Genomic DNA, 57,671 nt, shown 5'->3' with positions numbered 1-57,671 from the left:
GGCTGGAAGACCTGGTCGCCACCATCGTCCACCGCGACGAAGCCGGACCGGCCCGCCTGCTCGACACCGTCCGCGCGATCAACCGCGACGTCTTCGGTGCACCGCTGATCCCGGTCGCCGAGACCGGTGACCTCGACGGCGTCACACTGCCCACCGTCGAGGCGGGCTACGTCAGCCCGCGGTTCCGTTGGGCGCTCGCCGGATCCGACGCGCGTCCCGCCGACGAGCAGTGGTGGGCCGGTCAGCCGCTCGGCGACGACATCGAGACGTTCCTGGCCGGGCACTTCGCGTCACCGGCCAGCGTCGACCGCCCGCTCGTGGTGCTCGGCCACCCCGGGTCGGGCAAGAGCCTGTTCACCAGGGTTTGCGCCGCGCGCCTGTCCACCGCCGACCGGTTCACCGCGGTACGGGTGGCGCTGCGCGACGTGGCCGACCCGACCGCGCCGCTGTACCAGCAGATGAGCGGCGCCCTGGAGAAGGCCACCAACGGCCGGGTCGGCTGGTCCGGGTTCTGCGACGCGGCCGAGGGCACCGTCCGCGTGCTGTTCATCGACGGGCTCGACGAGCTGATGCAGGCGACCGGCTCCACCCAGTCCGGCTATCTGGCCGGGGTCACCGAGCTGCAGCGGATCGAGAAGGTCACCGGCCATCCGCTGGTCGTGGTGGTCACCGCCCGTACCGTCGTCGCCGATCTGGCCGAGATCCCGGACGGCTCACTGGTGATCAAACTCGAGGACTTCTTCGATACCCAGGTGGAGAGCTGGCTGCGGACGTGGCGGGCCACGAACGCGGGCTCCGGGCTGCTCGAACTGGACACCTCGCGGATCCTGCGCCTCGGCGACCTCTCCCACCAGCCGCTGTTGCTGCTGCTTCTGGCCCTGTACGCGGCGCGGCGCCCACTGCCGGAGGACGACTCCGCCGCCGGGCTGTACGGCGCGCTGCTGCACGACTTCATCACCCGCGAGCTCGCCAAACCCGGCCAGTCCGGTGCGGGCGGCCCGGCGCAACGGCGCCATGACGCGCTCTGGCAGTTGGGCGTGGTGGCCTTCGGCATGATCAATCGAGGTCGGCTGCATCTCGGTGAGGATCAGCTGCGGCTCGATCTGGCCGCGTTGAGCCGCCGCAACGCCGATCCGATCCTGACCCCGCCGGGCATGTTGGACCCGGCACAGCGGATCATCGGCCGGTTCTTCTTCATCACGGCCGCCGAAGCCGACGGCGGTGGCGGCGGGCGCAGCTACGAGTTCCTGCACGCCACCTTCGGCGAGTACCTGGTCGCGTACCACCTGGTCGAGCAGTTGTCCGATCTGCATGCCGCGTTGGGGCGCCCGTCGTCGCAGCAGTGGGACGACGATCTGCTGTTCGCGTTGTTGTCGCACCGCCTGGTCACCGCGGGTGCCGCCGCGGTCCTGCCGTTCGCCCGTCAGCTGCTGGATGCCGAGGGCGAGGAGACCCGGGAGGGTGTGCTGGCGGTGGTCAGCTGGCTGATCCGGGCGGCGCCGGACCGATGGGGCAAGGGCGCGTTCGCGAGCTACGACCCGTCGGGCGGCCGATATGTGGACCGTCTCGCCACGTACACCGCGAACCTGGTGTTGCTGCTCACCCGGCTGGTCGAGGAGCCGGTGCCGCTGGCCTATCTGGCGCCGGCCGGCGCCGACCCGGAGGAGTGGTGGACCACCCTGCTGGATCTGTGGCATGCGACCTTCCAACGGGAGTACGGCGAGGAGTGGCGCGGCCTGCTGTCGCTGCTGGGGCGCCCGTCCGACCGGTGGGCCGGTATCGAGGCACGTGCCGATCCGATCGCCAACACGTTCGTCACCCGGCTGCGGCTGGAGACCGCCAACCGGGTCCGCGGCGCCGCCTACAACGCGGGTATCGCCGCGATGACCGGCACCTACCGGCTCAGCAGCGCGGACCGAGAGGAGGAGATGGCCGGCGAACTCATCGCGGTGCTCACCGACCCGTCGCCCGGCCCCCTCACCTTCGACCACCTGCGTCTCGCCGAGAACCTGCGCGCGGCCGGGGAGACCGCCTCGTGGCTGGCCAGGCCCGCGGTCGCCTTTCTGTGCCGGTTCGGTGACGACCTGACCGCTGAAGCCCGGGCCGGCCTCCTGCAGATTCTGCTGGCGCACCGCAACCACCCGGCTGACCTCAGTCACGGACTGGCGTTGCTGGTCGCCCTCTACCCGGACCTCATCCATGCGGGACCCGAGGTCGGCCGACTGCTGCTGACGCCGGTGAACACCGGCGAGGACGTCGTGGCGCTGGCCCCACGGGATGCGAGCATCGAGATCGCGCTCCTGACCGGCGAAGCCGTCTGGCAGCGTTCGGATCGCGACCTCTACGGTTTCGCCTACCTCCGTCACCAGCACCTGGCCGCCGAATTCGCCGAACAGGTGGCGCGGGACGCCGGCTCCCGGGTGCCGGCCGACGCCGATGACATGGCACGGCGCACGCTGATCAGGCAGCTGATCACCGAGCCCGGCTCGCCGCCGTTCTGACCCGAGCCATCGATGTGACCTGGATCACCTTCGTGCGGCGAGATGGCGCGGGGAAACCTCCGTCATCAGGGTGCAGCGGCGTGGAGGGGAGTGGGCATGGACTTCGATCCGAGTGAACCCGCGGTGGCGGACCTGGACGGCGACGGGATCTTCGACTCGGTGCAGTTCGACACCGACGACGACGGCAGGATCGACACCGAGTCCATCAAGACACCGGACGCCGGCGTCGTATCCGTACCTTCCCGGTTGCTACGGTCGCCCTGTGAGGACCCGCGTGACCGGCATCTGCATCGAGGACGGCCGGATTCTGGTGCTGAATCAGGAGACCGGCGGTCCCCGGACGTGGTCCCTGCCGGGCGGCAAGGTGGAGGCGGGGGAGACGCTGTCGCAGGCGCTGGTCCGGGAGATGCGGGAAGAGACGGGCGTGGAGGTGGAGACGGGTCGCCTGCTGTACCTCTGCGACAACACTGCCGGGCAAGTCGTTCACATCACCTTCGAAGTCCGGCGGGTCGGCGGCGAGATCGGCGCGGTTCTCGGCGGTGCGGATACCCGACCGATCCGCGGGGTGGAGTTCGTCGAGTTGGACAAGCTGGCCCGGCTCGGGTTCAGCGACACGTTCGTGCGGCTGTGCCAGTCGGGATTCCCCGGCGCTGGTTCGTATATGGGCGCCAAGGCCAACATCGGCTTGTAGTCGGGCTGACCCGGCGCACCGCCGGGACCCTCGAGCCCTGCGCGGTGCGGCGTCGCGCTGTCATCACGGTCCCGCTGCACCGATGAGGTCGCGGGCCGCGGCAGGATCCCCCGGCGCCAGGAACTGCTCGCCCGTACGACCACCCTGTTCCACGCCCAGCTGCAACGAGCACCCATCCTGTTCGAGGCGACCCTGCGACAGCCCTCGGCACTGGTCGCAGCCCTGCACACCAGACGAACCCCACCGCCGGCCGCCCTCCCGCAGGCATGGCAGCCACCGGTCCCGACAGTTCCGCGCTATGCCGAGGCCCTCCGCCAGGACTGAGAGTTCATGGCCACCCGCCCACAACGCGATCGGCCCCCGTCGCCGCCGGCGCCGCGATCCGAATCCTGGTTGAGGCGTCTCCGCCGACGCACCGGATGGTGATCGCCGAGCCGGGAGACCGGGTCAGGCGGTGGTTCCGCCGTCGGCCAGCTGCGTGCTGCCGGTCATGAACGCCGACAGGTCCGAGGCGCAGAACAACGCGACCCGGGCGATGTCGTCGGGCACCCCGGGGCGCCCGATCGGTCCGGTCATCATCAACGCGATTGCGTCGAGCTGATCGGCCGGCACCCCGGCCGCGGTCGCGGCTGCGATGTTGCCCTCGGTCGGGACGTGGCTCGGCGCCACCCCCAGCACCCGGATGCCCTTCGGCGCCAACTCCAAGGCCAGCTCCCGGGTCAGCCCCCGCACGGCGTGTTTGGACGACACGTAGGCGGCCAGGCCCGGCGCGCTGCCCCGGAAACCCGCCGTGGAGGCGATGTTCACGATGACCCCACCGGCGCCGACATCCGCCGGGCGGCCTCCCGGGCGCCGACGAACGTGCCACGGGCGTTGACGTCGAGGACCCGGTCCCAGATCTCGTCGCTCATGTCGAGCAGCGGAACGCTGGGGAAGATGCCGGCGTTGTTGACCCAGATCTCCAGTCCGCCCAGGTCGGTGACGGCCCGGTCGGCGACCGCCCGTACCGAGGCCGTGTCCGTGACGTCCAGTGCGCAGCCGATGGCCCGTACGCCGTGGCGCCGCGCGATCTCGACGGCCGTACCGTCGGCGAGGTCTTCTCGGATGTCACCGATGATCAGGTCGGCTCCGGCCTCGGCCAGGCGCAGGGCGATCGCCTTGCCGAGGCCCTGTGCGCCGCCGGTGACGACCGCCCGACGGCCGGTCAGGCGGATCAGATCGGTCAGGGACCTACTCGATACCTCAGCCGTGGACATGCGGCCACCTTCCTGTTCGCGGGCTGTTGCGACTGCCGACGCTAGGTCCCCGAACACTAAATGGCAACACTGTGTAAACATTAGTTGGCGGTGTTAGGGTCGGGACCCGATGAGCGAACCGAACCGGCCCACCCGCGGCATCCAACAGGGCCCGCGCAGCATCCAGGTGGTCGAAAGCGTCCGCGCCGCCACCCTGGCCGAGCTGTCCCGGACCGGGTTCGCGAACCTCACCATCGACGCCGTCGCCAAAGCAGCCGGAGTGAGCCGACCGACCATCTACCGCCGCTGGCCGTCGAAGGCGGCCCTGCTGCAATCCGTGGTCGAACCGCTGCTCGAACGCTACGACGCCGACCCCGACACCGGCACCGTCACCGGCGACCTGCTCGCCCTCATGGTGCTGATCAGAGACAACGCGGCCCGACCGGAAGGCCGCGCGATGATCACCGCCGCCACCACCGGCGCCGCCGAGCTACGCGAACTGGTCCGGGCCGCCAACGCCCGCACTCTCGCACCCTTCCACCGGGCCCTGGAACGCGCCGTGCACCGGGGCGAAGTGACCGCCGAGTCCGACCTGCCGACCATCGCCTACGTCATCTTCCAGGCCGTGGTCATGTGGGAGCCCGCGCACGACACCGCCCCCTCAGAAGCAGATCTGACCCGCATCCTGCGTACGGTCCTCCCGCCGCCGAACACCATCGAGCGACAACCGGTGCCGTGATCGGGCCGAAGCCACCCCGGTCACACCCGGTCAAACCCACGAGAAACCCGTCCGGTCGGTGGCGAACCCGATCGCCACTGACGCCGATCCACCCTGCCGGCGAATCGGCTGTGCTTGCCCTGCTACGCAGGACATTCCGATTCCTCCCCGGCCCGAAGGCCGGAGTATCCCCGGAAGACATCTGATGACTGCGTCCCTTAAATTGCGTGAGGTGGATCTGTCCTTTCTCGGTGAGCCGACCGGACCGATGACCCGAGTCCGCGGCGGGTTCGCCAACCGCCTGTACCGGCTCGACACCGACCAAGGCTCCTTCGCGGTGAAGGAGTTGAACCTCCTCGACCGCCGCGAGATCTACCGGACCGAGGACGTGTTCAGATTCGAGCAGGCGGCCTTCGCCGCCGGAGTCCCGATGCCGGAACCCATCCTGGCCGGCGATCACACGCTCGTTCATCGGTGGGTCGACGGCGAGAAACTGCCGGAAGCACCAGTGCCGGCGGAGTACGCGTTCGAGATCGGCGGCATTCTCGCGCGCCTCCACACACTCGACGTCGCGTGGCCCGCCGCCCCGATCCAGGAATCGGTGCCGCGAGACTGGCCGACGCTCGCCGAGCGGGCGACGGCGACCGGGCAGCCCTGGGCCGGCGAACTCGCCCGGCAGGTCGAGACGCTCCTCGCGATGGCACGGTTCGTCGACACCTGTGAACGCCCGGGACCCGCCGTGCTGACACACCGAGACATCCAGCCCTGGAACCTGCTCTCTCGGAAAGGTCGGCCGGTGCTGCTCGATTGGGAACTCTCGGGGATGCTCGACCTGGCCGGTGAACTCGGCTCGACCGCGTTGAGTCTCGCGAAGGGACCAGGCCTCGACGACATCCGACCCGCCGTCTTCCGCTCGGTCCTCGACGGCTATGTCGCAGCGGGCGGAACGCTGCCGCCGTGGGGGCCGAGCTGGTTCGCGTTCATGATCGGCGGCCGGCTGGGATTCACCAGGTGGAACATCCTGCGCTGCCTCTCCGGTGTCGAGGCCGACACCGGCCCCGACCTCGCGCTGTCGCACGAATCCGTGCGCAACGGCCTGCGCGGCCTCCCCGACCTGTTCGTCCGCCTTCCGCAACTGCAGGAGATGCTCATGTCCGAGTGATCTACAAGCCATACGACCTCAAACCCGCGCCGGTACGGGAGTCGTTGCCGGTCGGCGTACGCCACACTGCCTTGAGGGCTGCGACGAGGAGGACGCCAGTGAGTGGTATCGAGGCCTTGGGCCGGCTGCTGCGGCAGTCGCACCATGCCCGGCCGGACGACCTCCCGCAGATGGCCATGCGGGCCGCCCCACTGGTCGGCGCCACCAGCATGATCATCTACCTGGTCGATCATCGGCAACGGGAACTCCTGCCCCTGCTGACCGGAGACGTCCCGGACCGGGACCGCATCATGGTCGACGGCACCCTCGCCGGGCGTGCCTTCTCCACCGTCGCGGCCTGCGCCGGTGACCTCGGCCCCGACGGGACCCGGCTGTGGGTGCCACTGATCAACGGCGCCGAACGTCTCGGCGTGATGGAGGTCGCCCTGACCGGCCCGGCCGCAGACACCCTCGTGGAGGACTGCGCGACCGTCGCCGCCCTGCTCGCCGAACTCATGGTGACCCGAAGCCTCTACAGCGACACCATCGAACGGCTACGCCGCCGCGAACCGATGCGCCTGGCCGCGGAGATGCTGCGCGCCCAGCTCCCGCCGCTGACGTTCTCCACCGGCCACATGATGATCAGCGGAATCCTGGAGCCGTGCTACGACGTCGGCGGTGACGCCTTCGACTACGCCGTCAACGGCGACATCGCCTACCTCGCGCTCTTCGACGCCGTCGGACACGGCTCGGCGGGCGGCATGCGGGCCGTCATGCTGGCCTCACTCGCGCTGGCGGCCTACCGCAACGCCCGACGCGCCGACCTCGACCTGACCGCCACCTACCACCACATCGACCAGGCCGTACACGACCACGACCAGCGCGGCCTGATCACCGCGGTACTCGCCGAACTCGATCAGCGCACCGGCATACTGCGGGTGATCTCCGCCGGGCATCCCAGCGGCGTGGTCATCCGCCAGGGCAAAGCGGTCAAGGTACTGCCGACGCCCACCGCCCTGCCGGTTTCGCTCGGCCACCACCGGCCGCCGGTCGTGGTGGAGGAAGCACTGGAACCCGGCGATCACGTGCTGCTCTACACCGACGGCGTCACCGAGGCACGATCCGGCGGCGAGCCGTTCGGCATCGACCGGCTCGTCGACTTCACGGTCAAGGCCATCGCCGACCACCTACCGCTACCGGAGACCGCCCGCCGGCTGGTCCACGCCATCCTCGACTACCAGGACGACTGCCTGCAGGACGACGCCACCGTGCTGCTCACCCAATGGACCAGCCCGGCGCCGGCCCACTCCGACACCGAACTTTCCGAGTCCGACAACCGAGCGCCTTTCCCCGTCGACGACTGAGCACCGTGCCGGCAACCCGCCGATCCGACCTCGACCCACATCGCGCCCGGCAAGGTCAACGAGGACGTCCCCGCCGGGACAGGCTCTACAGCAACGACCAGGGCCAGCACCCGGCGCCCGGAATGAGCACCACAGATCGGCCTTCACGGGCCGCGACGATCACGGAGGGGCCTCGGGTCCGCGTCCTCGAAATAGCTGATCTCGATGTCCGGCAGCTCATTCTGCAATTCGTAAGCCAACGCCCGCCCGTCCTGCCGCCAGCGTTGCTCCTCATCCACGCCGGCGAACTCGAAACCCGTCAGTGCGATGGCGTTGTAGCGCTCGTTCCACGCCTGCAACCGCTGGACGAGCTGCGCGCTGACACCGAGATCATGAAGTACGACCGGACCCATGTGGTCAAGGTCCGAGTCCCAGACAGGGTCGTCGGACATGTGCTCCGCCATCACCCGCAGCGCGCGAGGACGGTACGCCTCCTCCACCCGGCGATCATGGCACGCTCGGAGGCCGAGCCGAAGCCGGCAGGTGAATCGAGTTGATCGGACACCTGGCCCCGGTACGTACTGAGCACTCGGCCTTGAAATGGCCTACCCGTGCCACGGGTCGGCGCTGCCGTCGCTACCATGCCGCTCTTCTCCGATCATCGGTCGCGACAATCGGGGCCGCCGCTGCGGTCTGCGGCTTGCAGACCGGTTGCTGAACTCTCCCACGGCTCAAGAGCCGTCGGACGCTGCCGAATCGGTCAGCGACCAAGTTGGCCGGCAACGATGAGGTGAGTCGTGGCGAAGAAGTTCAATCCCGCACCAGGATGGCCCCCGGCCCCCGAGGGCTGGCTGCCGCCGGTGGGCTGGCAACCGGACCCGGCCTGGCCGCCCGCGCCGCAGGGATGGGACATCGTCGTCGAGCTGAACGATCCGGGCACACTGTGGGAGGCCCGGGGCCTGACCCTGACCGGCATCGGCGGCGGCAAGTACCGGCTGACTTCGACCCTGCTCTACTTCGAGAAGGGCATCGTGTCCACCAACGCCCAGCAGATACCGGTCGCTCAGATCATGGACGTCGACATGCGCCAAGCCTTGATCCAGAAATCGCGGGGCGTCGGAAACGTCCTGGTGCACGTGCAGCGATCCAACCGTGTCGAACTCGTCATCCTCGAGGACGTGCCCGAACCGCGGGCAGCCGTCACGATCATCAACGAGACCGCACGTGCTGCCCGGCTTTACGAGCAGACACTGCGCAACACCCACCACTATGCAGGCGTCCCGGCACACCTGCCGGTCACGGCCCCGGCGCCGGGCGTGCCCTCGGCCCCGGCCGCCGTCGACCCGATGGAGCAGCTGCGGCGTCTCGGTGAACTTCGTGAGGCCGGTGTGGTGACCGACGACGAGTTCTCCGCCAAGAAGATGGAGATCCTCGCCCGACTTTAGCCAGTACCTGATCAAGAGGTTAACGGGATGGCCGTGAACTGCCGAAAAGCGGATCGCGGCCATTCTGCTTCGCGGCTGTCGGCGGCGGTCGTCCCGTCAGGGGGCGATCAGCTCGTCGATCAGACCGTCGGCCAGCCGCTGAGTTCGGGCCTCCTCATGATCCAGCGCGATCACGACCAGTCCGGCACGCTGCGCGGGCAACCGAGCGATCTGAGCGCTCAAACCCGCCCACACGCCGCCGTGTCGGTGCAGCGGGAACCCGGCCCGGGTCACCACGTCGATACCCCAGCCGTACGGCAGGGGAGTGCCGTCGTCGAGCCGCCCCGCCGTGTGCAACAGGCCCGAAACGCCGAGCTCGTCGTTCGCCAAGGCCTCGTTCCAGCGCATCAGATCGGCCGCCGTCGACCAGACCCCGCAGTCGCCCAGCGACAGCGGCGCCGGGGAACCCGGCTCGGTCGGCGTGCCACCGGGCGGAAACGGATCCGGGCCTGCCCAGTAGCGGGTGCCGGCCATACCCAGCGGCTCGAACAGACGCGAGCGCGCGAAATCGGGGAACGGCTTACCGGCGACACGTTCGACGATGACCGACAGACACGTGTAACCAGGGTTGCGGTAGCTGAACGTGGTCCCCGGCGTGCTCTCCAAAGTCTCATGCCCGCCCAACTCGCCGAGGATGCCGGCGACGGTCCGGTCCCGCCCGGCCCTCTTGAGCGCGAAGAACTCGCCGGCCTCGGGCAGCCCGCCTGTGTGGTGGATCAGGTGCCGCACCCGGACGGTGGCCGCCCACGCCGGAAGCTCGGGGATCCACTCGGCCAGAACCGACTCGACGTCGAGCCTTCCCTGCCGCACGAGCAGCGCCACGCACGCGGCCGTGATCTGCTTCGACACCGACGCGACGCAGGCCGTCGTGAACGGGTCACCGTGGCTCACGTACACCGGCGGCGCGTCCCCGCACCGTAGGCCGACCACGACCCGGTCGCCGTCGCCGTACCCCGCCGACTCGATGAGCGCGGTGATCCGCGCGGGAGAATCCACCGGCCCACTGTCCGCGGCAGACGCCCCCGGGTAAACCGAATAAACAGGCGAGCGGCTACGCAGCCCGCGCGCGATAGCGGGTCGCGCCCGCGTACAGGGCCAGGAGCGCCACCGCCAGAACGGTCAGTGACGGCCCGAGGGTGTATTCCCCGACACGCTCGACGAGCACACCGACACCGGCGGGGATGAGTACCCCGCCCAGGCCCGTGGCCGACATCTGCAAACCGATCACCCGGTCGGCGTGCGCCTGCCCGACGCGGTCGGCGGTGGTCAACGTCAGCAGCGGGAACACCGGCGCCGCGGCGAAACCGATCACCATCAGGCCGGCCACGGCCGACCAGGCAGGACCGGGAACGGCCATCAACACGGCACCGGCCAGCATGCCGACGAGACCACCGACGAGGGTACGGGTGGTGCCCAGCCGTTCGACGGTGAAGCCCTGCACCACCCGGCCGACGAAGAGACTCGCCCAGTACGCCGAGACGCACAGTCCCGCAGCGGTCGCGCTGACGGCGCGGTCCTCGGTGAGTAACAGGTACGCCCACAGACCGGTGGCCACCTCGAGCCCGACGTAGACGGCGAACGCCGACATGCTGAACCACACCGCGGGCATCCGCAGAGTCGCCCCGACCCGCGGCAACGCAGTGTTCGCGGCGGCCCCCGGCGTGTCGGCGGCGCGGTGCGGTGCCCACGCCCGGGCGGATACGACGAAGGCGACGGCCAGTAGTGCCTGCGCACCGGCCACCAGACCGTAACCCCACCGCCACGACAGACCGCCACCGAGCACGCCGGTCATGATCAGCGGCCCGACGGCGACACCGAGGCCGAAGAACGCGTGCAACCAGTTCATGTGTCGAGGCCCGAACGCGTTCGCGGCGTACGCGTTGAGGCCGGTATCGATCGCTCCACCGCCGAACCCGGCGACCAGGGCGCAGGGCAGCAACCAGCCCAGCCCCGGCGCGGCGGCATATCCGGCCAGGGCGAGCGCGGCGAGCGCCGTGCTGCCGGCCAACAGCCGTCCGACACCCAGCCGGACGAGGGTGAACCCGGCCGCGACGCTGGACAACAGGTAGCCGACCGTGCTGGCGAACAACAGCACGCCCACGGAATCGGTGGACACCCGCAGTTCGCCTGCCATCGACGGCCATCCGACGCCGAGCAGACCATCGGGCAGGCCGAGACTGATGAAAGCGCAGTAGGCCAGCAGCAGCACGGAGGTCCCGATCGCGGCCGCCTTCACGGGGCCTGCCGGGCGAGGATCCTCGGCGGCGTGGGACTGGGGAACCGACATGATCGCATCCTGACACGACGTGACGCGGCATGAGACGGGCGCGGCCGACGAGGCCGGACGGGACCGTTCACCAGGTCACTCAGCAGATCAGGGCTGCGGTTCACCGACGATGCTTCACGGCCCGTCCGATCATGCGGTGAATCCGGTGGGACACGATGCCGTAGATCATCATCGGTAGGCAGAATGTCGCCATGCGTTACAGCTGGCAGCGCCGCACCAAGGCCGACCGGCGACTGTGGGCACTGGTCGTCGTCGCCTTGCTGCCGCCCGCCTTCTGGGCGGCGGCCCAGCTCGACCCCACCAACGACCAGCTCGACACACTCGCCGATCAGTCGCAGGTCGTCAGTTTGATCCTCGCGGTCATCATCCCGGTGGTGGCGCTCGCGCGTTTCGTGCAGACCTACCGGAACAACCATCAGGGCGTCGCGGACTGGGGCGTCGAGCTGGGCCAACGAGTCCGACGGGCGGAGAGCGACAACCTGGCCGCCATGCTCAGCCACACCCGACCGGTAGACGTCACCCTCACCGCCGGGTCACCCCAGCCCGAACTGATGGCGAGCTCCTTCGTGTTCGACGACTCCACCGAGCCGATGACCCTCGACGACATCGGGGAGCTCTACACCTCCTCGGGCGGCGGCGCACGCCTGGTGATCGTCGGCGAACCAGGATCCGGCAAGACCGTCACGTCCGTACGCCTGATCCTGTGGCTCTTGGATCCCGCCCGGGATTACAGCGGCCCGGTGCCGGTCCGTTTCAACCTCGCGGCCTGGGACACCAGCCGACCCATCAGCCGGTTCTTCGTCGACACCCTCGCCCGTGACCATCGAGTGCCGGTGCCCCGCGCTGAAGAGCTGGTGGAACAGGGCCGGATCCTGCCGGTCCTCGACGGCCTCGACGAGATGGACCTCGACGGCGACGAACCGGTCCGTGCCATCGCGGCGACCGACTGGCTCAACCGGCGTCACCGCGTCGGCGAGAAACCCGGCGGGATGGTTCTCACGTGCCGGCAGACCCGCTACACCGAGCTCGGCAACCGGGAATCGACAGTGGCCGGGGCCCGTGAGGTACGTGTTCTCGAACTCGATCCGGACCAGATCACCGACCACCTACGGGAGGCCTTCGAGACACAGCCCAGCGTCGCCGCGCGCTGGCAGCCGGTGCTCACCTCGCTCAAGGACCCGGACAACGCGGTCCTCTGGGCGTTGCTCGCCCGACCCTGGCAGCTCAACCTCGCCGTCACCGCCGTACAGGCCGGCCGAGACCCGCAGGAGCTGTTCCAACGCGCCGACCACGAGCTGCCCGCCGCGGCGAGCGCACGTATCCACCGCGAACTGCTCGGCGGGTACGTACACGCCGCCACCAAGGTGGCCGAGGCCGGCCGCCCGGAAGGCGAAGCGCCTCCATACACCAGTGAACAGGTCACCCGATACCTGACCACGCTGGCCCGGCGACTGCAAAACCCCGACCTGGACGACCGCGGCCATCCGGTCGTCGACATCGTGCCGCATGAACTGTTCGCCACCAGCCGACTGCCGCGTCTGCTGCACGCCGGGACCGCTGGACTGCTGGTCGCCGCGGCGTGCGTGGTGGTCGCGCTGCAGACCATCGGCACGCCGTCGGATTGGCTGGCCGCGACGGCCGACTTCCTCGGCAACGGCGCTCGCACGATCATCGCCGCAGTCTTCGGAGAGATCATCCCCTTCGCCGGACTGGTCTGTACGCCGCTCATCGCCGCCTGGCTGGCCTCGGGCACCACCTTCTCCGGTGTGCCGCGCGCCAAGGCGAAAGGGCGATGGTGGCCCCGCTATCGCCGAGGACTCCGTGCCGCGCTACCCGGCATAGTGGTCGCCACCACGGCGTACCTGCATCTGTGGGGCGCGGCCGACGCCTTCGATGTCGATATCTGGTCGTCGGATCTCCAGGGCGATCTTCTGATGACCGTGGTCGTGGTCGCGGTCATGGCGCTCGGTGGCCTTGTGTGGAGCCGCCTGCGAGGCGTCCTCCGGGCCGGTACGGTGCTCGGGCTGTCCCTGATCACCCTGCTCTCCGAGTTCCTCTACCTGCCACGGCTCAATCTGGAGGTCGTCGGCTACCAGTTGACCTACCTCCTGCTGTGGACGGGTTGCCTGGCCGCGTGCTTCCACTGGACCGGCGAGCTCGCCGGCCGATTCGCCGCCCTCCCGCACTTCCGCAGGTCTCTGGCTCTCCCGGCCGGTGCGGGCGTCATCGCCCTGCCCATCTGGCTCGCGGAGGTCCTGGGCGAGGCCTTCGCCGGCTCATTCGTCACCGCGCGTGAGATCGGCATGGTCGTCGGCATCGGGGCGGGAGTCGTCTCCGGCCTACTGGCCGCCGTGCGCCGCCACGGTGGGGGAGCGGTCGTCGGGTCCGCCACCGGCCTGTGCGTCGGTCTGGCCGCCGTCACCATCGATGGCCCGTATGAGTACGTGGACCCCATGGCCTACGCAGGTCTGCTCGGCCTCGCCGGCTGCCTGGTCGCCGGAGCCGCCATCGCGGTTCTCCGCCGTGACCCTTTGCCCGCGGACGCCAGGCCACAACTGCCGATGGCCGTCGTGCAGGATGACCTGATCTCCGCCGTGCAGACGGCGGTCGTGATCGGCGTACCGACCTTCTTCGCCCTGGCGTTCGGGGCGGTGCGGGCCGTCGGGCTGACCACCGTGGACCCGATGCCGGCGGCGTTCGCGGCGGTCGCCGCCGGAGCCGGTTTCGGTCTCTTCGGCAGGCGGTCGTGGTTTCGCTTCGCGATCGGTTGGGGCATCGCGGTCGCCCGCGGCAGACTCCCGTTGACGTTCACCGCGTTCCTGCGCTGGGCCGCCGCCGCCGGGCTCCTGCGGACCAGCGGTTCGGCCTACCAGTTCCGCCATCTCGAGTTGCAACAGTGGCTCCTACAGCGAGAGCCGTCCCCCGCCCGTGTCCTCCCGCCGCGCGATCAGCCCGCCATCCCGGGCTGACGACGCGATGATGACGGCGCACTGACACCGCGCTGACGGGTCCCCGCGACGCTCTGCCTGTCGCCGCATTCGGCGGCTCGGACCCGCACCACACGGGCCCGGCGCAGCGTCTCTGGAGGCACCTTCATGAACACACGAAAGACCCTGGCCACAACCGCCGCGTTCCTACTCGCCGCAGCCACGCTGGCGGCGGGCGCCGCACCCGCCTACGCCAACGACGACCCGCACTGCCAGGCGCAGGGACCCGGTCTGATCCTCATCGGTGACGTCCTGCCCAACAACCTCATCGGCACGCCGTTCGACGACATCATCGACGGACGCGGCGGCGCCGACTTCATCGACGGACGCGGCGGCAACGACGTCATCCTCGGCGGTGCCGGCAACGACACCATCCTCGGCGGCGACGGCACCGACGACATCAGCGGCGAGGACGGCGACGACCTGATCTTCGGCAACCAGTGCGACGACCTCGCCGACGGCGGTGACGGCGACGACACCGTCAACGGCAACGAGGACGACGACACCCTGACCGGCGGCACCGGCGCCGACACTCTCAACGGCGGCGATGGCCGGGACCGGATCCGCGGGGGAGCGGGCGACGACGAACTCGCCGGCAACGAACAGAACGACCGCCTCGACGGCGACGCCGGCGACGACGTGCTCAACGGCGGCTTCGGTGACGACGACCTGTTCGGCGGCGACGGCGACGACGTCGTACGCGGCAACGACGGCGACGACGCGATGGACGGCGAGGCGGGCACCGACACCGGCAACGGCGGACCGGCCGGCGGCGTCGACGTCTGCAGCCCGGCCACCGAAACCCAGATCAACTGCTGATCACCGGGTACGGCCGGCGCCGTACTGACGCCACGATGACGGTCCGGTGGGATGTTGCCCGCATGACCGAGAACCTGCGCAAGTCAATGGCCTTGCTGAGCGCGACCATCCTCACCACCGCCGGTCTCACACTCTCGGGTGCGGGACCGGCGGCCGCGATCCCCCTGTGTGAATCAGGCGGGACCGGCTTCGTCATCGAGGGCACCTCCGGCGACGACGTGCTCACCGGCACCTCCCGCGACGACCTGATCCGCGGTCACGGCGGCAACGACGTGATCCACGGCGGCGGCGGCAACGACGTGATCCACGGCGACCCCGGCGACGACACCCTGTACGGCGACGACGGCTGCGACGACCTCTACGGCGACAAGGGCGCCGACGTGCTCGTCGGCGGCGCCGCCGACGACCTCCTGTTCGGTGAGGAGGGCTACGACACCGGCTACGGCGGCACCGGTTCCAACATCTGTGACGTCGAATCCGCGCAGGTTTACGCGTACTTCGACATCGTCCAGTATTTCGTCCGGTGCGCCAGCGAGCCCTTCCTGAAGTGAGTGAAGCCGTCAGGGCCGGCCGGCGAGGACTCTGACGGTCGGCACCGGCGCGTCGATCGAGCGCATGGCCTGGCACCAGCGGTCGAAGGCCCGCCGGGCCTCGCCGTGCCGGCCGGCCCGCACCAGAACCTCGACCAGGCCGCGGTGCACCACCTCGTCATACGCGTCGATGGCGAGCAACCGCACCAGATAGGTCACCGCCTGGTCCAGATCACCGGCGGCCCGGCTGAGCCCCGCGAGGTCGCGCAGCGCACGCAGCCACACCGCACGCGCCTCCTCGCGCAGCCCGTCCGCCCACTCCTCGTACGGCTCGTCACCGAACGCGTCACCGCGATACAACCGATCGAGCTCGACGAGCACCTCCCGTGCCTGTGCCCGATCACCGGTCCGGACCAGCAGTGCCGCGTGCGCCGCGTCGCTCAGCAACTCCTCGACGTCGACCGCCACATGCCCGACGTCGAGCGAGATCCCCGCCAGATCGGCCCGGACATGGTGGTCGGTCGGCCAGCGGCGCGCCGGATCCAACACCGTGCGAACCACGGACAACAACACCGACAACCGATGCGCCGTACGATGTGCCTCGTCATCGGGCCAGAGAAGCTCGCGCAGCTCCAGGCGCGGGACCGGCCGGCCACGTCGCGCGACGAGGATCTTGACCAGCGACCGCGCCTGCCGGGAACGCCACGCGGGCAGCGGCACCGGCCGGCCGTCGACGTACACCTCGAACCCGCCCAGAACCCGCACCCGCACCGGTGTCGACCTGTCCTCACCCGCCGGCAGGCGGGCACCGTCGACAGCCGGCACCCCCAGCTCCACCAGCCGCCGTTCGGCGGCCTTCGCCGCCGAACGCTGCGCGCCGTCGGCGCCGGGCACCCGACCGAGCAGCACCACCGCCCGATCCGCGGCGGGCACCGCACCCGCGGCCCGCCAGATCGCCTCCGCCTCCCGCAACGCCGCCACCGCACCGCCGGTGTCGATGCTCACCGCGGCGACCAGCTCGAGCGCGGTGGCCAGACAATCGGCGCGCCGACTCGCCCGCGCGGCGGTCACCGCCGCGGCCGCCCGCTGCTGCGCGACCGGCAGCGCCCCCTCCGCGAACGCGACCCACCCGGCGGCCACCAGAGCGAGAGGCGACAGGATCTCCGGCGCGGCCCGCTCGGCCTCCTCGGCCGCGCGACGAGCCGCCGCAAGATCGGGATCCGGCCCGTCCAACAACACCCGGGTGAGACCGGCCAACGCCGGCACGAGCACCTGCGTGTCAGCGACCGCACGCGCCGCGTCGACCGCCTCCTCGAACGCCGTCCGGCTCTGCTCACGCCGGCCCAGCTGCCGCCGGACCTCGGCGATACCCCACAACCCGGACGCCGCACGGCTCAGACCGACCCGGTGCGACACCGCGACGACCCGCTCGAAATGCCGTTCGGCCTCGTCGTAGCGGCCCAGCCGCAGCAACGCGTCACCGGCGTTGGACAGCGCCGACACCAGCAGCCCCGGCGGACACTTGTGCTCCGCGGTGTGCACCGCCCGCGCGGCGACCCGCGACGCCTCCGGATACTTGGCGTCACGGATCAGCCCTTCGGCCCGGTTCACCAGCACCCGGACCACGGTGACCACGTCGTCGGCGCGCTGCGCCGCCTCGAACGCGGCGGCCAGATGCTCGTCACGCCGGGCACCCACACCACCGAGCGCGGCGGCGATGTGCGCGGCCGCCTTCGCCCGATCGTCGCCGAGCCCCTCCGCGCAGCGCACCGCCTCCGCCGCCACCGCAGTCGACTCGGCGGCCCGACCCAGCATCGCCAACGCGCTGGCCCGGCAGGCCGACAGCAGCACCCCGTCGACGCTGCGCCCGGCCTCGACGGGCACCGTGCACAGCTCCAGCGCCGTCGGGTATTCGCCGCGCATGTAATGCACCATCGCCGCCCGCCACCGCAGCCCGGCGTCACCACCGCGGACCGGATCCCGCAGCAGCGCGGCGAACACCCGCAGCGCCCCGGCGACGTCACCGGTCATCCGCAGCGCGTCACCGTGCACCAGCCGCAACTCGAACGACCAGTGCTCCTCCGGGATCGACCGCAGCAGCCGCACCACCTCGGCCCCGCCGCCGGCGGCCAGCATCCGGTCACCGTGTTCGGCGAGCACGGCCGCACATCGCGCCGGCCGCCCCGCGCGATGCAGCAGCGCCGCCGCGGCAAGGGGCTGCCGGTGGCGCGAATACCAGGCGACGGCGAAGTCGACGAAGGCGTCGGAGGGCCTGCCGGTGCCCGCACAGCCGGACCGGCGCCGATGCCCGAGCACCGCCGACACTGCCGGCACCAGTCGCGACGCCGTACCGCCGCGCGCCACGAGCAGACCCGCACGGTTCAGCCATCGCAGCGAGTCCAGCGGCGTACCCGGCATCCCGGTGTCGAGCAGCCCCGCGTCGGCCAGGCCCAGACACAGCCCGTCGGCCACCGGGTCGAGCGCGACGGCCGCCTCCAACAGTCCGGCGGCGCCCTCCGGCTGCTCGGCCAGCACCTGCTCGCCGAGCCAGTTCGCGGCCTCTGTGCCCGGGGCGGTGATCGCCGCGAGCAGCTCCTGCGCGCCGACCCCCTGCCGGGCCAACGCCTCACCGGCGAACTGGACCAGCGCGGGCCATCCCGCCGTCACGTCGTACACCAGCACGGCCACCTCGGCGTCGACGATGCCGTGCTCCTCGCGCAGGACCCGCGCCACCTGGTCGAGCGACAGCGCCAGGTCGGCGGCACCACGTTCCACGGCCGCACCCGACAGCGCGGCGTAGAACTCCGGAGCCGGCGGCCGACGTGCCGCCAACCAGAGCTCCACATCGGCCGGCAACGTCGCCAGATCGCGGGCCAGCCGCCGCTGCGCCGGCACGGGCAACGCACACAGATCGTCGACGACCAACCGGGCCGGATTTGACTGCGGATGACGGTACGGCGCAGCCAGCAACGCCTCGGCCGTCCGATACGTCCCCGCGCCGTCCGCGCACAGCGCCTCGAGCGTCGTCGTCTTGCCGTATCCGGCCGCGGCCACATAGACGAAACAGCGCCTGCGACGGGCCTGTTCCGCCATGCCGACCCCCGTCCCTCGCCGCCGATCCATCGCCGTCAATCGCAGCACGAATCGGCGACGACAGCACCGATTGGTCGCCAACCCGCCACAGACGATCCGCGGGACGTCGCGAGCACTGACGCGGTGCTGACACCACGATGAGGACTCCTTCCGACACTCATCGCGCAGGCCCGGTCACCGGACCGGGGCCACGAGCAGGAGGAATCGGAAATGCGTTGGCAGAGAACGGGACTACGCGCCCTGGTGGTCGGACTGGCCGTCACCATGGGCCTGGGCATCGCCGGGGTCGCGCACGCGACGGTCTACCGGGTCGACGAGTTCAAGATCACCGAGCCGCACTTCGACTTCGGCGACGGCCGGCTCCACGACGTCTCCGGCCGGCCGACCGACGACGGCCGCCTCGACTGGGTGATGAACACCCCCGGAGTCTGGGAACCGACACTCGTCGGACGGATCTGGGTCAACAACGCGCGCAACGAATGCGTCCGGGTCCAGATGATGGTCGAGTACGACAACGGGTTCATCCAGACCTACACCGACTACGGCTCGGACTTCTGCGCCCCCACCGGGCAGACCTGGTTCGAAGACGTCAACTTCAGCCCGGTGGCCGACCAGTACGTGCACGCGGTCACGATCAAGCTCCAGAGCGCGGAGTCGAGCAGCGACCCGTGGGTGACAGAGGGCCAGAGCGCCCGCTTCATCGAGCCCTGAGCGCCGGCGGCGGGGCACCGGCCGGTGCCCCGCCGCCCGGCACTGGTAGGTCTCGCCCCGTCAGGCTTCATCGGTCATCCAGAACCTCAACCGCCACCCCGACTACATCTTCGCCGCCTCCATGGCCTCCGGGACGCAGCTGCGGGCGATCGTATCGATGACAATGCGCATGATCACGGGGTTGTGTGTGATGCATGGTTCTCTGCTATACAGACTAGGTGAGATCGAGTCAGCTCCTCAAGGGCGTGTTGGACATCGCCGTCATGGCCGCGCTGTCACGTCGCGAGTTGTACGGGCTCGAACTGCTGGAACGATTACGGGCCGAAGGCCTCACGCCGTTGGGCGACCCTTCCGTCTACGGGGTGCTACGCCGGCTCGAGCAGGACGGGCTGGTCACCTCCCGGCTGCAGCCGTCGGCCAGCGGACCCGCCCGTAAGTACTACAGCATCACCCCCACCGGCCGAGCCGACCTGGACGCCGCCGACGCGGAGTGGTCACGCCTCGCCCGCGTCGTCGACCGACTCCTGGAGATGAGGAATCAACGTGAGCAACACTGAGTCCGCTGCACCCGCCGGCGAAACCCTTTCCGTGTCATCGGAGGCCATCCGGGACTACGTCACAGCGGTGGACCACCTCCTGCTGGACGTACCGTGGCGCCGTCGGCGCGAGCTCATCGCCGACCTGCAAGAACACCTCCGGGAACATCCCGAGCAGATCGCTGTCGAGCAGCCCCAGGACTACGCGGCCGAACTGCGCGCCGCGGTGGGAGCCACTCCCGGCGGATTCCTGTCCGGATTCCGATCGGCAGCCTGGCCCACACCGCTGGAGTGGTGCGAGTCGGTGCTCCGCGGTGCGGCCCTCATCCTGCTGACGCTGCTGGGATACAAGATCCTCGCCTACCTGTCGTACTTCGTCATCGGAGATCCTTCATCGCAGGGCCCGTGGCCCGGCGCGCTCGACCGTGCGATGCAGGAGCTGTACCCCGTGCCCGCCTTCCACGGCTCGACCGGCACCGGACTATTGATCTATGCCCCGCTGGCCGTCCTCACCGGGCAGCTGACGACCGCAGCGGTACTGCTGCGCGCACCCCAACGACGTCGAACGCTGCGAATCCTGTCCTACGTCAGCCTCGGCATCTTCCTGGCCATACTCGGATACGGAGCCATGCGATCAATGGGCTGACACCAAGGCGTCCCGAACCACCACCCCGGCGCCGCCGAACCCTCCGCTGCGCCGATCCGCCCTACCTCCTCCGGCCGAACACCCCACGATCGGCGCGCCCTCTTGCCGCGATCCGCGCGCAGTCGGCGCGCAACCACGATCGGTGGTCGACAGCTTCCGGCAAACGTCTTGTCGTGCCGACGAGAGGGCGTTCGCCAAGGGGCGAGAACGGTATAACGCGCTCCGGCGCGATCGCCCTACGGGCTGTGTACCGATAGCAGAAGTAAGTTAGCGGTACCAGGTGCGGTCTGCACCGATGTGGCGCCTATCGTGATCAGGCCAGCGTCACCTTGGGGAGTTACCGTGGACCGACTTGCTGCATTACAGGAAGCGATCGACCGCACCGTCGAAGCCGCCGAGCACTATGGTCCTGAGCGTCAGGTCCTCAGCCTCGAACCTGTTGACCTCTTCGCCGCCCCTGCCCCCAACCCCCATGGGTACACCACGTTGACCCCAGGCATAGTTCAACGTGCTCTCGTCACCATCGCCAACGATCACCGCGGCTGCACCCTGCCCCACTGCAGCACGTGTGGCGCTCTGCGTACCGGTCTCGCCGCGTGCCTGTCGGAACTGCGAAGTGAGCATCAGCGAGCGCTGCAGGCCCAGTTCGACCATTCTGAGCCGCACCCGTGGCGGCGTTGGTTCAAGCGCAGCAAGGGATGAAATCGCCCCCCTCGCGACGTTGGCCAGGTGACCCGCTGTAGCTAGACCTGACTGACATCAGTATCCGGATCTGCTTGATGAGAGTGCGCTCGGAAATCTGCTGGTGTCGGTAGATATGGTGCTGATATTGGTGTCTGTCGGGAGGCGGGGACGAAGGTGCCGGTGCGGAATTCCGATATTCTGGAAACGTTTGTCCAGATCGTTCAAGGGCCTGAGGGTAATCTCCGAGCAGTAGAGCTCGCCGGGCTGGGGATCGCTGCCGAGGCGCGTTGCACCCTCCTGCTGCTCGCTGACAAGGCGGGTCCGAGCCGTGGTTCCGGACCCGGTTGGCTTCAGCGTTCGCGCGACTTCGCCGACTGCTTGATCGAGCTGGGCGAGATCGGCGACAGCCTCGCGGAGGTGTGGCGTGCCCGTCGCGCACATGAACTGGACGAGGAAGCCTTCAGCGAACAGTTGAACCATCACGTCCGACGCCTGCAGGCGTGGCCCGAAAGTTCTGGGCTGCTCGATGAACGGCAAGAATAGGACCGCCGCCCGGCGACAGTCCGGACCTGGCGAGCTGAACTGCCGCTAACCGTGCGCGGGTCACCCCTCATCGGCTGTCGCGAGCACGTCGGCACTGAGGAGTTCTCTCGCGCCGATTACCTCGACGCCGAGTAGTCGGCCGTCGGCATCGAAGTCAAGCACGATGTCGCCTTGGCCAGGTCGTTCAACGACGACGTTCTCGATCGCCGAACCATCAAGGATCTTCTGCTCGATGGTGAGATATGCCGCGTTCGCCTCACTGTCGTAGCTCATGCGCATGGGGCATTCGACCACGCCCGGCCGACTCCGAGTCGAAGTTCTCTGCGGATGGTTAGAGGTAGCACTCGACTGCCGTGATCCGCTCGCTGTCAAGCGCCACGACGGGCTGGCGGTGGCCGGCGCCCACTCGTGCCGATGACAGTGCGTCAGATCGGCTCGGCCGGTGGCAGATGGGGCTGTGGTGTTCGGCCTTTGCTGATGTATTCAGCTCGCGCGTCGTCCAAGCTCTGGCTGCCGTTCGGCCCGCCTCTGACGATGGCGCTGTCGTGCTCGTCCTGGCCGTCGTCCTCCCACCAGCACTCGCTACAGATCTCGTAGCAGCCACGTTCGGACAGCGTGGCGTGGCCACAGCAAGGGCAGGTATAGGGCGCGTCCGCGGCCGGCGCGAACACGTTTCGCCGCGAGGTATAGGTCTCGAACCACTCCTCACGGCGGCGGATGAGTTCGTCATCCGAAATTGATGGATCGTCGTGGGGGCTACGGATTACTGGATCAGGCTGCACGGGGACATTCTGCGACGAGGAGGATGGGCTGGCGAACCAGTTCGGGCGTCCGGATCTGCCACGATCCGCTTGGCGGCCTTTTGGCGGCCTTCAAAGCTCGTACGGGTAAAGGGCGATGTTCTCCCGCTGAAGGTAGAGGTCGACCCAAGATCCGTCGCTCGAGGTCGGGATGGATCCGACGACGTCCAGCAGGATCTGATCGCCGTCCAGTTCGAGAATCGCTGCGCCATCAACGGTGAGCTTGAGCCGGCCCCGGACGATGACGCAGTGACCTCCTTGCTCGAGACCCGGCGAGGTCTCGTCGGCCGGGTGAGCGTTCTGACCCCATTCGATCTGCTCATCGATCGTCCACTCCACCGGGTACTGCCCCGGCGGAATATCTGGAACTCCGCACCAGCGGACTGCGGTATGTCCGAAAGAGGTCCTGACCTGGACTAGAAGCGGGCTCCAGGGGAACTTGGCGGCCTTCACCACCTCGACAAGCATGTAGGCATCATGGCAGGCCGTTCGGCCAAGAGGCGTGCGCTCATCTGCCGCGATCCGCTCGGTACTTCGCGCCGCTGGTCCGTGTGTGGCAGGAACTCAGGTCAGGTGTTCATTCCGAGCTGCCCTGCCGGAATGCTGTCTTCCCAAGGACAGTCCTCGATTCATGGGGATGCACTACGGGCTCATCGCGGCCACAGCCACGCGGCAGGAATTTCTCGCCGAACTGATCCGGCATGCCGGCGAGTTCGAGGTGGGACCTTCGGCCACTCACGACGACGAGATGACCATCGGTGAGCGCAACGGGCACACCTTTGTCCTCGACACCTCCGTGATGCTGTCGAGCGAGGACGACATGGTGCTCGAGATGTCACAGCGCCTGGGCACCGTGGTCTGCGCCGGCGCGGAGACGGTCTCGGGAACGTACTGGATCACTGCTGCGAGGGACGGAATCCCGCTGCGCTGCGTATTCGTCCAGCACGCCGGGATGACCCGCGGTATGGCGATTGGCGATCCGCTTCCGACCGAAGCCGACCACCCCATCGAAGACATCGACGGCGGGGGAATCTTCGCCGCCCTGGCCTGGCTAGGCCTCGACGCCGCGGGCTGGCTCGCCGAGGGCTCGTCCGATGTCCTGCGCTGGTCCGGCGACCGGCATCCGCAGAGCGGTCAGATCGGCGAGATCAAGCGATCACACTACGAGCGTTACCGGCGCCCCGATGACGACAACTGGCTTTCCCAGCTGACGGCCGTCGTTCGAGACGAGCCGTAGATCGACGGGCCTTCCACTGAGGTGCGCCCTTGCCAATTCGTCACCACGACGAGCTCTCATGCCGCCGACCGCGCATACGCCGAGGTTGCGCATCGTTTCGACGGTGAGGCTCTGCTCGCCAGCCACCTGCCGCTTCTTGACCTGGTCGACATGCTCGCGAGGGAATGGGAGGTCATGGACCCCACCGATGTCCGCTACGCCGGCCTGACCTATTCCTTGCGCGTGCTCGCGCAGGCGTACCTGCCGCACCCTGCCTGACGCGCGGGAGGGGTCAAAGGCCGGAGGACCCCTCGACTCCGTCCATACGGTGGCTACGGATCGTGCGTTCGTTAGACCGTGGTCCCCGTTCGCAAGCTCGTTTCGCCTTCCACGTCGCTCGTTCGAGGTGAGGGAGACAAGGTTCAGCGGCACGCGGACACACTCCGTCGGCAGCGGACGGCGTGCACGGGGTGCGACCACGGTGCGCAGCGACTGCCGGCGTCGCTGTGAACCGACCGATCCATCGGAGGCCACGCCACGAGTCGATCACCGAAACACCCGGGCGGCCGACGTAGCCGGCCGCTTCTCGACTACAGCTCAGAACGGGGGCTCTTCGGGCGGGCGCCCCGCCGCCGGGCCGGTCACGCCACCGGAACTCGGCACGCCGAACCGTGCCTCATACCCCTGTATGTCGGCGCCGCGCGGGACCGCGACGGTGATCATCCACAACTGCTCGGACGGGTGCTCGTAGCCGACCGGGGGGAGTGTGACGCGGGCGAGCGCCCCGGCGCCCGCCCAGAGCCGCGTCTCCGGCTCCTCGCTGGCGAGTGCGGGGAAGCCCAGGGGTTCGAACGATTCCAGAGCGTCGCCCAAAACCGACTCGGGCACGAAGACGGTGAATTTCTCCGGTGCCCCGATGATCGCTTCCCGGATCGTGCAGTGCAGCAGGAATCCGCGCAGATCCTCGCCGGTGGGCAGCCAATCCTCCGATCCGGACTCGCGGGCGAAGACCCTGTTCCGGGAATCGACGGCCCAATGATGACCGTTTTGATTCTCGGCCCAGAACGGCAGCATTCCACCGGGCTCGGGCGACAGTCTCGTCAGGGCGATCGGACGATCCTGGAACGTGACGGGAACTCCGGCCCGCGCCGCCACCGAATGCCATTGGGCCAGGTCGGGCGGCACGGCGGCATCGGCCGTGAGGGCGCCGGCGGGGGAGTCGAGCCCAGGCCCATACCACCAGCGAAGGAACTCGCGCACATCGTCAAGCTCTCCCACGCCGGCCAGCATACGCCACCATCGAAAAGCGTGAGTGCCGGCCGGACGACGTCCGGCCGGCACTCACCCACGCTCGTTAAAGCGCGTTTCCGATGAATTTCCCGAGGAACTCTCCGCCCTGGTTGTAGACCCACATCTCAGCGCCCTCGGGAAGCGCGTCGTTGATCGGGCTGAGAACCGGCGAGCCGGGTCTCGTGTATGCCACTCCGCTGCAGAAATCGCAGATCCCATCGGGGTGGTTGATGTACAGAACGCCCTGCTTGATCTTGTTGAGCCGCATGTAGGCGGCCGCCTGCATCTCCACGTGGTGGTAGTTCGAGGACGTCATACCCGGGACCCGGGGGCCCATGTCGTCGACGAACCCGCCGGAACCCCGGCCACCGCTGGCGAACGGCACCTCGTCGACCTGGATGTCGAGGACACCCGAGGTGACGTGGTCCATGTCCCCGACCGCGGTCCGGCACGCCGGACCACCGACGTTGTGGACCAGGACCGGGCTGTCGCCGGCGACCACGAAGTAGGTGTGCAGATCGTCGACGGTGAGGTCGTAGGTGCGTTCGGCGCCGGTGTACGACCGGACCGCCGACAACTGGACGTAGGTGCCGGCCGAGGTGCGCAGCAGTTCGCCCTCGCCCAGATCACCCGCGTCGACCCAGTCCCCGTCGGTCTGCGACCAGAACGGGTGGGTCTCGGTCGTGGTGATGGTGTGCTTCTCGCCGTCCGCACCGGTGACGGTCAGGTCGACGAAGTGCTCGTCGTCGTCGGTACGGATGGTGTGCGTGACCTGCCGGGCGCCGGACTCGCCGGTCTTCGGGTCGGTCGCCCGCACGGTGTCGCCCGGCTCGACCTTCTCGATCGCAACGGTCGTCCCGTCGGCCATCAGCACCTGGGTGCCCGCGACGAAGCTGTGCGTCTGCGGCCGCGGCGCGACCCGGCAGCCCGGCCCGGAACCGCCGCCACCACCGCCGGTGCCCTCGTCGCCGGACTTCTTCGTCTTGGCCTTGGCCTTGGCGGCGAGCGCCTTCGCCTTCTCCGCGGCTTCGGCGGCGGCCTTCTTGGCCGCCGCCTCGGCGGCGGCCTTGGCCTTGGCGGCCTTCTCCGCGGCGGCCTTGGCGGCTGCCGCAGCCGCCGCCTTCGCCGCTTCGGCGGCCTTCTCCGCGCCCTGGATGATGGCGCGGGCCCACTTCACCTCCTGGAAGAAGGTGACGACCGCCTTGCCCGCCCGGAAGATCGCCTCACCGATCTTCTTGGCTTTGAAGATCTTGCCCCACGGCAGTGCCCCGACGACCATCGAGACGCAGGCGACCAGGTCGCCCTTGAGACAGTTGAGGATGTCGTTGATCCCGAGGAACTCCATCAGGATCTGGCCGCCGGCCTCCAGGATCACGTCCAGGGTGCTCTTGGACTGGATCTGGTTGGCCCGGGCGATCTCCTCCGGCGACGGCCCCGTCTCCACCACCGGCGTCGCCGTGGTCGTCGGGCCGGCGTCGGGGACCATGCCGGTCGGGTCGGTGAAGGCGATCGGGTTGTTCGACGCATAGGTGTACGCCGACGTGGCGCCCGAACCCGTCGGCATCTGATCCCGGCTGCTGAACCGGCCGGTGCCCGGGTCGTAGTTGCGGGCCCGCAGGTAGTAGTTGCCGTCACCGGACGTGGAGTCCTGATACTGCCCGGTGAACTGCATCGGGTTCTCGACGCTCTGCGCCGGCAGCTGCTGGCCGTCCAGCGTCGGCCCGGTGCGCGGGTTGCCGAACGGGTCGTAGTCGTAGCCGCTCTCGACGGTGCCGTCCGGCTTCAGCAGGTTCGCGATGCCACCCAACCAGTCGTGGGTGTAGGAGTGCACCCCGCTCGCCGGGTCCAGCAGGGCGAGCGGCTCGTCGTCGGGGCCGTAGGCGAAGCCGCGCTTCTCCACGACCGCACCGGCGGCGTCCTCGACCGTGTCGATCCCGATCTGCGGCAGGGTCCCGGCGACGTCCCACGACCAGCGCTGGGTGGAGGTCTGACCCTGCAGCGCCGAGACCGACGAGACCCGCAGCCCGGTGGCGTCGTAGGCGAACGTGGTGGTCTGCCCGGAGTCCAGCGTGGCCTTGGCGAGGGTGTTGTCCAGGTTGTACTGGAGCTTGTCGCTACCGGCCTTGATCTGGTTGCCGCGCTCGTCGTACCGGTACTCGATCTCCCGTTCCCAGTTCTTGCCCTCGATCTCCTCCTCGACGAGCTGGTCGGCGGCGTCGTACTCGTACTCGGTCTCGTCGTTGCCGACGATGCCGGTGCGAACCTGTTTGGTCCGGTTGCCGGACAGGTCGTACTTGTAGTCGATGCGCCCCGCGGGTTTGGCGTTCTTGTCGGTGCAGGAGGCGACGGCGTAGCAGGCCGAGGTGAGCCGGTTCGCCTCGTCGTAGCTGTACGCCACCGATTCGGCGACACCACCGCGGGTGCTGACCACCCGGCTCGGGTTGCCGACCGGGTCCAGGGTGAGCTGGAACTGCGAGACCGGATCCTGCACGCCCGGCACCGGGGTTCCGGTGCGGTCGGTGCCGATCGCGGTCAGCCGGCCCGCCTCGTCGTAGACCCGCTGCTCGGACAGCCCGGTCGGGCCCGGCAGGACGGTGCTGGTGCGCCGGCCGGCGATGTCGTAGCCGAAGCTCCACGTCGCGCCGGCCGTGGTCAGCGAGGTGATGCGGCTGGCGTCGTCGTAGCCGTACGACATCGTGGTCCCGTCCGGCAGGCGCCGGTCGGTGACGTTGCCGCGGGCGTCGTAGTCGTAGGTGTACACCTCGTCGGCCCGGCCCGCCTCCTTGCGGGTGACCGTCTTGATCTGGTCCTCGTCGTCGTAGACCACCTCGCGGACGCCGAGCGGGTCGCCGTACGAGGTCACCCGGTCCTTGCCGTCGTATCGCCACTGGTAGACCGGGCCGCCGGTGCCCAGCGTGCGGGTCTGGAGCCGGTTGACGATGTCGTAGGAGTCCACGATCGTGCGAGCGGCGGTTTCCTTGGCGCTGAGGTCGTCGAGTTCCTCGTCGTCGCCGAGGGTGAGCGTCTGGATCCGGTTGCCGTCGGCGTCGTATCGCGCATAGGTGCTGCGCCCGATCGGGTCGGTGGTACGCACCAGCCGCCCGGCCTCGTCGTAGTAGACGCTGGTGCGGTGCCCTCGGGGGTCGGTGACGGCGGTGAGCTGACCGTCGTCACCGTAGTCGTAGCGGGTCGACTCCTCCTCCGGGTCGTCGGAGTCGTAGTCGGCGTCCGGCCCGGTGACCGTCCGCGGCTGGTCGTCGTCGTTGTACGTGTAGTGGCTGGTGTGGCCGTTGGCGTCGGTCGTGGCCACGAGACGGTTGTTCGCGTCGTACTTCGCGGTGGTCACGTGGTCCAGCGCGTCGATGCTGCGTACCTGATTGCCGGTCAGGTCGTACTCGAAGTGCGCGGTGAAACGCTCCTTGTCGGCGCCCTCGACGTTGCCGCGCGGCTCGGTGACGGCCGACAGCAGACCGTCGTCGGTGTACTCGTAGGTGGTGACGCCGTTGGTCGGCGAGATCTGCTTGATCTTGTTGCCGGCAGCGTCGTACTCGGTCTTGGTCTGTTTGCCGCCCGCGTCGGTGATGCCCGACTGCCGGCCGCTGGCGTCGTAGTCGAGCCGGGTCGTCCGGCCCAGGCTGTCGGTGGTGCTGCGCACCCGGCCGCTGTTCGCCCGGTCGAACGACGACGACTTGCCGAACTCGTCCACCGTCGCGACGCTGCGGTCCAGATCGTCGACCTGGTAGTCACGGGTGACGACCTGGCCGTTCGGGTAGGGCCGCCGGGTCTGGACGATGTTGTCGTTGTTGTCGTAGACGTACGTCGTGGTGAAGTCGGCCTTGTTCGCCCCCGGCAGGTTGCCGCGCGCCGACGTCACCGTCTGCGCCAGACCCTTGGCGTTGTAGGTCCAGCTGGTGACGAGATCCGGCTCGTGCCGCATGTCGACCGCGGAGGTCAACCGCCGACCGGCCGGCGTGTACGTGTAGAGCAGCGTCCGCCGCGCCTCGTAGGTGGCCTTGAGCAACCCGTTGTCGAGATAGGCGTACGAGATCGTCACGCCACCCGCGGAGGTGGTCTTCTTGACCCGGCCGACCGCGTCGTACTGCTTGGTGTCCGGGTTCTTCTTGCCCGGCGACTGCACCGCGACGGCCCGGTTCAGCTCGTCGTAGGTGGTCCGGATCGTGTAGTCGGCGGGTTTCGCCCCGGCGACCGTCCCACGCGGGTCCGTCGCGGTGATCTGCCGCCCGACCTTGTCGTAGCCGAACTCGGTGCGCCTGCCCTCCGGCGAGATCTGTGCCTTCACCAGTCCCGCGTTCGGCTGGCCGTCCGGGATGTTCTCCGCCCGGGTGACCTTGCCGCGCTGGTCGGTGACGGTCAGAAGCAGACCCCGGCTGTCGTACGCGTACGTGATCGCGTGGTTCTCCGGGTCGGTGCTCTTCACCAACTCGTCGAACTCGTTGTAGTCGTCCTTCCAGGTCCGGCCGTCCGCGTCGACGTGGCTGGTCGGATTGTTGCGTGCGTCGTAGGTGGTCTTCTCGCTGAACCGTTTGGCCGGCGCGAACTGCTCGACCAGGTTCCCGGCCGGGTCGTACTTCGACTCGTGCTGGTTCTGGTTGCCGTTGACCACGAGGTTGCGGTTCAGCGCGCCGTCGTACCGGTGGGTGCTGGTGTCGCCGTTGCCGCGCTGCGAGTAGAGCAGCACGTTGCCCTTGTAGCCGTCCCACACCACGACACCGTCCGCGTCCGTGGTGGTCGCCTCCTGCTTGCCGGCGTTCCAGACGAACGTGGTGGCGGCGCCGAGCGCGTCGAGCTGCCGCGACACCCGGCCGCCCTCGGTGTACTCGTTGGTCAGGGCGACGACCTTGTCCGGCTGTACGACCTGAGTCAGCAGCCGGGCCGCGCTGTATCGGTACTGCCAGTACTCGCCGGCCGCGTCGCGCACCTTGGTGAGCAGCCCGTCGGTGTAGAAGTACTGCGTCTTACGGCCGTCGGGCAGGGTGATCGACTCGATCAGGCCGTCGACGAGCTTCGCCACCGCCTTACGCCCGGAGGCGTCGGTCACCGTGATCGCGGTGGCGGTGTGGGTGAACCGGAGCCCGACCTGACGCGGGTTCAGGATGGAGACCAACCGGCCCGCAGCGTCGAACGTGTACACGATGTTGCTGCGGGTGACCAGCTCCCAGCCGTCGCCCGCCTTGCGCAGCGTCGACCGTACCCCCGCGGGTTTGGAATAGCCGTCGCCGTTCGCCGGGAAAACGGTGTCCGAACCGTCCTCGGCACGCACCAGCACGCCGCCCTCGACCGGTGTGATCTTCAGGTCGTAGAGCCACGCCCAACCGGGACCGAACGCCGAAGCACCGGTGTTCAGCGAGGAGTAGGCCCGCGCCGACGCGAACGGGACACCGAACGACGCCATGCTCAGGTCCTGCTCGGCGCGGGTGAACGCGCCGGTGCCGGTGTTGACGCCCTGTGCCCGGATCGCCTGGCTGGCGCCGGTCATGCCGAGCGCGGCGCTGCACCCGCAGCCGGCCGCCTGCCGGTCCGGAATCGCCGGCGGGTCGACCGTGGTCCTCGGCTGCGCGTTCTCCGAGTTCGCCGACGGCACCTCACCGTCCGGGTAGAGGGCGGTGATCGTGACGAAGTAGTTCTTCGACGCGTCGAGCGCCCAGCCCTGCTCGGCGCCGAGCGATTTGCAGAACTCGCGCAGGCTGCCGCAGCCGTCCTTGCCGAGCTGATCACGGCTGAGGACCGCGGACTCCTGCCGGGTCTGCGACTCGGTGTCGTAGAGGTCGACGCGCCACTGGTCGAACCCCTGGTCCTTGAGGTTGAAGTAGGTGACCAGCGAGGTGTCGCCGACCACGAAACCGGGTCGCAGCAGCACGTCCACGAAGGCCTCGCCCGGCGCCGCCGCCGCCGCACGCGCGACGGCCGCCGCGCCGACCTCGGCCGCCTCGCCGCCTGCCGTGACCGACGGCGGAACGACAGGTGGCCGGTCCTTCTCGGATACGGCGACGTCCGAGGCCGCGTTCGCCGGGAGTCCTCGCTGCTGTGGTGCGGCGCCCTCGCTGACCGTCGGGACCACGCCCGGTTCGGCCCGGGCCGGTACGTCGGCCGGCGGCGCCAGAGTGATTATCAGAAGAGCCGCGCAGAAGCCCGCAAGCCGGCGGGCACGCGCACGTCGATGATTCGACATGGATGCTTTCTCCCCCCTAAGAGTCGGCGCAGGGAGTTAAACATGCGAATCAATCGATACCTGTGGCTTGTCGTCGATCTTCCACTATCTGCAATCCCCGGCCGACCGCGCCGACCGGTCCCCGGAGGCCGCCTCGAACCGATGGTTCATCCGTCAAGGGCAGGCGCCGGCCTGTCGCCATCGGCGGTTCAGTACTCGTCCGGCCGTCCGGCTTCCCGGTGCGCGGCGGCGAGACTGCGTCGCGTGGACAGGGTGGCCGGGTGGTGGTCGCCCAGTATCCGGCGCCGATCGGCCAGCACCCGCTCGTAGCGGCTGATCGCCTCGTCCACCCGCCCCGCCTGGTGATAGGCGCCGGCGATGTTGCTTTGAGCGGTCAGGGTGTTCGGGTGGTCGTCACCCAGCACCCGCCGCTGGTCGATCAGCACCCGCTCGAACCCGGCGATCGCCTCGGCCCGCCGACCCGCTGCGAGGTGGGTGGCGGCGAGATTGTTCCGCGCGGCCAGGGTCCCCGGGTGGTCGTCGCCGAGCACCCGCCGAGCATCGACCAGGACCTGCTCGTACGCGCTGATCGCCGCCTCCAGCCGACCCGCCGCTCGATAGGCGCCGGCGAGATTGTTCCGGATGGCGAGGGTGTCCGGGTGGTCGTCGCCGAGCACCCGCCGAGCATCGGTCAGGACCTGCTCGTACATACTGATCGCCTCGGCCGGCCGACCCGCCGCTCGATAGGCGCCGGCGAGATCGGCCCGGGTGGCCAGGACGCCAGGATGGTCGTCGCCCAGTACCGCCGGCTGGCCGGCCAGCACCTGCTCGAGCATGTCGGTCGCCTGGCCCAGCAATCCAGCCTCCCGGTAGGCGGCGGCAAGGTGCCTCCGCGTGCCCAGGGTCTCCGGGGCATCGTCACCCAGTACCCGCTGCTGTCCGGCCAGGACCTTCTTGTACGTATTGATCGCCTCATCCAGCCGACCCGCTTCCCGGTGGGCGTCGGCGAGGTTGCGTTGCGTGGTCAGGGTGCCCGGGTGGTCGTCGCCCAGTACCCGCCGATGGCCGGCCAGCACGTGTTCGTAGGTACTGATCGCCTCGTCCAGCCGACCGGCCGCCCGGTAGGTGTAGGCGAGATTGTGCCATGTGGTCAGGGTGCCCGAGTCGTCCTCACCCAGCACCCGGCGCCGGTCGGCGAGTACCTGCTCGTACTGGCTGATCGCCTCGTCCAGCCGGCCCGCCTCTTTGTGGGCGAGGGCGAGATTGTGCCGTGTGGTCAGGGTGTCCGGATGATCGTCGCCCAGCACCCGCCGCTGGTCGGTCAGCGCACGCTCGAACCCGGTGGCGGCGGGACCGAGCCGGCCCTGGAGCAGGTGATGGGTCGATGCTCGGCTCCCCAGGGCCACCACCTCCGAGATGCGATCCTCGTCGGGAAGGTTGGTGATGAAGGTTTCGATATGCGGCAGTAGGGCCGGCCAGCGCGACCGGTCGTGCACTCGTCTGACCGGATCGTCCGGGGTCGCGGTGGTCAACAGGTCGACGACCTGGTGCTGCATGGCTTGAACCGTTCCGGCTTGCGACTGGTGGTGGCGGGTCACGGCCTGGACCAGCCGGTGCACGCTCACCGCATCATCGGCCCGACTGATCATGCTGTAGGACGCCAGCAGCGCCAGCGCCTCCTCGACATCGAACCGGTCATCGGCCAGCGGGGACAGCACGTCGTCGGGGAGATCGTCGGGCGCCAGCCACGCCAGCACATCCAAGACCCGCCCGGCCAGCGGGTTCGACGCTCGGATCGCGGTCATGGTCAGCGCCCACACCGACGCCACCGCCCGACCATCCGTCGCGCCGAATCCACTGTCGGCGGCCACTCGTGGAAACTGCACGGCCAGCAGCTTGCGGTAGTCGTCGAAACTCAGCGCCGCGTGTTGGCACACGTACGCGGCGGCCTGCTCCAGCGCCAGCGGGAGATCCCCCAGATCGGACGCCAACCGTCCGGCGCCCTCGACATCGTCACGCCCGCTCAACCGGGTCAGCAACTGCACCGACGCCGACCTGGCCAGCACCCCCAGCGGCAGCGGCGTCAGCCCCAGCTTCGCCCACCAGACCGTACCCAGGTCCCGCCGCGTGGTGACCAGGATCTGGCCTCGATCAGCGACGGCGCCCAGTAACGCGTCGATGTGGCCGACATCCTCCACGTTGTCCAGGATCAGCAGCCAGCCGGTGTGCGACTGCAACCAGCCCACCGCCCAGGCCCGCGCGTCGGCCAGCGTCGCCACCGGATGCAGCCGTCGGGTCAGCTCGGCGAGCCCCAGATCCAGATTCGCGGGGCTGTCCGCGGTGATCCACCACACCAGCGAGTACCGCGACAGATATCCGCGGGCGTAGTGATTGACCAGCTCGCTCTTGCCGATGCCGCCCAGCCCGTGGACCGCACCGGACTGCCCGACGACCACCCCCGCCTCGTCGCCACCGAGCCGGCCGGCGAGCGCACCCAGGTCCCGGCCGAAGAACACCGCCGACGCCCGCGGCAGGTTGTGCACCGACCCGCCGCCGACCGTCTGTGGTGGGGGCACCCCGGCCGGATCCACCCAGACGTTGGTCTGGGTGTTGTGCCAGCCGATCTGCACCCCCTGCCCGCCGGACACCCGAATCGCGTCGGTCCCGCCGTCGGCGGGTGCGGGCTCACCGGTGCTCACGCCGCAGGCGTGGTGAACGTGTTGGTCTGGCTGTTGTGCGAGCCGACCTGCACGCCCTGACCGCCCGACACGGTCACGGTGTACCGGTCGCCGCCGACTCCGGCGTCCGCGAGATCCCGGGCCAGATCCGTCACCAGCTGCCGGTCCTGGGACAGCGCCTCCACCAGCTGTGCGCGCACCGCGTCCACCGACGCCTCGTCCTCCGGTGCCTCGGCCAGCTCCACCACGGCCGCCTGCACCTGCTCACCCCGGCCGGACGTGAACAACCGTCGCAACACCCGCCGACCCACGCCCACCGTCGCCTGCGCTCCCGCATCGGCCGCGGCGTCGGACACCTTCTGCACCACCGCGCCGCCGTACGCGCCGGCGGCAGCCGTCACGAACGGCATCAGGTCCTGCACCAACACTCCGATATCAACCACAGGTGATCAACCCTTCGCGTAGCGTCACCGACCGGCCGGTCCCAGAGTGTCTCACCGTCGCAACCGAACCCACACTCCCGCCGGCGAGTGACATCCAGCAGAGTCGATCATTCGAGATCTCCCTGGGCTGCCTGCCGAACGGTCCGGGGTGGCGAGAGGGCGATCCATTTTTCTGCGACCTGACGGACCCGGCCGATCCCCGGAGTCGCGGCGCCGTCGCGCACCCCGTCGACCGTCGGCCATTCCCCACCCCGACAGTCGAGGGCATCGAGGCCGAACCGGCCGACCCGGATCAGCTGCCCGTCGTGGCCCGGTCGCCGCCGGCCAGCGCCCAGCCGGAGTCCTTGGCTCGTTTGGCCTGGTACATCGCCACGTCGGCCCGCTGGAGCAACTCGTCGGTTCCGGTGACGTCGGGGCCGGACAGCGCGATGCCGATACTGGCCGTGCTGCTGAGGGTGGCGCCGCCGACGGTGATCGGCTCGGCCAGCGCGTGCAGGATGCGGGTGGCCACCGCGATCGCGTTCTCCGGCAGGGTGATGTCGACCAGCACCACGGCGAACTCGTCGCCGCCGAGCCGACCCACCGTGTCCGCCCCCAGCACCGACCGTTGCAGCGCGTTGCCGGCCGCGATCAGAAGCTGGTCACCGGCTTCGTGGCCGTACGTGTCGTTGACCGGTTTGAAGTCGTTGAGGTCGACGAAGAGCACCGCCAGCCGTTGGCCGGCGGGCAGGTTCGCCAGCGCCTGATCGAGCGCTTTCAGGAACGCACCCCGGTTGAGCAGCCCGGTCAGTACGTCGTGGGCCGCCTCGTGCTGCAGCAGATCCTGGAACTCGCGCCGCTCCGTGACGTCGCGATGGCTGATCACCAGGCCACCGACCGCCGGGTTGCCGGTCAGATCACGAAGGGTCACGTCGTGCCAGTGCCAGGTGCCGTCCGCGTGCCGGGTCCGGACCTCGGTTCGCTGTTCGGCCGCCCCGGAACCGGGGAACGCCACCAGAGCCGCCCGGTCATCGGGGTGGATGAGCTGGAAATAGTCGGTGCCGACCAGGTCGTCGGGCTGGTAGCCCATGACGGCCAACGCGGCCGGGCTCACCGAGCCGATCACACCTGTCACGTCGACCACGTTGATCACGTCGCAGGAGTCCTGCACCAGCGCACGGTAGCGTTCCTCCCGCCGTCGCAGCTGCTCGGCGGCCCGCTCCTGAACCTCCGCCACCTCCACCTGGGCACGTCGGACGAACCGCCAGTAGGCGAGCTGCACCGCACACATCGCCAGCACGAAGACCGCATGCAGCAGCGCGAAGTACACCGGATGGGCCCAGGCCCGCGGATCGGAGAAGACCAGCGTGGGTACGACCAGCCCGACCAGCATGTGATGGACCGCGACCAGGGCCACCGACAGGACCAGCGCCAGCCATTCCTGGTAGAGACTGATCAGCCCGAGCACCACGAAGAACGAGAAGTGCAGATCGGTCAGACCGCCGCCGGCGTGCACCAGCGCCGCCGAACCCAGCAGCAACCCCAGCGACACCACGATCGCCCCGGCCCGCCGCGACTTGATCAAGGCGGCCAGCACGGCGCAGGCCAGGGTGGCCGCCACCATCGACCACACGATCACCGCACCGCGCGAATGCCCCGCATGCGGCTGCCCGACGCGAAGCGCGATCCAGTCCTGGAACGCGGCGGCCGCGACGATCACCGGCAAAAGCATCGTGAGGACCGCACGCAAGGCCCGGTGCCGGGCGGCGAAAGTCCCGTCCGGGAGCCGAATGTCAGGGATCACCCTGTCGATCCAGGCCGTCACGCCACCCTGATCGGACAGGAACATGCCCGACTGAGCCGAAACGCCAAGGCAACTCGGTCGGCCGAGCGCCACGACCATCTGCTGAACCGCGACCGAACCCCGAACCGGGGATCAGCCGCGAGGACATCAAACAGGATGAAGCGCGGCGGATAGATCAGACCCGGTCCATCCGCCGGTTGGGCTCCGGCGGCGCCCGGAACTGTTCTCGTTCGTCGGTAACAGGAGCGACGAGCAATTCATGCGGTACGTCCGGAGCGCGCCCGGTCCGGTCGTGCAGGTGTCGGGTGACCGCTTCAGCGACGGCCGGTCGGCAGAGGACGGTTTCGATACGATGACCGAAAACATTCGACGCTGATGAATTCGAGGTCTGGTGAATTCCGATACCACGCCCGCGACCGCTGACCCCTCCGCCACCGACGATGCCCTCGCCGCGCAGCCCATCGGGTATTGGAGTGGCGCCGTGCACAAGGTCGTCGTCAATCGGCTCCGCGACGCCATGGCCGCCATCGACGTCACCCAGCCGCAGTGGTGGATCCTCACCCGAGTGGACGCCGGCGCCGGGCTGACGCCGGAGGATGTCGCGGCACAGCTGGCGGACGTTGCGGACGGCCCTCACGAGGTGCCTCGTGCCACCGATCAACTCCTGCACCGCGGCTGGATCGTCACGGACGAGGCGCGACGGCTGCACCTCACCGAGGCGGGACGGGCGGCACAGGACCGTATCAGGCGACTCGTGGCGCAGCTCCGTGCGCAGATCCACGAGGGGATCCCGGACGAGGAGTACGTGGTGGCGCTCAAGGTCATGCGCCGGATGATCGCGAACAGCCGGTAGATCGAGGACCGACCCTTGAGCCGGTCCCGGCCCGAGCCGGCGGATTCCGGTCGGCACCGGCGCTCGCAATGATCGACATCGGGTACGGCCGCCGCCACCGAATGGGCGCTCGTACCGAAGGCGGACATCTGAGCGAGTAACCGGTCAGCAGGTCCACGGCAGCCCCCGTGTCCTGCTGACCGGCTCTCGACGCGCCCCGACCGTCCCCCCTCGGAACCGCTTCAGCGGGGCGCGTGGATCAGGGCCAGTTACCGACGATCACACCCGAGGTGTAGGTCCCGGTGATGCGGTTGGTGTCGGTGTCGATCAACTGGACCCGGGCACGGATCCGGTCCTGGCCCGCCGGGTTCTCGTTCAGGGCGCTACCCGAGACCACGGTCTCGAAGTCACCGCTGAGCCCCGACTCGGCCGACGCACCCACCGCGACCAGCGGAACCACGAATCGGGCCGAGCCGCTGTTGCCGATGGTGACCACGGCGAACGGGTTCCCCGCGTCGTCGACATACTCCTGGGCCACGTCCAGGCTCATGTGCACGTCGATACCGACGTGGACCCGGTAGAAGCCGCTGTCCAGCCGGTCGATCCACAGGCACAGGTTGATGGCCGGCGCTCCACTGCAGATTCTGGCCGCCTGTGCCGGAGCCGCCATCACACCGAGCGCGACGCTCAGCGACACGACCACCGCCATCACCCAGGCAAGGCGACGTTTCACTGCCGGCGATACGTTTCTCATCTTCGACCATCCCGTCCTCCCACCGGGTTTCGGTGAGGACGTCAGCTTCGCCCCCGCGCCGGGCACCGCGCCGTGGTGCCAACCCGCCAAGGCGGGAGGGAAAACCCTCCGATCATGACCGGTGTGCTCGGTGGCGGGATCCGCCCCTTCGATCGATATCACTGTGGTGGCTCATGGCATCTGGCTGGTACAACGGCGATGGGTTTGCCCTCGACTGTCGGAGTGATCTATGGGTAGACGATGGCGGACACCTTCACCGGTGTCAGCGGCCTTGCCGGCGGATGCGTCGGCCTTGGTCGGTGATCTGGCGACCAACCTGGTCGAGGCGGGTCGGCCGCGGTGGCTGTTGGTGGTGGCGGCTCGGGCCGGCTCAGCCTCGGTTGCCTGATGGCCCGACACGATGAGGCCGTTGCCAGCCGCGACATCGACCTGCCGGGGTGCTCGTGAGCCGCCCCGGCCAGCGCGGCCGTGGTGCGGTCCTAGCCGCGATGGCAGCCGTGCTAATCCTGCTCACCGCAGCGTTGGGTGCGGCGACCAACATCGGTACCGGGATGCTGCCGGCCTGGCGGTGGGTGCACAGCCCGGCGGTGATCTGGTCGGTGGTGGCCACGTCCGTTCTGCTGCTGATGCTGCTGGCGGTGATCCAGCAGCGCATGGCCGGCACGAACACCCCACCGGGGCTCGGTGCGACGGTGCGGCACATATTCGTCCCCCGGAGAGCCGCCGCTACCCGTCCGGCGATTGCCTCGCTTCGCCCGCCGCAAGTGACCGACCGCGACATCCGAGGACGTGACCGGCTGGTCGACCAGATGACCGCCCTGTACAGCCGGCGAGGTCGTCACCGGCCGCGGGCCAACGTTCTGCACGGGATGGGCGGGGCGGGTAAAACCACCGTCGCGCAGCTGGTCGCGGGCCGACTGACTCGCGCCGGGGTACGGGTGTGGTGGGTATCGGCCGCCACGGCCACCCAGCTGGACACCGGGATGCGGCAGCTCGCCGCCGAGCTGGGCGCGTCCGCCGCTGATATCGAGCACGCCTGGGCCGATACCGGAAGCGGCCCCGACCTGGTCTGGGGAATGCTCGACCAGTTGACGCAGCCCTGGCTGCTGGTCATCGACAACGCCGACGACACCCGGCTGCTCACCCCACCCGACGAACCGGTCGCTGCCGGACGCGGCTGGCTCCGGCCCGTCCCGCACCGCCGCGGCCTGCTACTGCTGACCACCCGCGACGGTGATCCCGCCACCTGGCCCGCCGCCCGGTATCACGACGACGGAGACAGCGGCGGCTGGTACCGGCTGCATCCGGGTGGGGATGCTCGCCCCGGCCGACGGCGCAGCCGTGCTCCTGGACCACGCCGGCGCCGCCGCAGGCACTGTCGAGCAGGCCACCGCACTGGCCGAACGACTCGGCGGGCTACCGCTGGCCCTGGGTATCGCCGGTCAGACCATCAGCCAGGTGCGCCGCACCGGGGTCGCCGGCTCACCCACGACGTTCGCCGGATACCGCACCGCCTTGGACACCGGCCACAAACCCATACCGACACCGGCCGCGGGCACGCTCAGCGAGGCACAGGCGCGCCGCACCATCGACCGGACCTGGGAACTGTCGCTGGACCTGCTCGACACGCGAGGCCTGCCGCAAGCCCGCACCCTGCTGCGGCTGCTGGCCACCTTCGCCGACGCCCCGATCCCCACCCACCTGCTCGACCCGGCCACCCTGGCCGCCACCGCTCTTCTACCGGATCTCACCGGCGAGCACCTCGCCACGCTCCTGCAAGCCCTGACCGGCGTAGGACTGGTCACCCTCGAACAAATCCAGCGCTCGACACCCGTCACCCTCGCGCGGCTGCATCCCCTCATCCGCGACACCAGCCGCCGCCCTCTGCACATCACCCAGCGGCACACCACCTACCTCGCCGTGGCCATCACCCTCCTGCTGAAGAACACCACCAATCTCGACACCGACGATCCCACGACCTGGCCCATCTGGCAGACACTCGCCCCGCACACCACCGACCTGCTCAGAGAAGCGACCACGCAACCCGAGACCAGCGACGAAACACTCCTCGACGTCTGCGGCCTGACACAGAAAACCGCCCGCTATCTCGGCGAAGCCGGCCTCCACCAGAACGCCCGAGACCTGTTCGCCGAGCTGCTCCCCATCCGTGAGCGGGTCCAGGGTGTCGAGCACCCCGACACCCTGGACACCCGCCACAACCTGGCGCGCTGGACCGGGGTTGCAGGGGATCCGGTCGGTGCCCGCGATCTGTTCACCGAAGTGCTCCCCATCCGTGAGCGGGTGCTGGGCGCCGAGCACCCCGACACCGTGACCACCCGCTACGACCTGGCGCACTGGATCGGGGTTGCAGGTGATCCGGTCGGTGCCCGGGACCTGCTCGCCGAGGTGCTCCCCATCCGTGAGCGGGTGTTGGGCGTCGAACATCCCGAGACCCTGAGCACCCGCCACAACCTGGCGCACTGGACCGGGGTTGCAGGTGATCCGGTCGGTGCCCGCGACCTGCTCGCCGAAGTCCTCCCCATCCGTGAGCGGGCTCAGGGTGTCAAGCACCCCGACACCCAGGACACCCGCAACGACCATGCGTACTGGACCGAGCAGGTGGGTGACCCGGGTCGGCGCCCGCCACCTGCTCGCCGTGGTCCTCCCCACCCGTGACCGGGTTCAGGGCGTCAAGCACCCCAGGGCGCAGATCTCGGGCACCTACCCCGCTTCTGTACCGGTAGTGAAACGAACGAAAACGGAGCCTACCGGCCCAGCGGCAACGTCACCGTCACCGTCGTTCCCGCACCGCGAGGACTGGCCAGACCCCAGGCGCCGCCGGCCGCGGCGACCCGATCACGGATGCCGGTCAAGCCCTGACCAGGCGGATCGGCCCCACCCACACCGTCATCACGGACCTGCAGCCGCAGACTGCCGTCCTGCTCCACGACCGTCACGGACACCTCAGTGGCCTCGGCATGCTTGACGGCATTGGTGATCGCCTCACAGGCCACGAAGTACGCCGTCGACTCCACCGCCTCGGGCCACCGGCTCGCCGGGATCGCGAGCAGAACCGGCAGCGGAAAACGCCCCGCGACCGACTCCAGCGCCGCGGCGAGACCCATCTGAGTCAGGACCGCCGGATGCAGACCATGAGCCAACTCCCGCAACTCGCGGGTCGCGTCACGCAGCGTGGCGCACGCGTCATCGATCAGACGCCCGGCCCCGGCGTCGGCCACCGCGGTACGCAGGCCGGCCAACTGCATCGACAACGCCAGCAGCCGCTGCTGCGCCCCGTCGTGCAGGTTCTGTTCGAGCCGACGCCGTTCGGCGAGTCCCGCCTCGACTATCCGAGAACGCGACGCCCGTACCTCCGCGAGTTGTGCTCGGATTCCGGCCTGAAGCCGGGCGTTCTCCAAGGCGAGCATCGCCGCGCTCAACGCCGCGTCGACGATGGACGCATGCCGGGTGAGCATGGCGTCCATCCGGACCAGCGCCAACCGGTCACCGTTGCCGGCCACGATGGGTATCGACACGCAGCCGTCCGCGATACCGGCATCGTCGGGACTGCCGTCGGCGCGACGATAGCCCGCCTCGTCGTCGACCCAGTAGAGGATCTGCAGGTTCGGGTCGTGCAACGCGGTGCGTAACGCGACCAGAACGTCCCCGCCGCCGCCTGGCCGGGTCAGCGAGAGCACCATGTCGGCGACCGCCGCCCGCGCCAGCCGCCGCTGCAGCGCCGCGACCAGGAACCCACCGGGAACGGCGATCAACGCCAGCGGCTCGATCAACTGCAACGGCAGCGCCAGCAGATGTGCATCGGACAGCACGATCGCGGCACGCCGCACACCCATCGCGACACCCGCGGCGATCGCCGCCACCAAAACCGGCGTGAGCGTACGGCGTTGCAGACCCCTGGCGCGAGCCAGTCGTACGCCCAGCATGCCGACGAAGATCAGCGCGATGACGACGAGGCCCGCCCAGCCGACCGTCTCGATGAGCAGGCCCGTCTGCCGGTCGGCCAGACCGCCGAACAGCAGAGTCGGCGCCGAACCGCGAATCGGAATGCCCTTCGTGGCCGCGATGGCCAGCGCGGCCACCTCCACCCACACGAACGCGACCACCACGAACAGGCGCTGGTACGGGTGCCGCAGCCGCTGCTCCGGGTAGCGCAACAGCACGGTCAGCGCCACGAACGCGAACAGCCCGCTGCACAGCCAGCCGACCAGTTTCAGGGGCGCCGAACCCCAGTTCTCCAGCCCGACCCCGGCCCACGCCACCCCCGCCAGGACGAACAGGCGCCCGTTGCCACGCTGATCGTCCTCGGCGCCCAGCAGCGCACCGGTCAGCAGCAGCAGAACGCCCACCAGCCCGTTGACGATCGCCAACGTCGGCCCGATCGGCATCACCGGCCACTGCGCGGCCACGGCCAGCACACATCCCGCCGCGACAGCCGTCCGTGGATCGATCCACCAGCGTTGCCGCGGCCGCCACGGATCCGCGGCCGGCCCGACCGGCCGGCCGGCGGCGACGGGTCGGGTGACCATCAGTGCTGCGTCTGCCGCAGGTAGGCGAGCACCGCCAGCACCCGCACATTGACGTCGCTGCGGCCGTCGTCCTCCACCGACGGCAACCCCAGTGCCTGCCCGATCGAGGTCACCCGTTTCTCGACCGTCTTGACGCTGTAGTTCAGGCGCGTCGCGATGGCGGAGTTCGAACGGCCCTCGGCGATCAGGGCGAGGATCTGCCGTTCCGAAGGGGCGAGCTGGTCCAGCGGGTTCGCCGGCCGCGGGCGGCGGAAGACCGCCTGCACCACCTGCGAGTCGATGACGGTCTCACCGGCGGCGACCCGCCTGGCCGCCTCGAGGAAACGGGTGGTGTCCTGCACCCGGTCCTTGACGATGTAGCCGACCGCACGGTCGGCGATCTCCAGCAGCCGGACCGCGTACGCCGCCTCCGGGTAGTGCGTGAGGATCAGCAGACCGGTCTCGGGATGCCGGGCCCGGATCTGCGCGGCCCCGTCGATGCCTTCGTCACTAAACGTCGGCGGCATCCGGATATCCGAGATCACCAGGTCAGGCGGGTCGGCGGTGACGATCGAGAGCAACTCGGGCAGGGAACCCGCCTGGCCACACACGACCATGCCGTTCTCGGTCAGCAGACGGACCAGCAGTTCCCTCAGCAGGCCCGAGTCCTCAGCGATCACGACACGCAGCGCTGCCTCGATTGACACGCACCTATCATCGTGGATGTGGTCTGTCTCGGGCAAACCGCCCAGACATGACAGCAGCCAAACCCGGCACACAGCCCTGCAACCCATTGCCGGTCCGGGTCGCCTCTTCTTCAGCTGTCGATTCCGAAGCCGAGCGCACGGCCGTCGGTACTCCTCCACACGGGTGGCCGGTGATGAGGGGCGGGATCTCGCTGGTCCGGCGCAGAGTTCCCGCCCCGTGCGCGGGTCAACCGCCGGTGATCAGATGGTCGAGCAACCAGCTGATCACCGCTCGGACGGCGCCCGCAAGGACGGCGGTGATCACGGCGAGGGTGATCCGGGCACGACGCGGCCCCGGGTCGTGGGAGTGTGGCGAGGTTCGAGTCATCGGATGCTCCCTGAATGTCGTAGGCGCGATGCGGAGCCGGCGCCGGCTTGCGCTTTCAGGCTCGGACCATCCGGAAGGGGACAACCTGAGTGCCGACGAGTGTCGGGCCGGCCACGAGCGGTAGCCGTGGGGCATCATCGATCGGCGATGAATGCCGACGAGTCCCGACCAGTGCGCCGCCCACCCGCGGTACCGGGCAGGCGTGCCCCGGTACGGCGCCCACGGAGCCTGGCCCGGCCGGACCTCACCCCCGGTCCGCAACAGAGGGTCCGCGACCTTCTCTACGACCTACATGAGAAGGCGGGCAGGCCCGCACTGATGGCCCTGGAGAAACGGATCGGCGACGATCTGAGTCTGCCCGGTGCGCCGAGGAAGGACGTGATCCAGCGGATCATCTCCCGGGGCGGCCCGGCTGATCAGGCCGATGTCCGCGCGGTCGCCCGGATGCTGGCCCGGGAATGCGGCCTGGACGAGCACACCGTCGATGCGCGAGTAACCCTGCTGCTCCGCGAACCTGTCGCCCCGCCGCCGGGACCCTTGCTGGCGGCGCAATCGGCGTATCTGGAGCAGGTCCGCCGGATCGCACCACCGGTATTGGAAGGCCGCGAGCAGGAGCTGGCGGAGCTGGCCGGGTTCTGCCTGGAACCGAGCCGAGGCCTGTACGTGTGGTGGCAGGCGGGCCCGTGGGCGGGCAAGTCGGCATTGTTGTCGACGTTCGTATTGGATCCGCCGGAGACGGTGCGATCGCGGGTACAGGTGGTGGCGTTCTTCATCACCGCCCGGTTGGCCGGCTCCGACACCCGGGCGGCGTTCGTCGCGGCGGTGACCGAGCAGCTGGGTGCCTTGACCGGGCAGCCGCCGCCGACCATCCCGGACGAGGGATTGCGGGAAGCGTGGCTGCTGGACCTGCTCGCCCAGGCCGCCGGTGCCTGCACAGCGCGAGGGATGCGGCTGGTGTTGCTCGTCGACGGCCTGGACGAGGACCGCAGCACCGCCGAAGGCGTGCACGCGCACAGTATCGCCGGGCTACTACCCGGCAGCCCACCAGCCGGGTTGCGGGTCGTCGTGGCCGGACGGCCGAACCCACCGGTCCCTGACGACGTACCGGACTGGCATCCGCTGCGGGATCCGGGCATCGTGCGCCGGCTGTCCGCATCGGCGTATGCACGCGATCTTCAGCGCCTCGGAAAGGCCGAACTCAAACGCCTGCTGAAGGGCCGCGACATCGAGCAGGACCTGCTCGGTCTGCTGACCGCGGCGCGTGGTGGCCTGTCCGGGCCCGATCTGCAGGAGCTGACCGGCACGGGTCTGCTCGAGATCGAGGACGTCCTGCACACCGTGGCCGGGCGGACCTTCACCCGCCGCAACACCGAGTGGGATCCGGACACCGGGCCCGAGGTGTACCTGCTCGGGCACGAGGAACTACAACTGGCCGCCACCGGCTACCTCGGTCAATCCCGACTGGCCGGCTACCGCACTCGCCTGAACGCTTGGGCCGATGAATATCGTGTTCCTACCGGCAGTCGGCCGGCTTGGCCGACCGGCACTCCGGATTACCTGCTGCGCGGCTACCCACGCATGCTGGCCGCCACCGGCGACGCGGCGAGACTGGTCTCGCTGGTCACCGACCCCGACCGCCACGACCGGATGCTGGACCTGTCCGGCGGCGACGCCGCCGCCCTCGCCGAGATCACCACCTGCCAGAACCTCGTCCTCGCCGCGCCGGACCCCGATCTGGAGGCGATGCTGAAGCTGTGCATCCGCCGCACCAACCTCATCGACCGCAACACCAACATCCCCATCGACCTGCCCGCTGTCTGGGCCGCCCTCGGACAGATGCCCCGCGCCGAAGCCCTCGCCCGCTCGATCATCGACCCGGAACGTCAGGCGCGCGCGCTGGTCGCGGTAGTCGCAGCAGTCGCCGACACCGATCCCGACCAGGCCGCCACCGTGGCCGACTCCATCGCCGACCCGTACTGGCAGGCGCAGGCGCAAGTCGCCATGGTCGCGGCGGTCGCCGGCACCGATGCCGGCCGGGCTGAGACCCTGGCCCGCTCGATCACCGAGGCGGGCCAGCGGGCGCAGGCGCTGGCCGCGGTGGTCACGGTGGTCGCCGGCACCGATGCCGGCCGCGCTGAGACCCTGGCCCGCTCGATCACCGAGGCGGGCCAGCGGGCGCAGGCGCTGGCCGCGGTGGTCACGGTGGTCGCCGACACCGATCCCGGCCGGGCTGAGACCCTGGCCGACTCGTTCACCAACCCTGACGAGCGGGCGCGAGCGCTGGCCGCGGCGGCCGCGGTGGTCGCCGACACCGATCCCGGCCGGGCCGAGACCCTGGCCGGCTCGATCACCAACCCTGACGAGCGGGCGCGAGCGCTGGCCGCGGTAGCCGCGGCGGTCGCCGACACCGATCCCGGCCGGGCCGGCCCGCTCGCTGCCCACGCCGAAACCGTGGCCCGCTCGATCGCCAACCCGGAACGGCAGGCGCGCGCGCTGGTCGCCGTGGCCGCAACGCTCGCCGACACTGATCCCGGCCGGGCCGAGATCGTGGCCCGCTCGATCATCGACCCGGACCAGCGGGCGCGTGCGATGCTCGCAGTGATCGCAGCGGTCGCCGGCACCGATCCCGGCCGGGCCGAGAACCTGGCCCGCTCGATCACCAGCCCCGACCAGCGGCTGCAGGCACTGATCGCGTTGGCTCGGGCGGTCGCCGGCACCGATCCCCACCGGGCCGAGACCCTGGCCGACTCGACCACCAGCCCTTACTGGCAGGCGCAGACGCTGGCCGCAGTGGCTCGGGCGGTCGCCGGCGCCGATCCCGGCCGGGCCGGCCTGCTCGCTGCCCGGGCCGAGACCGTGGCCCGTTCGATCACCGACCCGGAACGGCAGGCGCGAGCGCTGGTCGCGGTGGTCGCAGCGATCGCCGGCACCGATCCCGGCCGGGCCGCGACCCTGGCCGACTCGATCACCGAGGCGCGTCAGCGGCCGCTGGCGCTGGTCGCGGTGGCCGCGGCGCTCGCCGGCACCGATCCCGGCCGGGCCGAATCCCTGGCCCGCTCGATCACCCACCCGGACCAGCGGGCGCGCGCGCTGATCGCGGTGGCCGCCGCGATCGCCGGCGCCGATCCCGGCCGGGCTGAGACCCTGGCCGACTCGATCACCCACCCGGACCAGCGGGCGCAGGCGCTGGCGGCGGTGGTCGCCGCGGTCGCCGGCGCCGATCCCGGCCGGGCTGAGACCCTGGCCGACTCGATCCCCAGCCCTTACTGGCAGGCGCAGACGCTGGCTGCGGTGACCGCCGCGGTCGTCGGCGCCGATCCCGGCCGGGCCGGCCTGCTCGCTGCCCGGGCCGAGACCGTGGCCCGTTCGATCACCGACCCGCACTGGCAGGCGCGAGCGCTGGCTGCGGTGGCCGCCGCGGTCGCCGGCACCGACCCCAGCTGGGCCGGCCTGCTCGCTGCCCGGGCCGAGACCGTGGCCCGTTCCATCACCAACTCGAGCCGGCAGGCGCACGCTCTCGCTGCGGTGGCCGCGGCGGTCGTCGGCGCCGATCCCGGCCGGGCCGCGACCCTGGCCGACTCGATCACCAACCCGGACCAGCGGACACGCGCGCTGGCTGCGGTGGCTGCCGCGGTCGCCGGCACCGATCCGGGCCGGGCGGGCCTGCTTGCGGCCCGGGCCGAGACCGTGGCCCGCTCGATCCCCGACTCGGAGAGGCAGGCGCGAGCGCTGACCGCAGCGGCCGTGGCGATCGCCGCGACCGGGGAGACCGATCGGGCCGGCCGGATTCTGGGTGGAGTTCTGGCGGCGGCGTCGTGGCAGGTGTCGTTGCCGGTGCTGGCGGAGGTTCGGCCGGCGGTGGTGTCGGCGTGTGTGGATGCTTTGGCCGGTAACGAACGTCCACGAATCACCACCCCCTGACTCGGTAGACCTCACGCTTGAGCAGCCGGCCGGGTCCGCGTGCACAGTGACAGCGCTGCCGAACGCGGGCAGGTGCTCGTCCGTCCTCTCGACTAGGGTGGACGATCATGTGGAAAAGGGTTGTCGCTGCGATGTCGTGTGTCGTCCTGCTCACCGGCTGCGATGGACAGATCGCCGACGACATCGCCACCCCGACGCCGTCCACCACGGCATCCCCGGCTCCGCCCTCCATCCAAGCGGCCTGGTGGCAGTGGGCCGCCGCCGAGCCCACCGCCACGAACCCGGTCGCCGACGGCACCGGCGAGCACTGCGCACGCAACCAGCCCGCCGACACGTGGTTCCTGGCCGGCACCTTCGGCAGCCGGGTTCAGCGCCGGTGCACCGTACCGCCCGGCGTGCCTTTGATCATGCCCGCCGTCAACCTGGTCGGCAGCACCGAGCGGGACTGCAGCGAATTCATGGCCGACGCCACCGGCACGATCGAATTCGACGGCGCGCCGGTCGCGGTGGAACGCATCGAGCACGAGCCCATCACGTTCCCCGCCGGGGCGGGCAACCCGGTGACCGGCGACGCCGGTGTGACCGAGGGCGTGGGTTGCGGGCTGTGGGCCCGGATCCCGGCACCGGCCGGCGGCGAACACACCGTCCGAATCCACGGCACCGCGGGTACGTTCGAGGTGACCGCCGAGTACGTCCTGACGGTGCCGGCGTCGAGCCCAGCCGCTTCCCGGCCGCCTCTCACGTAGTCGTCGGCCGGGCAGTGATCAGGCGGCGGCCGGCTGGTCGCGGCCGGAGCGCTTCGCGGCGTACAGGCCGGTGTAGGCCCGGTCGTACAGGTCGCGGCCGGGTTCGCCGGTGCGCGCCGCAGGTGAGGATCATCCGTCCCACGGTCTCACCAGCAGGCCGCCTGGGCGTAGAGAGGCCGGCCGGTGGAGCGGCAGCCGTACCAGTTCTGGGTGAAGCCGTCGTGGTTCACGGTCAGGATGTCGGCGTTCTGGTCCCGGCTGATGACCGTCACCTGGCTGGTGCCGCCGGACACGGTCCAGCGTAGATGATCGGTGCTGCCGACTGACTGGTAGGTGAACATGTCCTGGCTCTGTACCGGGAACGCCGTCAGCGACGGGATGTAGTTGCGTCGCCACCCTGTTCGGGTGGTGCCGTCGAACAGCCAGATCTGTGACGGGGTGAATTGGTCGCCGCCGGGGTGGAACCACACGATGCTCCCGGCGGGAAGGGCCTGCGCCGGGCTCGGCACTGCGGCCGTGAGCAGGGCGACAAGGATGACGGTCGTGGTGCGTTTCATGAGAAACTCCCTGCATTACCTCGACGGTATTTCGGTGATCTCAGGCTAAAGCCGTCGGGTTCCGATGGTCGGGAGACTCGGGGTCCTCTTCCCGGTGAAATCAGACTTTTTCGGCATCGGCTGTCTCGCGTATTTCCTACGATCGGTTTCATGCTGCTCAGCCGAACCAACAGGTCCGTCGATCGTTTCATCATCGCATCGGTGCTGGTGGTGACGTTGACCTCGGCCGGACTGGTGCCGGCCGATCCGGCGCGGGCCGACTGCCGGGAATCGTCGTGGATTCCGCAGACCTCGCATTTCCAGTTCCGCAGCGCCGATGGCCGAAACACCATGCACGTGCAGTTGGGTATCGAGAATCGCCGTGACTTCTTGAGGGTCTGGACGGATTCCCGTTTCACCGGCGCCTATTTCCTGCCGGTCACCGTGGTCCCGGGTCAGATCACGGCCCTGCACCGCACCAAGACGGTCTACGAAACGTGGATGGGAAAGGTGCAACTGGTCACCAAGAACGTGCCCGTCGTGCAGGTGTGCGGGACCGGCTGGGTGCCCGTGGTCTTCTCCTGAACGAGTGTTCCCGGGCGTGGTCCGGCCGGCCGGTCCGGTGGGCGGCGGGATGCGTCGTGTCTCTACCCTGGGCCGGTGCTCCACTCAGTGCCCGAGGTCGATGTCGTCAAGGACTGGCTCGACTACACGAACCTGGTCGTCGGCCTCGGCGGATTCACCGCGGCACTCGTGGCGATCCTGCTGGCCCGTCGTGCGCAGCGCAGCGCCGATGTCGGCATCACTCAGGAGCGACGCCGACTGTTCGAGCTGGAGATCCTGCGCGAGCTGATGCGGGATCTCGACGAGACGAAGCTCGTCGCCGAGGCGTATTCCAATCCACGGGCCCTGAAGAAGTACGACCTGCGGTTGGGGCTGCTCACCTCCCGACTGAGCATGTGGGATGCCGTGATGAGGTCGGACGGCACAGCGACGCTGCTCGAGTTGGCCGGTCTGGACGCACGTCATCGCGAGTTGAAGGCCATCGGCGCAGAGCTGTCCAAGGCCGATGCGAAGATCCTGGCCCGTGACGGCGAATGGACTCACGACGAGGCATGGCAGGCTCGGACGAAGGTGAAGAACGACATGCAGCTGAACCGCTCCGCGCTCGGTGACCTGCACGCCGAGGGGCAGGTCTGGCTCCGTGACCGGCTGGCCTGGGATGTCCGTGAGGCGATTCAGTCGCGGGTCCGAGCCGGTGAACAGCGTCGGCTGTCCAGGTCCGAGCGCTGGTGGTACAGCGTTTAGCGGCACTCCGGCCGACAGACGCCGGCGCCGGGCCGGGGAATTCGGTGTCGGTCGTCGTCAATGGATGGTAGGAAGCCGCGGTGGAGAAGACTCTGGAATTCGCCGACCTGTTGCGGCTGATGGAGGAACGGTCGGCCGCCTTCCGGGCGGCGGTCGCCGCTGCGCCGAGCCTCGACGTGCGGGTGCCGACCTGTCCCGAGTGGACGTTGTTCGACCTGGTGCAGCACCTGTGTGAGGGGCGCCGGAGGTGGGCCGCCACGGTGGCGGCGGGGCCCGCCGACGGTCCGGTGGCGCTGCCCGACCCGGTGGTGCCCCGCGAACGTGCGGCGCTGCTGGCCTGGTTCACCGCGGAGACCGAGGGACTACTGGCCGCACTGCGCGAAGCCGGGCCGGATCGTGGTTGCTGGACCTGGTGGGGTCCCTCGCAGTCGCCGTCGACCACCGGTGCCGTCGCCCGGCACCAACTGCAGCAGGTGGCCGTACACACGTATGACGCGCAGGTCGCGGTGGGTGACCCGCAGCCGCTGCCGGACGCGGTGGCCCTCGACGGTGTCGAGGAGTTCCTGACCACCTGCGTCGCGACGACGATCGCGTGGCCGCACGAGCCCGCCGTCATCGACTATCACGCCACCGAGGGCGGGTCCTGGCGGATCCGGTTCTCGGCCGACGGCGCCCGGACCACCCGCCTGTCCGCGCCGGCCGACGGCACGCGCCCGGAGTCGGCCTACGTCTGTGTCCGCGGCACCGCCGATGAGCTGGTCAAGTTCTTCTACGGCCGGATCACGATGGACTCGCTGCACGTCGACGGCGACCGGCGCGTCCTGGACCAGCTGATCGCCTGGGAGCCGGAGGAGTAGAACAGGGCGACACCTTCATGGCGGCGGTGCGAGCGTTGCGGCGAGGGCGTGCACGCGGTCGCGGATCTCGGCGCACATCTGCTGGTCGAAGGTCTGCTGCTCCAGTGTCCACCGCACGTCGGCGGGGAACCGGTCGTCGCCGTCGATGAGGACCAGCAGGTCCGCCTCCGGCACCGCCGACACCGGTCGGGGTGCCGCCTCATCCAGCAGGGGGCGCACCGGCGTGTCGGCGAGCAGCCGCGCGGCGTGCACGCTCACCTCGGTCTGCGGCTGGAGTCCGGCGGACGACGCGGTCCAGCCGGGTAGCCGTAGGCCGTCGAACCACGCTGCCGCGATCCGACTCTTGCCCGCACCGTGCGGGCAGACGAACAGGATCGTCCGTTGCTGCATCGACACCACCCACCTTCGAAGACGCCTTCCGGAACTGGTGTAACCGTGGTTACAGTATGACGGTGAAGCGGGTGGAGAACACCGGGCAGTGGGTGCTGCTGTCGTACCGGATCCCGAGGGAGCCGTCGCAGCCGCGCATCGCGGTGTGGCGCAAGCTGGAGCGCCTCGGCGTGGCACGTCTCGGCGACGGGTTGGTCGCCCTGCCCGCCGACGACCGGACCAGGGAGCAACTCGACTGGGTCGCCGAGGAGATCGCCGACAACGGCGGCACCGCGATGATCTGGATTGCCTCACCCGGCGACCGCACCCAGGAACACGCCGTCGTCGACGGCATGCGCACGGCCCGCGCCGCGGAGTACCAGGCGGTGATCGACCAGACCGCGACGGCGCCCGCCGACGACACCGAACGCACCCGCCTGATCCGCAGGCTGCGCGGCGAGCTGCGCCGCATCACCGACCGCGACTACTTCCCGCCCGCCGAACGCGAGGCCGCGCGCATCGCGGTGCAGGCGCTGGCAGACCGCGACGTCACGGTGGGGGAGCGGGCATGAGATGGGCGACCCGTGCCGGCGTGCACATCGACCGGGCCGCGTGCGCGTGGCTGATCCGCACGCACATCGACCCGGCGGCGGAGTTCCTGTTCGTCGACGACCGCACCGCGGTCCCCGCCGACGCGACACCGTTCGACATGCGCGGCGCCGAACTCGGCCACCACAACGGTGACTGCTCGTTCGAGACGATCCTGCGACGGTACGAGCTACACGACCCGGTCCTGTGGAAGATCGCCGAGATCGTGCACGAGGCCGACCTCGCCGACGAACGCTACGACGCGCCCGAGGGCATCGGCTTCGACGTGATGCTGCGCGGGCTGTCGATGACCTGCGACGACGACAACGTCCTCGCGGTCGGTGGCCTGATCTTCGACGGGCTCTACGAGTACCAGCGTCGTGCCCTACTGTCGAACAGGACCCCCGGATGAGCCAGTCGGTCGGCGAGACCCGTGACGTCGTCCCGTTCCGGCAGGCGGTGCGGGCCTGGTTCGGCATCTCGCTGCAGACCTTCGGCGGCCCGGCCGGGCAGATCGCGGTCATGCAGCGGCACCTGGTCGACGAGCGCCGCTGGATCGGGCAGCGCCGTTTCCTGCACGCGCTGAACTACTGCATGCTGCTGCCCGGCCCGGAGGCCCAACAGTTGGCGATCTACGTCGGCTGGCTGCTCAACGGCATGCGCGGCGGTCTGGTCGCGGGCACCCTGTTCGTACTTCCGGGCGTGGTCGCGCTGCTCGTGTTGTCGGCGATCTACGTCGGGTTCGGTGACACCACGGTCGTGACGGCGCTGTTCGCCGGGCTCGCCCCGGCGGTGGTGGCGATCGTCGCGCAGGCGGTGTGGCGGGTCGCCGGGCGGGCGCTGTCCAGCCGTACCCTGGTCGCCTTCGCTGTTCTCGCGTTTTTGTCGCTGGCGGTGTTCGCGGTGCCGTTCCCGCTGGTCGTGGCGTTGGCCGCGCTGGCCGGCTGGGCGCTGCACCGGTGGCGGCCGGCGTTGGTCGAGAGTTCGGGCGGCCACGGTACGGCCAAGGCCGGCCCCGAGCCGCTGATCTCCGACGACGCGCTGCATCACGACCAGCCGTCCGGCCGCCGGGCCGCGACCATCCTGGCGATCGGGCTGGTCGCCTGGTTCCTGCCGGTGGCGCTGTTCGCCGTGTTCACCGGCTCGGACAGCGTCTACACCCAGCAGGGTCTGTTCTTCTCCGGCACCGCGGTGGTCACGTTCGGCGGCGCCTACGCGGTTCTCGCGTTCGTCGCGCAGCGCGCCGTCGAGCACTACGCGTGGCTGTCGGCCGGGGACATGGTCCGCGGACTGGCCCTGGCCGAGTCGACGCCGGGGCCGCTGATCATGGTGGTGCAGTTCGTCGCCTTCCTCGGCGCCTACGGCAATCCCGGCGGCCTGGACCCGTGGGTGGCCGGTGTCGCCGCGTCGCTGCTGACCACCTGGGTGACGTTCGTGCCCTGCTTCCTGTTCATCCTGCTCGGCGCCCCCTACGTGGAACGGCTACGCGGCAACCCGTCACTGTCGGCGGCGCTGACCGGCATCACCGCCGCGGTCGTCGGCGTCATCGCGAACCTCGGCCTCTACTTCGCGGTGCACACCCTGTTCAGTCAGGTGCACGAGGTCGAGGCGGGTCCGGTGCACATGACCCTGCCCGACCTCGGCGCCGTGCGGCCCGTACCCCTGGTGATCGCCGTCGTCGCCGCGGTCTTGATCTTCTGGCGCAAGTGGTCGGTGCTGCGGGTGCTCGGCGTCTGCGCCGGACTGGGCCTGATCGCCGGGCTGGCCGGTCTTCCCGGAATGTGACGCACGCCGGGACGTCCATGCCGCAGACCGTGGTGCGCGGCGCGCGGGGAGCCGTCAAGCTGGACCGATGGAGTCGGTCTGGGATTATCCGCGCCCGCCACGGGTCGAACGCACCACGGCCCGGGTGACCATCGTGAACTCGGGTCTGGTGGTCGCCGACAGTGTCCGCTGCCGGCGAGTGCTGGAGACCTCACATCCGCCGGTCTTCTACGTGCCGCGCGACGACATCGCCGACGGCGTCCTCGAGGCCGCGGCCGGTCACTCGTACTGCGAGTTCAAGGGCGTCGCCACCTACTGGGACCTCGTCGTCGGCGAGATCCGTGTGCCGCGGGCCGGTTGGTCCTACGAACGTCCCGCACCCGGGTACGAGGAGTTGACCGGGGCCGTGGCCTTCTATCCGAGCCGTGTGGGGGAGTGCCGAGTGGGCGGCGAACTCGTCCGCCCGCAGGAGGGCGACTTCTACGGCGGGTGGATAACCGCCGACATCACCGGCCCGTTCAAGGGCGGCCCCGGAACGACGGGGTGGTGACCGGCGACGGGCGACCGGCGCACAGCTGGACGCCGCAGGCGTGTAGGCCACATCTATGTCAGGACAAATGTTCGTCTGCGTGAGGCCTAGTGAGCGCGTGTATCGCAGACGGCGGTCACACGCCAGGCGAGGACGGTCATCCGACGAAGCCCTGGCTTCACGGCCGCGAGTCACCCAGCGTGGATTCGAGCGATCCGGCAGCCACCTGGAGGCGAATCGTGAGCATCCTCGGTCCTCTGATCGCCTTCGCCGGTGTCCTCATCGGTGCCGTGCTGTCCTACCTGTTCTCGCGGCAGGGCGAGCGACGCCGGGAACGGTGGGCACTCGACCGTGAGTGGCGGGAGCGCCGCCTCCAGACGTACAGCGCCTACCTCGCCGACGTCAAACAGATGAAGAGCGTCGCGGCGCGCATCGCCGCGGACGTCGGCCTCGACGACCACGCGCCGCCGCTGGCCCGCGACGCCGGCCTGGACCTGCTCGCCGAAGTGAACATGGCGCGGGGAAACACGTTCGAGACGCTCGCGTTGATGGGCGACCGGGAACTCGTCGAGGCGGCCAGAGCACTGAACCGGGCACTCTGGCGGTTGGAGTGGTTCGCCCGAGGGCTGCTGGACGACACCGACGTCGACGGCTGGCACGTTGCGAAGGACGACTACTACCAGGCGGTGAACGACTTCCACGAACTCGCCCGACGGGAGCTCGGCGTCACCGGGGTGTTCGCACCCAGGGCGGCCGAGGGCTCGCCTCGCGAGCAGTACGAGAAGGAGCGACAGGCCCGGACGCGGCCGGACCACCACCCGACCGTCGATTCCGCTGCTACTGACCAACCCTGATCATGTGGACCGGAACGCTCCGGCCAGTTCGCCGAGCCGTCAGCCGGCCCGGAGGACATGCTCGAGCCGCTGTTCGAGTCGGCCGCGAGCGAGATCGTCGCTGATGTCCAGCCCGGAATCACGCCAGGGCTGGACGACCTTCACCGGGTCCGGGAGGTAGCCGACGATGTCCATGACGTTCCAGTATCGGAACCGGTCCTCGTCGCGACAGGCATCGGTGCGGCGGCGGTATGCGTCCGTGAACCTGACCGATGCCTCGATGCCGTGCAACATGGCCAGGTACGTGGAGGCGTGCGCGACGTCCAGATCCGCCGGCCCCCACGATGTCTCGACCCAATCGACCACACCGCTGATGCGCCCCCGCGACCACAGCAGATTGCCCAGGTGGAAGTCGCGGTGCAGAAACCTACCCGCATAATCCGGTGCGGGCTGCTCCAGCAGTTCGAAAGCCCGACTCCACAGCTCCGGCCGTCGCATCCACGGCGACATGACCCGCTTGCTCGGCGGCGCCCATGATTGGTAGTCCCGAGGCCTGTTCCGGCCGGGCTCGAAGTGATGGATGTCGACGAGAGTCTGCGCCAGTGTCGCCAGGACGTCGTCGGTGGCGGAGTCCAAGCGGAGTCTGCCGGGAAGCCAGGACATCAGATGAGCCGGCGCTCCGGCGGCGGTCCCGGAAAGGTCGAGGGCGATACTCCGAGGCGCTGGAATGGGGGAGCCGTCCAGTTGCTGCTGCACGGTCGCTTCTCGGGCGAGCAGCCCGGCCGCATGCCGACGCCACGGCTCCTTCGTCATCAGCCGAAGGACGGCCCGGTCACCGTCGTCTCCGGTCAAGGTCGACATGGTCGACGTCCAGCCACCGGTGAGAGGTCGCACGTCGACGATCCGCCGTTGCCAAGCCGACTCGGCCCAGCCGACCTCTACCCCGATACCTGTGGCCACCGCGTCATCCTGTCATCCACGGCGGCATGCACCCCCAGGGGTCTCCACAGATCTTGAATGTGCCTGCGAAGGTGGAGCCACATTCGACGGAGGGACGTGGCGATGGAGTGGACCTCGGCGCTCGGCCGGTACGCGGGCCGGCTTCACCGGGCCACCGGGATGGGGCACCATGTGGCCTCCCCGTTGGGTGCCTGGCTGCTGCTGGCGCTGGTCGCGAAGGCGGCACCGCCCGGTCACGACCTGGCCGAGGCACTCGGGATGGACCCGGACGAGGCGGCCGCCGTCGCCGGTACCCTGCTCGAGCAGCCGCACAGCATGGTCGCGGCCGCCTCCGCGGTGTGGTACGGCCCGGATGCCGACGTCTCCGGGCTGGCCGGCTGGTGGGCCGGACTGCCGTCGACGACGAGTTTCGGGCCGCTGCCGGACCGGCTGGAGCTGGACCGATGGGTGCGCGAACACAGCCTCGGCCTCATCGCCTCCATGCCGGACATCTCGCCCCGGGCCCTGCTGACGTTGGCGAGCGTGCTGGCGACCAAGGTCTCCTGGCGCGAGCCGTTCGAGGCCGTCCCGGCCGACGATCTCGGCCGGGACACGCTGTGGGCGCCCCGGCTGAGTCAGGTGTTGCGGACACCGCCGAAGAGCCACCGGATGTTCATCGCCCGGTCGGAACACGCCGGTGAGATCATCGTGCACGTGGCGGCCGGCGCACCCGCCGAGGACCCCGACCACTACCACGACCCGACGGCCGGCCGCGACGAACTCCAGGTGGTGTCGGTGGCCGCGGCACCCGACGTCGACCCGGCCCGGGTGCTGGCCGCCGCGTACGAGATCGCTCCCGCCTGTGTCTCGGGCCGTCGGCTCAAGAGCGAGGTCTCGCTGTTCAAACTGCCGCCCGGGCAGACCCCGTTGTGGACGATCCGGGAGACCGAGCTACACGGCCACACCGAGAGTTACAGCGCGGTGCTGCCCTGCTGGTCGGCGCACTCCACGCACGACCTGACCGATACCGGTCCGGGGTTCCCCGCCGCGACACGGATCCTCGCGGGCCTGCTCGGTATCGACGACCTCACGCATCAGGCGCAACAGACGGCGGTGGCCCGGTACGGGCAGTACGGTTTCGAGGCCGCCGCGCTGACCACCACGGCGTCCTACCGATCCGCCGGACTCGGCCCGATGCTCGCACGGGAGGCCGAGCTGCGCTTCGCTCACCCGTACGCCGTGGTGGCCGTAGCCGCACAGACCTCCGGAGCCGGCAGTGCCGCCGAGCCCGGACCCTGGCACGGTGTGCCGGTCTTCTCCGCCTGGGTGAGCGAGCCGGACGACCTGTTCGAACGCTGACCGACCCCGGCTCGGCCCGCGTCGATCGCTCGACGCAGGCAGGTCGTCCGCCGGTATGGGATCCATCGGTCGAGGCCGACGAGACGGAGTGGATCGCTCTGCGTGAGCTGGTTTCCGGCCGCGTCGGCGCCGCCGACCCTCAAGCCGGAGACCGTCGAGGGGTACGGGGACCGTCCGGTGACCCTGTCGACGGTGCTGCCTGTGGCGTGGCCGGCCATGTCCGCAACGATGAGACCGGGCGTTGGACGCGCTGTCCCGACAGTCCGGCTCGGGAAATCTGTCGTTCGGTGGGGACACCAAGTTCGCCGGATACTAATGCACAGCGGCAGGATTCGATGCGAATCTATGCATGAGGCCGAGGCTCGCAGCAGCGCGTTAGGGTCTGCTGTGCGAGCTCCGCTGAGGGCG

48 protein-coding genes and 3 pseudogenes (1 of these 51 running past the window's edge) are annotated in these 57,671 nt (G+C 69.7%); 30 read left to right on the top strand and 21 right to left on the bottom strand.

The window, feature by feature from the left end:
- A protein-coding gene (locus tag Q0Z83_RS19170) for an NACHT domain-containing protein (protein ID WP_317795323.1) crosses the window boundary here: on the top strand, positions 1-2,501 show its 3' portion. Its footprint begins 718 nt before the window's first position; the window shows 2,501 of its 3,219 coding nt (coding positions 719-3,219); its start codon lies off the left edge, out of view; it ends in the stop codon at positions 2,499-2,501.
- Between the two features lie 274 nt (positions 2,502-2,775).
- On the top strand, positions 2,776-3,192 hold the full coding sequence (locus Q0Z83_RS19165) for an NUDIX domain-containing protein (protein WP_317795322.1): 417 nt from the start codon (positions 2,776-2,778) through the stop codon (positions 3,190-3,192).
- Between the two features lie 491 nt (positions 3,193-3,683).
- Here the strand turns inward: Q0Z83_RS19165 and Q0Z83_RS19160 are convergent.
- Positions 3,684-4,448: pseudogene (locus tag Q0Z83_RS19160) on the bottom strand (SDR family NAD(P)-dependent oxidoreductase); the annotation flags it as partial.
- A gap of 109 nt (positions 4,449-4,557) precedes the next feature.
- Here Q0Z83_RS19160 and Q0Z83_RS19155 point away from each other — a divergent pair.
- From Q0Z83_RS19155 to Q0Z83_RS19145, 3 genes are all read left to right on the top strand, one after another.
- Positions 4,558-5,166 (top strand): TetR/AcrR family transcriptional regulator, encoded by a 609-nt coding sequence (locus Q0Z83_RS19155; protein ID WP_317795321.1) that lies wholly within the window; start codon positions 4,558-4,560, stop codon positions 5,164-5,166.
- 211 nt (positions 5,167-5,377) lie between these two features.
- The gene (locus Q0Z83_RS19150) at positions 5,378-6,307 is read left to right on the top strand and encodes a phosphotransferase family protein (protein WP_317795320.1); all 930 of its coding nucleotides are present in this window, start codon (positions 5,378-5,380) and stop codon (positions 6,305-6,307) included.
- A gap of 98 nt (positions 6,308-6,405) precedes the next feature.
- Positions 6,406-7,650 (top strand): PP2C family protein-serine/threonine phosphatase, encoded by a 1,245-nt coding sequence (locus Q0Z83_RS19145; protein WP_317795319.1) that lies wholly within the window; start codon positions 6,406-6,408, stop codon positions 7,648-7,650.
- 143 nt (positions 7,651-7,793) lie between these two features.
- Here the strand turns inward: Q0Z83_RS19145 and Q0Z83_RS19140 are convergent, their stop codons facing one another.
- The gene (locus Q0Z83_RS19140; protein WP_317795318.1) at positions 7,794-8,129 is read right to left on the bottom strand and encodes a hypothetical protein; all 336 of its coding nucleotides are present in this window, start codon (positions 8,127-8,129) and stop codon (positions 7,794-7,796) included.
- Between the two features lie 297 nt (positions 8,130-8,426).
- On the opposite strand from Q0Z83_RS19140, the gene Q0Z83_RS19135 reads away from it, so the two are divergent.
- A complete protein-coding gene (locus Q0Z83_RS19135) occupies positions 8,427-9,074 on the top strand; it encodes a PH domain-containing protein (protein ID WP_317795317.1) in 648 nt (215 codons plus the stop codon).
- A gap of 96 nt (positions 9,075-9,170) precedes the next feature.
- Here the strand turns inward: Q0Z83_RS19135 and Q0Z83_RS19130 are convergent, their stop codons facing one another.
- Together Q0Z83_RS19130 and Q0Z83_RS19125 are read right to left on the bottom strand one after the other, a co-directional pair.
- The gene (locus tag Q0Z83_RS19130) at positions 9,171-10,109 is read right to left on the bottom strand and encodes a serine hydrolase domain-containing protein (RefSeq protein ID WP_317795316.1); all 939 of its coding nucleotides are present in this window, start codon (positions 10,107-10,109) and stop codon (positions 9,171-9,173) included.
- Positions 10,110-10,164: 55 nt separating this feature from the next.
- Positions 10,165-11,400 carry an MFS transporter gene (locus Q0Z83_RS19125; protein WP_317795315.1) on the bottom strand — a complete coding sequence of 412 codons (1,236 nt, stop codon included), beginning with the start codon at positions 11,398-11,400 and terminating at the stop codon, positions 10,165-10,167.
- Between the two features lie 191 nt (positions 11,401-11,591).
- Between Q0Z83_RS19125 and Q0Z83_RS19120 the strand changes: the two genes are divergently transcribed.
- The 3 genes from Q0Z83_RS19120 to Q0Z83_RS19110 all read left to right on the top strand — a co-directional run bounded on the left by Q0Z83_RS19120 (position 11,592) and on the right by Q0Z83_RS19110 (position 15,757).
- On the top strand, positions 11,592-14,369 hold the full coding sequence (locus Q0Z83_RS19120) for an NACHT domain-containing protein (protein ID WP_317795314.1): 2,778 nt from the start codon (positions 11,592-11,594) through the stop codon (positions 14,367-14,369).
- A gap of 126 nt (positions 14,370-14,495) precedes the next feature.
- Positions 14,496-15,206 carry a calcium-binding protein gene (locus Q0Z83_RS19115; RefSeq protein WP_317795313.1) on the top strand — a complete coding sequence of 237 codons (711 nt, stop codon included), beginning with the start codon at positions 14,496-14,498 and terminating at the stop codon, positions 15,204-15,206.
- Positions 15,207-15,268: 62 nt separating this feature from the next.
- Entirely contained in the window at positions 15,269-15,757 is a 489-nt protein-coding gene (locus tag Q0Z83_RS19110; protein ID WP_317795312.1) for a calcium-binding protein, read from the top strand.
- Positions 15,758-15,766: 9 nt separating this feature from the next.
- On the opposite strand, the gene Q0Z83_RS19105 is transcribed toward Q0Z83_RS19110, so the two are convergent.
- The gene (locus Q0Z83_RS19105; protein WP_317795311.1) at positions 15,767-18,829 is read right to left on the bottom strand and encodes a tetratricopeptide repeat protein; all 3,063 of its coding nucleotides are present in this window, start codon (positions 18,827-18,829) and stop codon (positions 15,767-15,769) included.
- Positions 18,830-19,039: 210 nt separating this feature from the next.
- Between Q0Z83_RS19105 and Q0Z83_RS19100 the strand changes: the two genes are divergently transcribed.
- The 3 genes from Q0Z83_RS19100 to Q0Z83_RS19090 all read left to right on the top strand — a co-directional run bounded on the left by Q0Z83_RS19100 (position 19,040) and on the right by Q0Z83_RS19090 (position 20,722).
- The gene (locus Q0Z83_RS19100; RefSeq protein WP_317795310.1) at positions 19,040-19,540 is read left to right on the top strand and encodes a hypothetical protein; all 501 of its coding nucleotides are present in this window, start codon (positions 19,040-19,042) and stop codon (positions 19,538-19,540) included.
- A gap of 218 nt (positions 19,541-19,758) precedes the next feature.
- On the top strand, positions 19,759-20,097 hold the full coding sequence (locus Q0Z83_RS19095) for a PadR family transcriptional regulator (RefSeq protein WP_317795309.1): 339 nt from the start codon (positions 19,759-19,761) through the stop codon (positions 20,095-20,097).
- Entirely contained in the window at positions 20,084-20,722 is a 639-nt protein-coding gene (locus tag Q0Z83_RS19090) for a hypothetical protein (RefSeq protein ID WP_317795308.1), read from the top strand. The genes Q0Z83_RS19095 and Q0Z83_RS19090 overlap by 14 nt, the downstream gene beginning before the upstream one ends.
- A 360-nt stretch (positions 20,723-21,082) precedes the next feature.
- Here Q0Z83_RS19090 and Q0Z83_RS19085 read toward each other — a convergent pair whose 3' ends face one another.
- Entirely contained in the window at positions 21,083-21,376 is a 294-nt protein-coding gene (locus Q0Z83_RS19085) for a hypothetical protein (protein ID WP_317795307.1), read from the bottom strand.
- A 210-nt stretch (positions 21,377-21,586) separates the two neighbouring features.
- On the opposite strand from Q0Z83_RS19085, the gene Q0Z83_RS19080 reads away from it, so the two are divergent.
- On the top strand, positions 21,587-21,949 hold the full coding sequence (locus Q0Z83_RS19080) for a hypothetical protein (RefSeq protein WP_317795306.1): 363 nt from the start codon (positions 21,587-21,589) through the stop codon (positions 21,947-21,949).
- A gap of 60 nt (positions 21,950-22,009) precedes the next feature.
- Here the strand turns inward: Q0Z83_RS19080 and Q0Z83_RS19075 are convergent, their stop codons facing one another.
- The 3 genes from Q0Z83_RS19075 to Q0Z83_RS19065 all read right to left on the bottom strand — a co-directional run bounded on the left by Q0Z83_RS19075 (position 22,010) and on the right by Q0Z83_RS19065 (position 23,217).
- Positions 22,010-22,228: a DUF2283 domain-containing protein gene (locus Q0Z83_RS19075; protein ID WP_317795305.1), complete on the bottom strand. Its 219-nt coding sequence runs from the start codon at positions 22,226-22,228 to the stop codon at positions 22,010-22,012.
- A gap of 146 nt (positions 22,229-22,374) precedes the next feature.
- The gene (locus tag Q0Z83_RS19070; RefSeq protein WP_317795304.1) at positions 22,375-22,731 is read right to left on the bottom strand and encodes a CPCC family cysteine-rich protein; all 357 of its coding nucleotides are present in this window, start codon (positions 22,729-22,731) and stop codon (positions 22,375-22,377) included.
- A gap of 90 nt (positions 22,732-22,821) precedes the next feature.
- A complete protein-coding gene (locus tag Q0Z83_RS19065) occupies positions 22,822-23,217 on the bottom strand; it encodes a hypothetical protein (RefSeq protein WP_317795303.1) in 396 nt (131 codons plus the stop codon).
- 163 nt (positions 23,218-23,380) lie between these two features.
- Here Q0Z83_RS19065 and Q0Z83_RS19060 point away from each other — a divergent pair, with 163 nt between their 5' ends.
- Positions 23,381-23,986, top strand: a complete 606-nt coding sequence (locus Q0Z83_RS19060; protein ID WP_317795302.1) for a hypothetical protein — start codon at positions 23,381-23,383, stop codon at positions 23,984-23,986.
- Between the two features lie 21 nt (positions 23,987-24,007).
- The gene (locus tag Q0Z83_RS19055; protein ID WP_317795301.1) at positions 24,008-24,244 is read left to right on the top strand and encodes a hypothetical protein; all 237 of its coding nucleotides are present in this window, start codon (positions 24,008-24,010) and stop codon (positions 24,242-24,244) included.
- 318 nt (positions 24,245-24,562) lie between these two features.
- Here Q0Z83_RS19055 and Q0Z83_RS19050 read toward each other — a convergent pair whose 3' ends face one another.
- The 5 genes from Q0Z83_RS19050 to Q0Z83_RS19030 form a co-directional block, all read right to left on the bottom strand.
- Complete coding sequence (locus Q0Z83_RS19050; protein WP_317795300.1) at positions 24,563-25,255, bottom strand: hypothetical protein; 693 nt, start codon at positions 25,253-25,255, stop codon at positions 24,563-24,565.
- A 64-nt stretch (positions 25,256-25,319) separates the two neighbouring features.
- Positions 25,320-31,445, bottom strand: a complete 6,126-nt coding sequence (locus Q0Z83_RS19045; RefSeq protein ID WP_317795299.1) for a polymorphic toxin-type HINT domain-containing protein — start codon at positions 31,443-31,445, stop codon at positions 25,320-25,322.
- 188 nt (positions 31,446-31,633) lie between these two features.
- Complete coding sequence (locus Q0Z83_RS19040) at positions 31,634-34,123, bottom strand: tetratricopeptide repeat protein (RefSeq protein WP_317795298.1); 2,490 nt, start codon at positions 34,121-34,123, stop codon at positions 31,634-31,636.
- Positions 34,120-34,524, bottom strand: coding sequence for a hypothetical protein (locus Q0Z83_RS19035; protein WP_317795297.1), 405 nt, complete (start codon positions 34,522-34,524; stop codon positions 34,120-34,122). The genes Q0Z83_RS19040 and Q0Z83_RS19035 overlap by 4 nt, the downstream gene beginning before the upstream one ends.
- A 313-nt stretch (positions 34,525-34,837) precedes the next feature.
- A complete protein-coding gene (locus Q0Z83_RS19030; RefSeq protein ID WP_317795296.1) occupies positions 34,838-36,256 on the bottom strand; it encodes a sensor domain-containing diguanylate cyclase in 1,419 nt (472 codons plus the stop codon).
- A gap of 463 nt (positions 36,257-36,719) precedes the next feature.
- Between Q0Z83_RS19030 and Q0Z83_RS19025 the strand changes: the two genes are divergently transcribed.
- Positions 36,720-37,181: a MarR family winged helix-turn-helix transcriptional regulator gene (locus Q0Z83_RS19025; RefSeq protein WP_317795295.1), complete on the top strand. Its 462-nt coding sequence runs from the start codon at positions 36,720-36,722 to the stop codon at positions 37,179-37,181.
- 238 nt (positions 37,182-37,419) lie between these two features.
- On the opposite strand, the gene Q0Z83_RS19020 is transcribed toward Q0Z83_RS19025, so the two are convergent.
- Positions 37,420-37,893, bottom strand: a complete 474-nt coding sequence (locus tag Q0Z83_RS19020; RefSeq protein ID WP_317795294.1) for a hypothetical protein — start codon at positions 37,891-37,893, stop codon at positions 37,420-37,422.
- A gap of 509 nt (positions 37,894-38,402) precedes the next feature.
- Here Q0Z83_RS19020 and Q0Z83_RS55795 point away from each other — a divergent pair.
- Both Q0Z83_RS55795 and Q0Z83_RS19015 read left to right on the top strand, forming a co-directional pair.
- Positions 38,403-39,035 (top strand): annotated as a pseudogene (locus tag Q0Z83_RS55795) (AAA family ATPase); the annotation flags it as partial.
- A gap of 193 nt (positions 39,036-39,228) precedes the next feature.
- Entirely contained in the window at positions 39,229-40,590 is a 1,362-nt protein-coding gene (locus tag Q0Z83_RS19015; protein WP_317797096.1) for a tetratricopeptide repeat protein, read from the top strand.
- 89 nt (positions 40,591-40,679) lie between these two features.
- Here the strand turns inward: Q0Z83_RS19015 and Q0Z83_RS19010 are convergent, their stop codons facing one another.
- The 3 genes from Q0Z83_RS19010 to Q0Z83_RS19000 all read right to left on the bottom strand — a co-directional run bounded on the left by Q0Z83_RS19010 (position 40,680) and on the right by Q0Z83_RS19000 (position 43,514).
- The gene (locus tag Q0Z83_RS19010) at positions 40,680-42,461 is read right to left on the bottom strand and encodes a sensor histidine kinase (protein WP_317795293.1); all 1,782 of its coding nucleotides are present in this window, start codon (positions 42,459-42,461) and stop codon (positions 40,680-40,682) included.
- Positions 42,461-43,147 carry a response regulator transcription factor gene (locus Q0Z83_RS19005; protein WP_317795292.1) on the bottom strand — a complete coding sequence of 229 codons (687 nt, stop codon included), beginning with the start codon at positions 43,145-43,147 and terminating at the stop codon, positions 42,461-42,463. Before Q0Z83_RS19005 ends, Q0Z83_RS19010 begins: the two co-directional genes overlap by 1 nt.
- Positions 43,148-43,373: 226 nt before the next feature.
- Positions 43,374-43,514: a hypothetical protein gene (locus Q0Z83_RS19000; RefSeq protein ID WP_317795291.1), complete on the bottom strand. Its 141-nt coding sequence runs from the start codon at positions 43,512-43,514 to the stop codon at positions 43,374-43,376.
- A gap of 318 nt (positions 43,515-43,832) precedes the next feature.
- On the opposite strand from Q0Z83_RS19000, the gene Q0Z83_RS18995 reads away from it, so the two are divergent.
- Positions 43,833-47,435 carry a hypothetical protein gene (locus Q0Z83_RS18995; RefSeq protein ID WP_317795290.1) on the top strand — a complete coding sequence of 1,201 codons (3,603 nt, stop codon included), beginning with the start codon at positions 43,833-43,835 and terminating at the stop codon, positions 47,433-47,435.
- 107 nt (positions 47,436-47,542) lie between these two features.
- Positions 47,543-48,181 (top strand): hypothetical protein, encoded by a 639-nt coding sequence (locus tag Q0Z83_RS18990; RefSeq protein WP_317795289.1) that lies wholly within the window; start codon positions 47,543-47,545, stop codon positions 48,179-48,181.
- Positions 48,182-48,327: 146 nt separating this feature from the next.
- Here Q0Z83_RS18990 and Q0Z83_RS18985 read toward each other — a convergent pair whose 3' ends face one another.
- Positions 48,328-48,738: a hypothetical protein gene (locus Q0Z83_RS18985; protein ID WP_317795288.1), complete on the bottom strand. Its 411-nt coding sequence runs from the start codon at positions 48,736-48,738 to the stop codon at positions 48,328-48,330.
- 150 nt (positions 48,739-48,888) lie between these two features.
- Between Q0Z83_RS18985 and Q0Z83_RS18980 the strand changes: the two genes are divergently transcribed.
- From Q0Z83_RS18980 to Q0Z83_RS18970, 3 genes are all read left to right on the top strand, one after another.
- A complete protein-coding gene (locus Q0Z83_RS18980) occupies positions 48,889-49,302 on the top strand; it encodes a hypothetical protein (RefSeq protein WP_317795287.1) in 414 nt (137 codons plus the stop codon).
- A gap of 75 nt (positions 49,303-49,377) precedes the next feature.
- Positions 49,378-50,025, top strand: a complete 648-nt coding sequence (locus tag Q0Z83_RS18975) for a hypothetical protein (RefSeq protein WP_317795286.1) — start codon at positions 49,378-49,380, stop codon at positions 50,023-50,025.
- 80 nt (positions 50,026-50,105) lie between these two features.
- Positions 50,106-50,882, top strand: coding sequence for a maleylpyruvate isomerase family mycothiol-dependent enzyme (locus tag Q0Z83_RS18970; protein ID WP_317795285.1), 777 nt, complete (start codon positions 50,106-50,108; stop codon positions 50,880-50,882).
- Positions 50,883-50,897: 15 nt separating this feature from the next.
- Here the strand turns inward: Q0Z83_RS18970 and Q0Z83_RS18965 are convergent, their stop codons facing one another.
- The gene (locus Q0Z83_RS18965; protein ID WP_317795284.1) at positions 50,898-51,272 is read right to left on the bottom strand and encodes a hypothetical protein; all 375 of its coding nucleotides are present in this window, start codon (positions 51,270-51,272) and stop codon (positions 50,898-50,900) included.
- Positions 51,273-51,328: 56 nt separating this feature from the next.
- Between Q0Z83_RS18965 and Q0Z83_RS18960 the strand changes: the two genes are divergently transcribed.
- From Q0Z83_RS18960 to Q0Z83_RS18940, 5 genes are all read left to right on the top strand, one after another.
- The gene (locus Q0Z83_RS18960; protein WP_378078404.1) at positions 51,329-51,823 is read left to right on the top strand and encodes a Chromate resistance protein ChrB; all 495 of its coding nucleotides are present in this window, start codon (positions 51,329-51,331) and stop codon (positions 51,821-51,823) included.
- The gene (locus Q0Z83_RS18955; RefSeq protein ID WP_317795282.1) at positions 51,820-52,251 is read left to right on the top strand and encodes a chromate resistance protein ChrB domain-containing protein; all 432 of its coding nucleotides are present in this window, start codon (positions 51,820-51,822) and stop codon (positions 52,249-52,251) included. The genes Q0Z83_RS18960 and Q0Z83_RS18955 overlap by 4 nt, the downstream gene beginning before the upstream one ends.
- On the top strand, positions 52,248-53,624 hold the full coding sequence (gene chrA, locus Q0Z83_RS18950; RefSeq protein ID WP_317795281.1) for a chromate efflux transporter: 1,377 nt from the start codon (positions 52,248-52,250) through the stop codon (positions 53,622-53,624). The genes Q0Z83_RS18955 and chrA overlap by 4 nt, the downstream gene beginning before the upstream one ends.
- Positions 53,625-53,691: 67 nt before the next feature.
- Positions 53,692-54,153, top strand: a complete 462-nt coding sequence (locus Q0Z83_RS18945; RefSeq protein ID WP_317795280.1) for a DUF427 domain-containing protein — start codon at positions 53,692-53,694, stop codon at positions 54,151-54,153.
- Between the two features lie 218 nt (positions 54,154-54,371).
- Complete coding sequence (locus Q0Z83_RS18940; RefSeq protein WP_317795279.1) at positions 54,372-54,986, top strand: SNARE-associated domain-containing protein; 615 nt, start codon at positions 54,372-54,374, stop codon at positions 54,984-54,986.
- Between the two features lie 39 nt (positions 54,987-55,025).
- On the opposite strand, the gene Q0Z83_RS18935 is transcribed toward Q0Z83_RS18940, so the two are convergent.
- Complete coding sequence (locus tag Q0Z83_RS18935; protein WP_317795278.1) at positions 55,026-55,925, bottom strand: phosphotransferase family protein; 900 nt, start codon at positions 55,923-55,925, stop codon at positions 55,026-55,028.
- A gap of 102 nt (positions 55,926-56,027) precedes the next feature.
- Between Q0Z83_RS18935 and Q0Z83_RS18930 the strand changes: the two genes are divergently transcribed.
- Positions 56,028-57,263: a hypothetical protein gene (locus tag Q0Z83_RS18930; RefSeq protein WP_317795277.1), complete on the top strand. Its 1,236-nt coding sequence runs from the start codon at positions 56,028-56,030 to the stop codon at positions 57,261-57,263.
- Between the two features lie 92 nt (positions 57,264-57,355).
- Positions 57,356-57,485: pseudogene (locus Q0Z83_RS18925) on the top strand (DUF5926 family protein); the annotation flags it as partial.
- Between the last annotated feature and the right edge of the window lie 186 nt (positions 57,486-57,671).

Origin of the sequence: Actinoplanes sichuanensis (assembly GCF_033097365.1) — a bacterium.
GTDB lineage: Bacteria > Actinomycetota > Actinomycetes > Mycobacteriales > Micromonosporaceae > Actinoplanes > Actinoplanes sichuanensis.
Note: the sequence above shows the minus strand (reverse complement) of the source record. Positions and strands in the feature narration are given on the sequence as shown.

Excerpts from the sequence above, each read along its gene's own strand:
- Q0Z83_RS19155 (WP_317795321.1), top strand. The coding sequence starts at position 4,558 with ATGAGCGAACCGAACCGGCCCACCCGCGGCATCCAACAGGGCCCGCGC.
- Q0Z83_RS19125 (WP_317795315.1), bottom strand. The coding sequence starts at position 11,400 with ATGTCGGTTCCCCAGTCCCACGCCGCCGAGGATCCTCGCCCGGCAGGC.
- Q0Z83_RS19120 (WP_317795314.1), top strand. The coding sequence starts at position 11,592 with ATGCGTTACAGCTGGCAGCGCCGCACCAAGGCCGACCGGCGACTGTGG.
- Q0Z83_RS19115 (WP_317795313.1), top strand. The coding sequence starts at position 14,496 with ATGAACACACGAAAGACCCTGGCCACAACCGCCGCGTTCCTACTCGCC.
- Q0Z83_RS19110 (WP_317795312.1), top strand. The coding sequence starts at position 15,269 with ATGACCGAGAACCTGCGCAAGTCAATGGCCTTGCTGAGCGCGACCATC.
- Q0Z83_RS19105 (WP_317795311.1), bottom strand. The coding sequence starts at position 18,829 with ATGGCGGAACAGGCCCGTCGCAGGCGCTGTTTCGTCTATGTGGCCGCG.
- Q0Z83_RS19100 (WP_317795310.1), top strand. The coding sequence starts at position 19,040 with ATGCGTTGGCAGAGAACGGGACTACGCGCCCTGGTGGTCGGACTGGCC.
- Q0Z83_RS19085 (WP_317795307.1), bottom strand. The coding sequence starts at position 21,376 with ATGGTCGAACTGGGCCTGCAGCGCTCGCTGATGCTCACTTCGCAGTTC.
- Q0Z83_RS19075 (WP_317795305.1), bottom strand. The coding sequence starts at position 22,228 with ATGCGCATGAGCTACGACAGTGAGGCGAACGCGGCATATCTCACCATC.
- Q0Z83_RS19065 (WP_317795303.1), bottom strand. The coding sequence starts at position 23,217 with ATGCTTGTCGAGGTGGTGAAGGCCGCCAAGTTCCCCTGGAGCCCGCTT.
- Q0Z83_RS19060 (WP_317795302.1), top strand. The coding sequence starts at position 23,381 with ATGGGGATGCACTACGGGCTCATCGCGGCCACAGCCACGCGGCAGGAA.
- Q0Z83_RS19050 (WP_317795300.1), bottom strand. The coding sequence starts at position 25,255 with ATGCTGGCCGGCGTGGGAGAGCTTGACGATGTGCGCGAGTTCCTTCGC.
- Q0Z83_RS19045 (WP_317795299.1), bottom strand. The coding sequence starts at position 31,445 with ATGTCGAATCATCGACGTGCGCGTGCCCGCCGGCTTGCGGGCTTCTGC.
- Q0Z83_RS19030 (WP_317795296.1), bottom strand. The coding sequence starts at position 36,256 with ATGCTTTTGCCGGTGATCGTCGCGGCCGCCGCGTTCCAGGACTGGATC.
- Q0Z83_RS19015 (WP_317797096.1), top strand. The coding sequence starts at position 39,229 with ATGCTCGCCCCGGCCGACGGCGCAGCCGTGCTCCTGGACCACGCCGGC.
- Q0Z83_RS19010 (WP_317795293.1), bottom strand. The coding sequence starts at position 42,461 with ATGGTCACCCGACCCGTCGCCGCCGGCCGGCCGGTCGGGCCGGCCGCG.
- Q0Z83_RS19000 (WP_317795291.1), bottom strand. The coding sequence starts at position 43,514 with ATGACTCGAACCTCGCCACACTCCCACGACCCGGGGCCGCGTCGTGCC.
- Q0Z83_RS18995 (WP_317795290.1), top strand. The coding sequence starts at position 43,833 with ATGGCCCTGGAGAAACGGATCGGCGACGATCTGAGTCTGCCCGGTGCG.
- Q0Z83_RS18990 (WP_317795289.1), top strand. The coding sequence starts at position 47,543 with ATGTGGAAAAGGGTTGTCGCTGCGATGTCGTGTGTCGTCCTGCTCACC.
- Q0Z83_RS18985 (WP_317795288.1), bottom strand. The coding sequence starts at position 48,738 with ATGAAACGCACCACGACCGTCATCCTTGTCGCCCTGCTCACGGCCGCA.
- Q0Z83_RS18980 (WP_317795287.1), top strand. The coding sequence starts at position 48,889 with ATGCTGCTCAGCCGAACCAACAGGTCCGTCGATCGTTTCATCATCGCA.
- Q0Z83_RS18965 (WP_317795284.1), bottom strand. The coding sequence starts at position 51,272 with ATGCAGCAACGGACGATCCTGTTCGTCTGCCCGCACGGTGCGGGCAAG.
- Q0Z83_RS18960 (WP_378078404.1), top strand. The coding sequence starts at position 51,329 with ATGACGGTGAAGCGGGTGGAGAACACCGGGCAGTGGGTGCTGCTGTCG.
- Q0Z83_RS18955 (WP_317795282.1), top strand. The coding sequence starts at position 51,820 with ATGAGATGGGCGACCCGTGCCGGCGTGCACATCGACCGGGCCGCGTGC.
- chrA (WP_317795281.1), top strand. The coding sequence starts at position 52,248 with ATGAGCCAGTCGGTCGGCGAGACCCGTGACGTCGTCCCGTTCCGGCAG.
- Q0Z83_RS18945 (WP_317795280.1), top strand. The coding sequence starts at position 53,692 with ATGGAGTCGGTCTGGGATTATCCGCGCCCGCCACGGGTCGAACGCACC.
- Q0Z83_RS18930 (WP_317795277.1), top strand. The coding sequence starts at position 56,028 with ATGGAGTGGACCTCGGCGCTCGGCCGGTACGCGGGCCGGCTTCACCGG.